Source organism: Pseudomonas sp. NFIX49, from assembly GCF_900115915.1.
Lineage (GTDB): Bacteria > Pseudomonadota > Gammaproteobacteria > Pseudomonadales > Pseudomonadaceae > Aquipseudomonas > Aquipseudomonas pharyngis.
In genome coordinates, this window is the sequence record NZ_FOYE01000004.1 from 598,467 (window position 1) to 654,730 (window position 56,264).

A 56,264-nucleotide genomic window follows, 5' to 3' on the forward strand; every position below is an offset into this window, starting at 1 on the left:
CAGGCGCAGGGCGTCGCCGCTGGTGAGGTAATCCCCGACGTTGCGTGCCACGTCATTCTGAAATTGCTGCGACAGCCCCAGGTAACGCTCCATCAACAGATACGGGCGCTCCAGTGCTTTTTGCGACCACCACAGCGTGGCGCCGAGGGCCACGCAGACGGCGACCAGCAACAGGGTATTGAGATTGGTGAGCAACTTCAGGCGCATGACGGCTACCAACGGCAGAATGGTAAGCGCCTGAATTTATTGCGGTTCTGTTACAGGGTTATGACCGATTGGGGCGATTCCGATGAAAAAGTGGCACTTTGCTTTGAGTCGCGAGCAGTCTGCACCCGATTGCGTCCTTCGCCCTTGGCGCGGTACAGCGCCTCGTCGGCCTGGCTGGCCATCATCAAGCTGTCGGAGTCGTCGTGCATCTCCACCACGCCGGCGCTGAAGGTGCACCACAGATCCTGCGGCTGGGCCGGATAGTGAATCTCGGCAAAGCGCTGACGGATTTCGTCTAACACTTTGTGCGCCGCTTCTATATCGGTGTCGGGCATGACGATGGCGAATTCTTCGCCGCCGTAACGGCCGATGAAGTCGGTCTTGCGCAGACGCTGCTTGAGGAACAGCGCCAGGCTCTTGATCACCCGGTCGCCCATGGGGTGGCCGTGGCTGTCGTTGACCCGTTTGAAGTGGTCGATGTCGAGCATCGCAAAGCTCAACGGCTTGTTCTCGCGGCGGGCGCGGAACGAGCAGTCTTCGAGCAATTGCAGAATGTGCGTGTGGTTGTACAGGCCGGTGAGGCTGTCGCGGACCATCCGTGCCTTCAGGTTGCGCGCGCGGGCGGCGCGGTTGCGCACGGTGGTGATCAGATGGCGCGGCTTGATCGGCTTGGTCAGGAAGTCGTCGCCACCTTCGCTCATGGCGTCGAGCTGTTTGTCCAGATCGTCCTCGGCCGACAGATAAATGATCGGCACGCTCACATAACGGTCGTTGTGGCGGATGACCTTGGCCAACTCGGTGCCGGTGCAGGCGGGCATGTACATGTCGAGGATGATCAGGTCCGGCTGGAAGTCCGCCAGCTCGGCCATCGCGTGGATCGGTTCGATCAGGGTGCGGGTGACGATCCCGGCGCTGTTGAGCAGGCGTTCGGTGTGCAGGGCCTGGGCGCGGGAGTCGTCGATGATCAACACTTTATAGGGTTCGTACTGGGCGACGCAGGTCAGGACTTCGATCTTCTCCAGCAGGCTCGACGCTTCGAGGGTGCCGGTGAGAAATTCCTGGCCACCGGCGCGCACCGCCGCGAGGCGGGTCGGGGTGTCGGTTTCGTGCAGGCTGAAGAACAGCAGCGGCAGCGGTTCTTCCAGACCTTGCTGGGCTTCGGCGGCGAGTTTCAGGCCGACGCCGGCACCGCTGAAATCCACGTCCATGACAATCGCGGCCGGCAGGCGCTCGACCATCGAGGAGCGAAACGCCGACACACTGTCCAGCGCCTGAGCGCTCAGACCGAAAAACTCCAGCTGCTTGGCCAGCCGCTCGGCGCGGTCGTGATCCTGCAGCATCACGTAGATCGGTTTGCGCAGGGGCGGCAGGAAGGTCTGATCAAGCTGATCGCCATGGCGCAGGCCAGTGCGCGACAAGCGCTGCATCAGGCGGTTGAGATCGGTGATCAGGCCGCTGCTCAGGCGTCCGCGATTGGCGTCCACCGCTTCCAGCGACTGGCTGATGTGGCGGGCCAGCTGCGTATGTTCGGGCTGTTCGAAACGCTCGGCAAAACGCAGCAGGCGCAAATTGGCCTCGCTCAGTTCGGCGAGATCGGCAGTGGACCACTCACTGCGTTGCAGGCGCTGCCATATCTCAAGAATCTGACGTGCCTGATGAATTACCCGCTGGGCAAAGTGGTGCTTGAGGCGCTCACGGCTGGGGTCTTCTGGCTCGGTCATATCCTGACTACTAGTTAGGGTGCATGCTGAGATCGACTGGTGGCTCTATGCTAGCACCTCTTTTCCCTTACATGAGTGTCGTACGTCAATAATCTGCGGTACGGCATCATTCAGTTTCTGACTGCCGGGTTTCAATTTGAACCTGATTGTCGGAGAAGTCCCCATCTACCGGGCATTTGCCAATCTGCGCAACCATGAATTTACTGGAGCGCGGGGAAGGGATGGCAGGGTCTTTGTGCTGTCCCGTTGCGGGTATCGGCAGCGCAATGGCGATGAATTCGCTATCGGGGAATCCCTTAGGGCGGTCTGTCCCGGCCTTGTGTCGGGTGGCGAGGCAGCGCCTGTCAATATTGACGGGTGCCCGGTCGAGGCACGTTGTTGTATGGTTGTGGTCGAACCGTTGAACCCAAGATTGAAAGGATATCGCCATGCTGGACTGGAAGAACCGCGCGGGCAGCGCGCCTGAACGTGCCGCCGAGCCCAAGTCGGCCGCCCGCAGCTATGTCGGCGGGCTGTTGTTCAGCCGGGCGCTGGCCACGCTGGTTGCCATTTACCTGTTGGTGACCATTGGCCTGGGTTGGTACTGGAGCCAGGAGCCGGCATTGTTTCCCGTGGCGCAGAACGCTCAGGTTGCCGCCGAGAAAGAGGGCAAGCAGATGGTGGTCGGCTACACCACCGTCGAAACCCTGAAAACCGTTGCCGGCACTTTGCTCGACAAGCCAGGTGGCTACATTTCCAACGACCGTTTCCCGCCTGGCCTGTGGATGGACAACATGCCGAGCTGGGAATACGGCGTGCTGGTGCAGGTCCGCGACCTGACCCGCGCCCTGCGCAAGGACTTCGCCCGCTCGCAGTCGCAGTCGGCTGAAGACGCCGACCTGGCCAAGGCCGAGCCGCGCTTCAACTTCGACAACAAGAGCTGGATCCTGCCGTCGAGCGAGTCGGAATATCAGGAAGGCATCAACTCCCTGAGCCGTTATCAGGCGCGCCTGTCCGACCCGACCCAGAAAAACGCGCTGTTCTACGCCCGCGCTGACAACCTGAACAACTGGCTGGGTGATGTCGGCACCCGTCTCGGGTCGCTGTCGCAACGCTTGTCGGCCAGCGTTGGCCGGGTCAAGCTCAACACCGCGCTGAAAACCGAAGTGCCGGCGGTGGGTGAAGTGCCGCAGGTCGATGAGGAAGTTGTCGAGACCCCATGGATGCAGATCGACAACGTGTTCTACGAAGCCCGTGGCCAGGCCTGGGCGCTGTCGCACTTGCTGCGCGCGATCGAAGTCGATTTCGCCGACGTGCTGGCGAAGAAGAACGCGACCGTCAGCGTGCGTCAGATCATCCGCGAACTGGAAGCCTCCCAGGAGCCGATCTGGAGCCCGATGATCCTCAATGGCAGCGGTTTCGGTGTGCTGGCCAACCACTCGCTGGTCATGGCCAACTACATTTCCCGGGCCAACGCCGCCGTGATCGATTTGCGTCAACTGCTCAATCAGGGCTGAGTCATGGACGAAAGCGCCAGAGAGGCGGCCCACCGCGCCGCCTCGGATGCCGAACAGATCGCCTGGGTAGACGAGCAGGACAACCTGCTCGGCGCCCTGGTGCGTTCTGACCTGCGAGAACGCGGACTGATCGGCCGTGGTACCTACATCATGCTGTTCAACTCCGCCGGTGAACTCTGCGTGCATCGGCGCACGTTGAGCAAAGCCATTTATCCCGGTTACTGGGACGTGGCGGCGGGCGGCATGGTGCAGGCAGACGAGACCTACGCCGAGTCGGCGGCCCGTGAGCTGGAAGAAGAGCTGGGCGTGAGTGGCGTAGAGCTGACGGCCCACGACCATTTCTACTTCGAAGACACCGGCAATCGCCTGTGGTGTTCGGCGTTTTCGGCAGTGTGGGATGGCCCGTTGATCCTGCAGCCGGAAGAGGTGCTCGAAGCGCGTTTCATTCCGGTCGAACAGGTCATGCAGGAAATCCGGCAAAAGCCTTATTGCCCGGACTCTCTGGCAGCCTTGAAACGTTATCTGAAGGCTCAGCAAAGCAACGTCGCAAAGAACACATAAATTGGCGCCGATTGGCACTTAGCAATCGGCGTTTTTGCCGTTACACTGCGCGACCTTTTCAAGCTGCACCGGCCTGCTTTTATTGAAGAACCGGTGCAGTAGCGCTGCCCCTGCCTGAGTGGGGCTTCGCGGTCGATAGCCTTGCCCAAGGCTGCGATCAGTCTTTGTCCTCCCGAGAGGATTGCCGGTGGCCAAAAAAGCCGCATCCTTCGCCGCCCTGGGCGGCCTGGTATTTTCCACCGACGCAGGTCGTCATTGCCCGGAATGCAGCAAGCCGGTGGACGCCTGTATCTGCAAGCAAACCGTGATCCCCGCCGGCGACGGCATTGCCCGTGTGCGCCGCGAGAGCAAGGGGCGTGGCGGCAAAACGGTGACCACTATCACCGGCGTGCCTCTGGCCGAAGACGCACTCAAGGAGCTGGCGACAACGTTGAAGAAGCGTTGCGGCACCGGCGGTGCGTTGAAAGACGGGATCATCGAGATCCAGGGCGACCATGTCGAGCTGCTCCTGGCCGAGTTGGTCAAGCACGGCTTCAAAGCGAAGAAGTCCGGCGGCTAGCAGCCTCTGTGAAACCCACCGGCGGCTTGATTCAGCTCCAGAGTCCCTGGGCCTGACGTCGTTTCCATGGTTTTCACAGAGCCTGTTCATGACCGGTTTCTAAACTCAACGCTGTCAGCGCGGTCTACCGCCGCGCTGACGAACCGTCATTTTCATTCTTTAGACTGCGCCGGCCTGCGATCAGGCGACGCACTATGACTTCTTTATAGGGGACTTCGATGTCCGTACGACGCACACGCAAAGACGATGGCAGCCAATGGACAGTTGCGGACAGCCGCAGTGTTTACGGGATTCGCCATTGGGGGGCCGGGTATTTCGCGATCAATGACGCCGGTCGCGTCGAAGTTCGTCCGAACGGCCCGAGCAGCTCGCCTATCGATCTGTTCGAACAAGTCGACCAACTGCGCAAGAGTGGCTTGTCCCTGCCGCTGCTGGTGCGTTTTCCCGACATCCTGCAAGACCGCGTCCGTCAGCTGACCGGCGCTTTCGATGCGAACATCGAGCGTCTGGAATACCAGAGCAAATACACCGCGCTGTACCCGATCAAGGTCAACCAGCAGGAAGCGGTGATCGAGAACATCATCGCCACCCAGAACGTTTCCATCGGTCTGGAAGCCGGCTCCAAGCCTGAGCTGCTGGCGGTGCTGGCACTGGCGCCGAAGGGCGGCACCATCGTCTGCAACGGTTACAAGGACCGCGAGTTCATCCGTCTGGCGCTGATGGGTCAGAAGCTCGGCCACAATGTATTCATCGTGATCGAGAAAGAATCCGAAGTCGGTCTGGTGATCGAAGAAGCCGCCTCGCTCAAGGTCAAGCCACAGGTTGGCCTGCGCGTGCGTTTGTCGTCGCTGGCGTCGTCGAAGTGGGCAGACACCGGTGGCGAAAAATCCAAGTTCGGTCTGTCGGCGGCGCAACTGTTGTCGGTGGTCGAGCGCTTCCGCGCGGCGGGCCTGGATCAGGGCATCCGCCTGCTGCACTTCCACATGGGTTCGCAGATCGCCAACCTCGCTGACTACCAGCACGGCTTCAAGGAGGCGATCCGTTACTACGGCGAGCTGCGCAATCTGGGCCTGCCAGTCGATCACATCGACGTCGGCGGCGGTCTGGGTGTGGACTACGACGGTACCCACTCGCGCAACGCCAGTTCGATCAACTACGACATGGACGACTACGCCGGTGTCGTGGTCGGCATGCTCAAGGAGTTCTGCGATGCGCAGGCCCTGCCGCATCCGCACATCTTCTCCGAAAGCGGTCGTTCGCTGACCGCGCACCACGCGATGCTGGTGGTGCAGGTTACCGACGTCGAGAAACACAACGACGAAATCCCGTTGATCGAGAACAAGGAAGCGCTGCCGGAAACCGTGCAGTGGCTGGTTGACCTGCTGGGCCCGACCGACATCGAAATGGTCACCGAAACCTACTGGCGTGCCACTCACTACATGAGCGACGTGGCCGCCCAGTACGCCGACGGCAAACTGACCCTGGCCGAGAAAGCCCTGGCCGAGCAGTGCTACTTCGCCGTATGCCGTCGCCTGCACAACTCGCTGAAAGCACGTCAGCGTTCGCACCGTCAGGTGCTGGACGAACTCAACGACAAGCTGGCCGACAAGTACATCTGCAACTTCTCGGTGTTCCAGAGCCTTCCGGACACCTGGGCGATCGATCAGGTGCTGCCGATCATCCCGCTGCACCGTCTCGATGAGGAGCCGCTGCGTCGTGCCGTTCTGCAAGACCTGACCTGCGACTCCGACGGCAAGATCAACCAGTATGTCGACGAGCAGAGCATCGAGACCAGCCTGCCGGTGCATGCGCTGAACGAAGGTGAAGATTACCTGCTGGGGGTGTTCCTGGTCGGCGCCTATCAGGAAATTCTCGGCGACATGCACAACCTGTTCGGTGACACCGACTCGGTGAACATCTACCAGAACGCCGATGGCAGCGTGTATCACGCCGGCATTGAAACCCACGACACCATCGAAGACATGCTGCGTTACGTGCACCTGTCGCCGGAAGAGCTGATGACCCACTACCGCGACAAGTGCGCCAGTGCCCGCATCAGCGCCAGCGAGCGCACTCAGTTCCTCGATGCGTTGCGCCTGGGTCTGACCCGCTCTTCCTACCTGTCTTCCTGAGGCCAGGTTCCGCTTTCATCTGGTTGTCTGAAATTGTTCCGCCCACCGTGGACGTTTCAGATAACCGGGTGAGACGCTTCTTTTTCTCTTCGCGAAACGGCCTGCTTCCAGGCCAGCAAAGTGACGTCGTCTGCTTTTCGCGTAGGTCATTTCCGAATTTGTAGTTCGGCTCTCTACTCGGCCATGGGTCTCGGCGAGAATCCCCGCCCGCCCCCCTGTAGAGAATCCCCCCATGTTCGATCCAGCCGACGAGCCGTCGTTTCGTCTCGATGTAGCGGGCCTGTCCGACTCGCTTGAAGTCTTGGCATTTACGGGTTGCGAAGCCATCAGCGAGCCTTTTGCGTTCGAAGTCGATGTGCTGGTCGATGATCCGCACCTGGACCTGGCCGGACTGATGTATCGATCGGCGCACCTGTGTTTCGGGCCTTGTGGCAATGGTGTTCACGGACAGTTGCACAGCCTTGTCCAGCATGAGCAAGGAGGCGGCGCCCGGTTGTGCCGGGCGCGGCTGGGGCCGCGGTTGAGCTGTCTGGGCCTGCGCTACAGCCAACGCATCTTCAGTGACCGCTCGGTACCGCAGATTCTTGATCAGGTACTCAGAGAGCACGGCATCAGTGGCAACTGGCGCCGGTTCGATCTGCAAGGTGTGTATCCGCCCCGGACATTCTGCACCCAGTACGGCGAGTCGGATCTGCAACTGGTGCAACGGTTGTGTGGGCAGGCACGCATTCACTATCACTTCGAACATGGGAGCCGGGGGCATTGCCTGGTGTTCGGGGATGACCCGGCCCTACTGCCACGCGCCGGAAACCTGCGATGCGAGAGCGAGGATGGAGAGCCGTCGCCGACAGTGAGCCGCTGGCAACTGGGCGAACATGTGCGGCTGAACGCAGAATGCTCGCGGCGCACACGTACGGCGCAGGGGCATTCCGATTCGCCAACCCTGCGCAGTGGTCACTGGTTGACGATTTCCGGCCAGCCCCTGGCAGACGTCAATGCGCACTGGCTGGTGAGCCGAATCGAGCATCGGGCCGATCAGTCACTCGAGCCGCCCTACAGCAACAGGATTTTTGCCGCTGACCAGTTGTCGGTGCCCAAGTCATCCATTGACCACCAGGGGGCGCGCATGTGCAGCCCGCAGCGTGCGTGGGTAGTGTCGGTCGAGGAAGAGCAACCTGATGCCGTGCGGCCGGTGGCCGTTCAGTTCGACTGGCTTTATCAGGGCGAAGGTGCCCGCCCCAGCCACTGCTGGTTGCCGCTGGCTCCGGCGTTGGCCGATACGCCGATGGCATCATTCAAGGACGGGGTAGAGGTGGTGGTGAGCTTTCTGGAAGGTGACCCTGAACAGCCCGTGATCAGCGGCGTCTTGCAGGTCCCGGCTCTCGCCGAAGTCGTTGAGGATGACGCGCAGTCACCTCTGCCCGAGCGCCTGGATATCGTCGGAGTGCCTCAATGGTTGAAAGCGGCCGAGCCTTTGTTGTTGCTGTGCCTGATACCGGGGGGCGGCAGTTATCGCCATTGCGCGGCGTCACTGTGCAGCTGTCGATTGGTCGCCGGGCTCAAAACGAGCGACGGAAGATGAGCGTCGCGGCCCCCGGGCAACATGCGCAGTGGTTGTTGCTGGACATCGCACAGGCACCCCAGGCAGTGAAGGTGTTACGCCAGGGATTCTCCAGTGTGCACAGCCTGCAGCTGTTTGACGGTACCGAGTTTCAGCCGGTCAGTGAGCAAGGACCATGGCTGATCGACCTGCGTGATTGCCCGGCGCTATCGGCGCTCTGCCACACCGATCCCATGACCTGGCAAGGGCTGCTGCTGGGCAGCGAGGTCTCGGCGCAGACACTGCGCGAACACTTGCAGCGGATGCTGACCGTGTCCATCGGCCTCAATCACCGGGCGCTGCTCAATTTCTACAATCGGCAGACCGCCAGTTACTTTTTCGATGCCTGCGATGCCCGGCAACTGAGCTGCTGGCTCGGGCCGATCGGATGGCTGCGCTGGTTCGGCGGCACGTGGGCCGATCTGGCTGCTGGCAGTCAGGGCTGGCAGCAACTGCGCAATCCGGGGCTGGCCGTGGAGCCCCTGCGCATCGAGCAAAGCCTGACCCGTCAACAGCGAGAACGATTGCATCGTTGCCTGCTGGATCAGCATGTCTGGCGCTGGAGTCAGGCGACGGGAAACAACTTTCGGCTGATATCAGCCTTTCAGGAACAAGGTCTGGCGCTGGGCTTCAGCGAGCAGACGCTGCTGGACGACTGGTTGTGGCTGCGTTTGCTGCATCCGCGTGCCGAGCTGATGCCGCTGCCGCAAGGTTTGACTCCGCGAGAACGACTCGAACTGTTGCGTCGGCGCTGGCTGAACGATCCGTCATGAAGCATCGCTTCAGTGAGCGGCACCGTTGAACCAGCCATCGGTGCGTCGCAGCCACCACGCCAGTCCCCCGAGAGTCAGGCTGCGCAGCACCATGAACAACAGGAACGAAATCCACAGGCCGTGATTGCCCAGACCTTGCAGCGCCCAAGCGACAGGCAGCAGCAGGATCACGGTCGCCAGCATGCCGTTGCGCATTTCCCGGGCGCGGGTGGCGCCGATGAACAGGCCGTCGAGCAAGTAGCTCCAGACCGCGATCAACGGCAGCACGGCCAGGTAGGGCAGGTAAATGAACGCGGTTTCGCGCACGCTCTGGATGTCGGTCTGCATTTCGATGAACAGGTGGCCGGCCAACAGAAACAGCGCGGCAAAGCCCAGGCTCGCCAGCAACGACCAGCCGCCGGCAACCACCAGCGAACGGCGCAGGGCCAGACGATCACGGGCGCCGATGGCGTGGCCGCACAGGGCTTCGACGGCGTGGGCCATTCCGTCCAGTGCGTGGGCGGTCAGCAGCAGGCCGTTGAGCAGCAGCGCATTGGCCGCGACCGTGGCATCGCCGAGTCGCGCGCCCTGCACGGTGATCAGGAAAAACACCGATTGCAGAGCCAGACTGCGGATGAAAATGTCGCGGTTGACCGCCAGCAGCGGACGCCAGCTCTGCCAGACTTTCAGAGCAGCCCAGGCGATGTGACCGGGATAGGCGCGCAAGGCTCTCCGAGTCATCCACAGGCCGAGCAGGGCGCCGCTCCATTCGGCGATTACCGATGCGCGGGCCGAACCGACCACGCCCCAGTCCAGGCCGATGACGAACCACAGGTTGAGCACGATGTTGATCAGGTTGGTGCTCAGCAGAATCGCCAGCGGCGCCCGGGCGTTCTGGGTGCCGAGGAACCAGCCGACCAGCGCATAACTGGCCAGCGCCGCCGGCAGCCCGAACAGGCGGGTGTGGAAGAAGTCACGGGTCAGCTGATCCAGCTCCGCCGACGGTTGCATGAAGTGCAGCGCGACCCCGCTCAGTGGTACGCCCAGCGCTCCGAGCAGCAGCGCCAGCCCCATCGCCAGCAGCAGGCCTTGAAGCAATATCTGCCGCAAGGCCGCGCCGTCGCTGCGCCCGGCGGCCTGGGCGGCGAAACCGGTGGTGCCCATGCGCAGAAAACCCATGGCCCAGGCCAGAAAGGTGTACAGGCTGGCGCCAACCGCCACAGCGCCCAGTTGATGAGCGTGGGGCAGGTGACCGATGACGGTGCTGTCGACCAGCGCCACCAGCGGCACGGAAATGTTGGAGAGGATCATGGGGGCGGCGAGGGCCCAGACCCGGTGATGGGTCGGGCGGTCGCGCCAGTCGGCGATCAGGTTGGACATGCGGGCTCCTTGGGGAGCGGCATTGTAACGGGAGGCGTCAGTGAATGATCCAGCTCAGCAGCCACAATCCCAGCAGCAACCAGATGATCCCGGCGATGATCGAGGCATTCATGAACGCGCGGATCGCCGACCACAGCAGCATCAGGCCGACGATCAGCGCGATGATGCTGATGATCGACGTGTCCATGCCCAGCGCCTTCGACAGCCCGTCGACAAAGTTGCCCCCGGCGTTGCCCAGCAGATTGAACAGGCCGCTGAGGCCATCGACGATGAAGCGGATGATCGAGCCGAGCGCCTGGCCCAGCCATTCGAAAAAGCTTTCTACCTGCATGTCTGTTTCCTGATGAAAGAGCTGAGCCTTGGGCCGCAGCCGGTGCGGTCGAGTTCCCTGCAAGCATAGAGGGTTTTAACGGGCGACTGGCGCTTGCCTTCGCTCCGCATCCCCCCGAAGCTATACGCCTTCAGGAGAGCCCGATGAACCTTGTTGAACTGACCGAACGCCTGCACGCCATTCGCGACCGCAATGACTGGCGGCAATTTCACAGCCCGAAAAACCTGGCCATGGCCGCCAGCGTGGAAATGTCCGAACTGGTGGAAATCTTCCAGTGGCTGACCGAAGACCAGTCCCGCCAATTGCCGGCGGACAAACTCGCCCACGCCGGGCAGGAAGTCGGCGACATCGTCCTTTATCTGTTGCTGCTGTGCAGCGAACTGGGGCTGGACATGAATGAAGTGGTGCGCAGCAAACTCGCCGACAGCGAACGGCGGTTCAGCTGATGAGCGACCGTCATTTCGATCAGCTGGCGACCCGTTTCGCCGAAAAAATCTACGGTGGCGCCAAAGGCGCGATCCGCCTCGCCGTGTTGCAGGCCGACCTCGCCGAAGCCTTGCCGGATCGTCCGTTGCGGGTGCTGGATATCGGTGGCGGCCTGGGCCACATGTCGCTGTGGCTGGCCGAGCGCGGGCACCAGGTGACCTTCACCGAGCCGGCCGAACCGATGCTCGAAGGCGCCCGCCAGCGCTTTGCCGAAGCCGGGCAAAGCGCGACGTTCATTCAGGCGCCCTGGCAGGAACTGCTCGGCCAGCTCACTGAACCCTACGATCTGGTGCTGTGCCATGCGGTGCTGGAATGGCTGGCCGAGCCCCACGCGATTCTGCCGGTGCTGCATCAGTTGACCAAGCCTGGCGGCTGGCTGTCGCTGGCGTTCTACAATCGCGATGCGCTGATTTACCGGAACCTGCTCAAAGGCCATTTCAAGAAAATGCGCAGGAACGACCTGGCCGGCGAAAAGCAGAGCCTGACCCCGCAGCAGCCACTCGATCCACGGGAACTGGCGACGCAACTCGCCGGGTTGTGGCAGGTCGAAACCCAGAGCGGGGTGCGGGTTTTCCACGATTACATGCCGATGGAATTCCAGGCCCGCGCCGAGTTGATTGATTTGCTCGAGATGGAGCTCGCCCACCGTCGTCACCCAAGCTTCGCCGGGCTTGGGCGCTACTTGCACTGGATCTGCCGGCCGATCTGATCGGAGCGAGATATGAAAGGTCATTCAGGGTTACTGCTGATCTGTCTGGGGTTGGCCGCCTGCCAGGGCAGCAACCCTTACGTGGCGCAGTCACGACCGTTGCCGCCGGCCCCACCGCAAGCGGCGACCACCTTCGACCGCAGCGCTTATCCCGCGCCCCCTCGTGACTACGGGCGCTATCGCAGCTGGGCATGGCTCAACGGTCAACTCCCACCGGGCACGGCCTGGGCGGATTCGGCGCAAGTGGCCGAGGCCGTCAGCAGTGCGCTGGACCAGCGCGGCCTGCGCCCGCTGCATGACAATCGCCCGGCCGACCTGCTGGTCAGCGCCAACCTGAGCCTGGAAACCCGCCTGCGTCAGGTGCAGGACGATTACGGTTACTACGGCGGCGGATACGGCGGTTATGACCGTTACGGCCGGGGTTACGGGATGTACAACACAGTGCCGATCGTTCGGACCTATCAGGAACAGGTCGTGGTGGTGCGGGTCGATCTGTTCGACGCCGGCAGTGGTCAGCCGGTCTGGAGCGCCAGCGCCGAAACCGGCACCCAGGGCACGCAAAGTGATCGCACCGATGCGATTCGGGAGGCTGTCGAAAAGGCCATGTCGGCGTATCCTCCCGGTTAGCCTTCTGCAAATGAAGGCGCCCTCAGGTTCATGTCTTTCACCGGAGAAAAACCATGTTCCGCCGTCTTGCTTTACTGGTCGTGGCCGCGCTGCTCAGTGCCTGCGCCTCGAACCAGGTCAATCATGATTTCGACGCCAGCCGCGACTTTGCCGCTTACCGCAGCTGGAGCTGGAAAGACCCCGCCCTGCAATACCGCCCCGATGATCCACGGATCAAGAGCGACCTGACCGAACAACGCATCCGCCAGGCCGTCGCCGACCAACTGGATCAGCGGGGCCTGCGCCCGGCCGCCTCGGGCGCCCGAGGTGATTTGAATGTGCAGACCTACCTGATCGTCGAGGACCGCCAGCAACAGGTGACCACCAACTACGGCGGCGGTTGGGGTGGCCCGTGGAACGGTTACTGGGGCGCGCCGATGTACAACGAAACCCGCAACATCACCTACAAGGTGGCGACCATCCAGGTCGATCTGCTCGACGGCAAGGACGGCAAACTGGTGTGGCGCGGCAGCGACGAGCAAATACTCAGCCGCACGCCGAACCCGGCGGATCGCAGCAATGCCATCCGTGAAACCGTGGCGCGGATTCTGTCCAACTATCCACCGCGTTGAGTCTGTTGAAAAAGTACGGGAGCCAAATGGCTCCCGTTTTTTATGGGCGGGTGAAAATGGCGCGTTGCCAGCAGTGTTGCCTGGGCCTGTCTACACTCATACCCATCCATGGAGGTTGCGCCCGGCCGTGCGCCGGCAAAGGAGTGCGCCATGTCGCGTCATTCGCAGTGCAGGGGGCCAGCCCGGCAGCGGGGAGCCATCGGCCTGATGGCGGCCGCCACCCTCAGCCTGGCGCTGGTCCTGATGCTGCTGGTCGTGGACAGCGGCCGCTTGTACATGGAACAACGCAAACTGCAGCGCCTGGTGGACACCGCCGCCCTCGAAGCCGTCAGCCGTGGCGGCAATTGCCTGCCGGGGCTCACCGCCGCCAGTTACGCGGGGCAAAGCGCGACACGCAACGGGTTTGTCGCCAATGCCAACAACGTGCTCGTAATCGATTGCGGAAAGTTGGCGACAGCCGCCACCGGTCTGCGCACTTTTACGGTGGACGCCACGCAATCAGAGGCGGTCAAGGTCGCGGCCAACCGTACTGTCACCACCAGTTTCGCCGGCGGTGTGCAGGCGTTGTTCAGTGGCACACCCGTCAGTCTCAACACCGTGCTTTACGCTTCGGCGGTGGCGGCCAAACCCAAGCCGACCGTCGCTCAGTTGAACATCCGCAGTAACCTGACCAGCATCAGCACCGCGCAATCGAACATCCTCAATCCACTGTTTTCCGGGCTGCTTGGCGGTAACGTCAACCTGACAGCCTTGGGCTGGGAAAGCCTGCTCAACACTGACATCAACCTGCTTGGCTACCTGAATCAACTGGCGATCAACCTCAACGTGGCTGCGGGCAATTACAGCCAGTTGCTCAATACCCAGGCCACGGTGACGCAACTGATCCAGGCCGCGATTACGGCGGTCCAGCTCAACGGCGCCACCGCTGAAGTGATTACCGCGCTGGGCCAGCTGCAAGTGGCGGCGATCAATGCCGCGCCGGTCAAGCTCGGCGACATCCTGCAATTGCAGACCGGCACCACGGCCGCCGGGCTGGATGCCAATCTGCAGTTGCTGCAACTGGTCCAGGGCGTGATTCAACTGGCCAACAGCAAAAGTGCGGTGGCCGCGACCCTGCCGATCAGCGTGCTGGGGCTGGCGAATGTCACGGTGCGGGTCAAAGTCATCGAGCCGACGCAGTTTTCCGCCATTGGCGATCCGGCACTGGCCAGGGCCAATCCCACCGGGCCGAACCGGATCTATGTGCGCACCGCGCAGATTCGCACGCTGCTTTCGGTGAATCTGCCGGTGTTATCCGGGGTGACCGGGTTGGCCAACGCGGTACTCGGACTGGTTGGCACACTGACACCGACCCTCAATGCACTGTTGAGCCTTAATCTGGTCGCCACATTGAATTCGGCCGGCTGCCTGCTCGGTGCCGGTTGTGAGCAACTGGACCCGAAGCTGTTGCCCTCGCCGCAGATCGACATCAGCCTGGACGCCGGTGGTGCCGTCAGCTATGTCACCGATTACAGTTGTCCGACCGGCAACGCCGGCACCAAAAGCCTGACGGCCCGCACCATGACCTCGATTGCCGATCTCAAACTGGGCAAGATCGACCCGACCAACGCCTTCTCTTCTGCCGCCCAACCCACCGTTACACCCTTGCCGCTGGTGGATCTGGGTACGGTGACCTGCCACAAGATTCTGGGGATCGGCAGCTGTGACCCGAGTACTCATGTGCCATATGGCGCCGGCGGCATTGCGATCATGGTCAACACCAGCGTGGCGCAGAACACCCAGAACCTGGTGTTTTCCAGCGGTAATCCGTTCGCCACACCGCCCAACCTGAAACTGCCGCCAAGCATGATTGCTGCCGCGCCCTCAACCAACATAGTCAACAGCCTGGCAACCACCCTCACCGGGATCAATCTGATCGTTTACAAACCCCAGGGCAGCAACCCGCTGGGCGCGATTGTCACAGGCGTTGCCAGCCTGATCAGTGATGTCACGACGACCCTGCAACCGGTGATTACCAGCGTGGTGAGTCCGCTGCTGGATCCGCTGCTGAACAATTTGCTCAAGGGGCTGGGGATCAACCTGATGGATGTCGACGTTGGCGCCAACATGACCTGTGGCCAGACCGGCAAGGCCTATCTGGTGATCTAGTCGTCGGGGGCGATCGGCAGTTCGATGCAGAACCGTGCACCGTCCGCCGAGTTGCGCACGCTCAAGTGCCCGCCCATGTTCTCGATGATCCCGTAACTCACTGATAGTCCCAGGCCGGTGCCGACGCCCACCGGTTTGGTGGTGAAGAACGGTTCGAAAATCCGCTCCAGCAGACGCGGGTCGATACCGCCGCCGTTGTCTTCGACCCACAGTCGCACGTTCTGCTCGTCGCGTTCGGCGTAGATCGAAATCCACGGCTTGAATGCTGAATCGGACTCGCGTTTGCCCAGCAGCGCATCCCGGGCGTTGACCATCAGGTTGATCAACACCTGTTCAAGCTGATCGACGTACCCGCGCACCTGAACCTCGAATGCGGTTTCACTGATGCGCAGATCCACGCCTTTGCCGCGCATGCCTTCGGCCAGCAGCGACAGCGTGCCTTCGATGGCGCTGGCCGGGTTGAACAGCTGCTGCTCGATCTCGGAGCGGCGACCGAACACCCGCATGTGGTCCACCACTTTCGCGGCGCGCTGCACCTGGGCGTCGATGCGATTGAGTTTGTCGGTCAGGTAATCGATCTGCGCATCGCCGTTGCTCAGGCGCTTCCGTACGTTGACGATGGCCATGCGCATCACGTTCAGCGGCTGATTGATTTCGTGGGCCAGGCCGGTGGCCATCTCGCCTAGGGTGGCCATTTTTGCGCTTTGCGTGAGCTGCTGTTGAGAGCGGCGCACTTCGGTGTTGTCACGGCCAACGGCTTGTACTTCGATCAATTTTCCGTGCTCATCGAACACGCCGCGATCCGACCACACCCACCACGCATGTTCGCGCCCCGGTAATTGCAGGTTGATTTCGGCGGTGCTGACGGGGGATTGCGGAGTCAGCTGCGCCAGGCGCTCAACGAAGGCCGCGCGCTGAACGTCGGACATCCAGCTGCCCAGATCGACCCCGGCCAGGGCTTCGGGAGCGCATTCCAGATAGGTCGCCAGCGGCCGGTTGCCGAACGTCAGGATCAGGTCCGGGCGGTAGCGGCAGATCATCGCCGGCGAGTCCTCCACCAGAATCCGGTAGCGTTCCTCACTCTGTCTGACCTGCTCGGCGGCCAGCGTCGCTTCGGTGACGTCCAGCCACAAACCGACGGCCTCCACCGGCAGGCCGAGGTCGTTGCGCAACAGCCGGGCTTCGTCGAGCAGCCAGTGGTAATCGCCGCGACTGTCGCGCATGCGATAGCGGGCGCGCGCCGAGCCTTCGCGCAGCAGTTGCCGGGTTCGCTCGAAATACAGGGCGCGGTCTTCCGGATGAATCCGCTCTGCCAGCGCACTGGCGTCACAGTCCTCCAGGCTCCAGCCCAGCAACGGTTGCAGGCTGGCGCTGAAAAACGCTGGCAGCAAGGCGCCTTCGGCGTAGTGCTGGACATAAATCACCGCCGGCGAACTGGCGATCAGGTTGTCCAGCCGCGCATGGGCCGCAGCGGCCAGTTGCTGCTGGTTCTTGATGTCGCTGATGTCGAGCATGAAACCCACCAGCCGCCGGTGCTCGCCGGTGCCGGTGACCTGACCCTGAAGGCGATACCACGCTGGCGTCTGGCTAGCATCGCGAGGTTGCAGGCGCACGCACAGGTCGAGGATTTCCCCTTGCATCTGCAGGGCTTGCAGCCGGCTGCGGACTTCTTCGCGATCGGCGGGATGGATCAGGCTCAGCCAGGCCTCGAGCGTCAGCGTCGAGCTGTCCTGTTGCAGGATGGCGGCCAGCGTCGGGGCCAGTTGAATCTGCTCGCTATGGCTGATTTCCCACCAGCCTGTGCCAAGCATTGTCTGCAACGACTCCAGCCGTTCCAGTTGCAGTTGATGCTGCTGCTCGCGTAAGCGACCGAGCAGGGGCCCGGCCAGGGCGCCCGCCAGCATCAGCCAGTCGCGATCGGCCAGATACGGCGCGGTCTTGTCCACCGCGTAAAAACCGCAGAGCAGCCACGCCATCACGCCCCGATCATCGCTGTAGGGCACGGCAAAACCTTCGGCATTGCCGAACAGGCCCTGGACCCTTGAGTGTTCGTACTGGCCGTAGTGCGCACCCAGGCGCTGCGGGCCGGTGCCATTGAGGCTGTCGAGTGGCGTGCCCAGACGCTGGCCGTCATGCCACAGCGCCGGAGCGTCATGGGCGTGGAACTGCTGATGGATCTGCCAGCCCTGTTCCTGCTCATCGAGCAGGGCGAGTGCCAGGCACGGGATCTGCCAGCGCTGGGCGATCACCTGCAATTGTTCGCTGACGAGCATCGGCAACCGTCCCAGGCTGCAGCTGCGCAACTGTTTGCTGATCTGCTCGGCGAGCATGTGGCACGCCTCGCGCTGATGCGCTTGCTGGCGTTCGGACAACAGGTCGGCAATGTCGATCAGTTGCAGCAGCCAGCCATCGCCCAGCGGCTGGACCCAGCCGCGCAGGTGCAAGGTCTGGTCGCCAAGGCCGGGGAAATCCAGATCCAGCAGTTGGCCTTGCCAGTCTTGCGGGCGGCCCTCGATCGCCAGCGTGCTGTGCGCCAGCAGATAGTCGTGCAACGGCAACGGTTTGTCGCGGGGCGTCTGTTGCGCCAGCAGCAGGCGCAGCGGGCCGGCCATTTGCAACACGCCGCCGTCGCTGTCGAGGTGGATGTGCAGGCCCGTCAACGGGGTCCCGAGTACGTCCGGAATATCGCTGGCGACCATACTTCGCTTGAGCAGGCGGCCGAGCAGGTTGTCACCCGGAGTCAAAATTTCAGGCTCGAAATGGCGGTCAGGTTGGCGGGCAGGCTGGGGACAGCGCCGACGCCCGGCAACACCAGAAAGGGGATGACCTGATTGAGCTTGCTCACCGGGTAATTGACGCTGACGGTGAGCGTGCCCTGGGCCGGGTCGTAGACCGTTGACGTGTCCGTGCCGACCACCACGTTCAGCGACGACGGCAGCACCGACAATTGCTGGGTCAACGCGGCATTCGCAGTGCTGACCAGCACGCTTGCATAGTTGGGAACCGCGGGATCGACCGCCACGGCGCGGCGGATGGCTTCGGCGGTGACCTGGTTGAACGTCTGCATCAGCACGAACGGCAAGCTGTAGCTGACGAGGCCATAAAACACCGCGAAAAAGATCACGAACACCAAGGCGAACTCAATCGCCACCGCGCCTTTTTGCGCCTTCCGAGAGCCGGTTTTCATCCGTGCGTCTACCCTGACAGTCACTGCGTAGTATCAGCATAGAATCATTCAGCAAAAACGGACGGTTTTTACCGGATGCAAAGCCTTGTCCTTCTGATCTGGTTGACCGCGTGCGCGGCTCAGGATGCCCGGCAACGACGAATTGCCAACGTTTTGACCCTGGGCGTCGGGACTCTCGCGCTGGTCTATCTGCTGTTTTTCGGTACCACCTGGATGGGCGCCGAAGCCGGGCAGGGAGGCTGGGCCTGTGTCGTGGCCCTGGCATTCACGTTGCCCGGGTATTTCATGGGCCGAATGGGCGCCGGTGATGTGAAACTAATGACAGCTCTTGGTCTTGCGACGGACGGCGTCTCGCTGCTCGGGATTTTTATCGGCGCCGGTGCGGCGAGCCTGATCTGGATTCTGCTTGCGCCAAGAGTCTGGCTGCATATGAGTCAAGGGCTTAGGCACCGACTTCGGTATATGGCGCCATCCGTGTCAAAAAAGCTGCCATTTGCGCCGTTTGTGCTGATCGGATTTGTGCTTGCACTACCTTGGATCCATTAGTCGCCAAGCGCCACTAGTCTTATGTACATAGTCGGAAAGTGGGTCTACCTTCAAAATAACGAGTTATACAGCCAGCGGCTGACAGTACAGGAATGGTCAGTTTTTGGCCCGGGCATGGAGTGGCACGTGAACAAGCTTACATCTGCGGTAAAAGTCATCGTTGTCGATGATCAGCCTCTGATCGTCGAAGAACTCTGTGAATTTCTCGAGAGCAGCGGCTACCGCTGTGTGCCGTGCGAGTCCAGCAAAGAGGCGATCGAGCGTTTTACGGGCGACACTGCTATCGGTCTGGTGCTGTGCGATCTGCATATGCCGGACATGGACGGCATTCAACTGGTGCAGGAACTGCAACGGCTGGCCGGCAAACACCGGGCGTTCGAAGCCATCATGCTCACCGGCCGCGCCGACAAGCAGGACGTGATCAAGGCCTTGCGCGCCGGGATTGCCGACTACTACCAGAAACCGGTCAATCTGGATGAATTGCTCGAAGGCCTGCAACGCCAGGAAGCGGTGCTGCAGGAGCGGCAGAAAACCCTGCAACTGGGCCATCTGAATCAAAAACTTCAGGACCTGTCGTCGTCCATCGATGATCTTTATCAGGATCTGGACAAGGTGCGTCGCGCGCCGGCGCCCGTCAGTGATGAGGCGCACCGTGAGGCCGGTGAGCTGGAAATCCCGTCGATCTTCAATCAGCTGTCGCCACGGCAACTGGACGTGGCGCGCCTGGTGGGCAAGGGACAGACCAACTATCAGATTGCCTGTGAGCTCGGCATCACCGAAAACACCGTAAAACTTTACGTTTCGCAGGTGTTGCGCCTGACCCACATGCACAACCGCACGCAGTTGGCGCTGGCCTTGTCTCCGAGTTCGGCGGCCTTGCGGCAGCGGGTTACGGCGCACTGATTGTTGTCCCCGGCGGCCCTTGGGCCGACCGGGACAGACGCCATGGTGTCTCCTCGAATCAGTTATTTGTCTCGATCTTGCCCCCGGCATCCGGGTCGTAGAAATCGGGGATTTCATATTTGTACTTCTTCAACCAGCGCTGCATCGCCAGCTCACGCTCGGTGGCCGTGGCCGCCTGCGGATCGGGGGACGCGGCCTTGTTGCGGCTTTGCAGCAACAGCCAGCCTTCGGTTTCCTGCTGCTGGGCCGAGGCCGGGCCGGCGTCGATGGCCAGCGCGCCGAGCGGCAGACTCAACAGGCTCAGGCAACACAGGGTCTTGAACGTGTTCATGGCATCTCCTTGAGGCTCACTTGATCGCCGGTTGCGGATCAATCGCCACCGCGACCTGATTGCCAGCGACGGGTCTGGCTCTGACCGGCGACTTGAGTTTCTCCGCACGCTCCTGGGCATCGCTGAACTGCTCCGGGGTCAGGTGCGCGCGGCTGACCACTTCGGCGGCTTGCTGCCAGTTGTTCTGGTAGAGCAGCAGGGTCACCAGATTCAGCGTCGCCAACTGATTGTTCTGCTTCAGCTCGATGGCGGTCAGGAACTCGAAACGAGCGTCCTCGAGCCGCAGCTGATTGAGGTACACCACGCCCAGATCATTGCGGATGTTTTCATTGGTCGGCGCCAGCCGCGCCGCCCGTTGCAGGTGGGCCTGCGCCTGGCCGTTGTCACCACGGGCGGCGTACAACTGGCCCAGGCCATGTTCGGCGTCGGCGTTCAGGCATGTGCCCAGCAGACTGCGATACAACGGCTCGGCTTCACTGCGTCCCAGCAGACGATAGACCTTGGCCTTGCGCAGCCGCACCTCGACGAGGTTGTCGGGCAGACCCTGCAGATTGGCCAGGCTGGCGTGCAGCTTGCCGTCGCTGACCAGATCATCGGCGAGGTTCAGCGACAGCTCCTGTTCGGAGCTCAACTTGCTGCAGCTGGCCGGCGCCAGCATCGTCGTCCACGGTGCCTGACCGTCGGTTGCGCAACCGCCGAGCAGCAACAGGCTAGCCATGACCATCAGTGCTTTCATCAAATCGCTCTCCATCGCCATTGTCATTTTCATTGTCAGGACGCAAACGCCCGGGTGATTGCGGTAAAACCGGGTCCCGCCAAAACGATCAGCAAGGCCGGGAACAGCAACAGCATCATGACCACCGACATCTTCGCCGACATCTTCGAGATGTATTCCTGCAAGCGTGTCAGGCGTCGGTCATCCAGCAGTTGCTTGAGCGTCAGCAACGATTTCATCGCGCCGCCGCCCTGTTGAATCAGTTGTTGCAGGATCACGCAGGTGTCGGTGAACTCATCCACCGCCAGCATCGCGGCCGCCTTGTTCAACTCTTGTCCGAGTTCCAGGCCCGAGTCGACACGGGCCAGGATCAGACGCAGTTCGCCGGTCAGTTCCGGCAGCAGTTTTTGCCCCTCGCTGCTGAGTACACGCAGGGCCTGCTCGACGGCCATGCCGGACTCGAACAGGATTCGCAGCAGGGGAATAAACGTCGACACTTCCACCGCAATGATTTTCTGCCGCCGGGCAGCGGCATACGCCAGCAGGCGTTTGGGCAGCAGATAGCCAACGCCGGTGGCGATCATCGGCACCAGCCAGCCGTTGGGTGCGAGGGGGAAAAACACCTCTTTCAGAAACACGCCCAGCCCCAGCGTCAGCAGCGGCGTGCCGATCTGGCAGGCGGCAAACAGCGAGCGCTCGCTGGCCCGGCGCCAGCCGAGCCGGCTGAGCAGGGTCTGGGTTTCACTGTCGATGCTCACCGAGCGCTGGCCGAACCGGCTGCTGCCCAGTGCCCGCAGCCAGTTGCCGAAACGGTTCTCGCGCACCAGGTGGCCCTGCAGACGCTGGTTGACCTGACGCACTCGACGCCGCTCGGTCAGCAGGTGGTTGCCGACCAGCAACAACGCCCCGAGCAACAGCATGAGACTGGCCAGCATCAGCATGTCAGACACTCCTCAGCATGCGCCACAGCGCCAGGCAACCGGAGACCTGCAACACCACCGCGACAATCAGCATGGTTCGACCGCCCGAGTCGTTCCACATGCCGAGCATGTAGCCGGGATTGGTCAGCATGAAGTAAGTGACGAGAATCACCGGCAGCGATCCGAGTACCCACGCGGTCATCCGCGTTTCGCCGGTCAGCGCGCGCAATTGCCGGGCACCCTGGTCACGTTCGCGAATCAGTTTGATCAGGTTCTCCAGCAACTCGCTGGCATTGCCGCCGTAGCGATGGTTGACCTTCAGGCCCAGGGCGAACATGCGCAGTTCGTCCTGCTCGTAGAGCTCGGCGAAATCGCTGACCGCGTCCGGCAGATTCACCCCCAGCTGCACGTTGCGCTGCACCCGGCCCATCGCGGCTTTCAACGGGTCCTCACTGGTTTCGATGCCGCCCATCACTGCATCGCTCAGGGTCCGGCCGGACTTGAGGCTGCGCACGGTGTGGTCGAGCAACTGCGGTAACTGTTCGATCATCCGATTGAGCCGGCGTCGATACAGCCAGGCGATGTACAAGCGCAAAATCAGCGGCGGCCCCAGTATCAGCACCAGCAGACCGATCCAGTCGGCCAGCAGATAACCCAGCATCATGCCCACGACCCACAACGACAGCCAAAGCCCGAATCGCTCGCTCGGCCGGCCAAGGCCTGCCCGCAGGAACATCCGCTCCAGACCGGTCCACGAGTTTTTTTCGGCCGTTGCTTGCGGTTGTCCGACGGCGAGGCGAGAGAGCACCCGTTCGTTGGCAGTCTTGCGCACGCCCTGCAGGAACAGGCGAATCGACAACCCCAGCAGCAACAGGCAAAGGACAATCAGGATCACCGGTCCGATCATGACGAAGGCTCCATGCGTTCAGCCCAGACTCGACTCGTGCCGCAACTTGTCGCCGGCCGGGTTGACCGCTTCGCGCAGGAAGCCGAAACCGGTGCGTCGATCCAGACGGAACAGGGTGTTGGTGACGTACACGTCTTCACGCACGCCGACCACTTCCACCACTTCACTGACACAGCGGCGACCGTCGGGCATGCGGGTCAACTGAATGATCACGTCGAGTGCTGCGCAGATCATCTGCCGCAGGGTGCGTTCGGCCACCGTGCGGCCGGTCAGGCCGACCAGGGTTTCCAGGCGCAGCAACGCATCCTGGGCGTTGTTGGCGTGGACCGTGCTCATCGAGCCGTCGTGACCGGTGTTCATCGCCGTCAACACGTCGAGCACTTCGACGCCGCGGATTTCGCCGAGAATGATCCGGTCCGGGCGCATCCGCAGGGCGTTGCGGATCAGGTCGCTGGCCTTGACCTCGCCATGGCCCTCGGCATTCGGCGGCCGGGTTTCCAGGCGTACCACGTGAGGGTGGCCGAGTTGCAGTTCGGCGACGTCTTCGATGGTCACCAGTCGTTCGTGGGGGTTGATCAATTGGCTGAGAATGTTCAGCAGCGTGGTCTTGCCGGTGCCCGTGCCGCCGCTGATCAGGATATTGCAGCGCTTGCCCACGGCCTCCTGGAAACACTCGAAAATCGGCAGGTCGATGGTCTGCATCGCGATCAGGTCGCTGCTCTTGAGCATGTCCTTGCGGAATTTTCGAATCGACAGGCACGGGCCGTCGAGGGCGATCGGCGGGATGATCGCGTTGACCCGACTACCGTCCGGCAGGCGTGCATCGACCATCGGCGAAGACTCGTCCAGCCGCCGACCGAGCGGCGCAAGAATGCGCTGCATGACCCGTTCGACGTGGTGCGCATCGATGAAGCGCAGGTCACTCTGATGCAGTACGCCGTCGCGCTCGACGAATACCCGGTGCGGGCCGTTGACCAGAATTTCGGTGACGGCGGTGTCGCGCAGCAAGACTTCCAGCGGACCGAAGCCGGTCAGCTCATCGACGATTTCTTCCCCCAGCCGCTCCATCTCGTAACGGGAAATCGCCAGGTGCAGACGGGCGATGTATTCGGCGACCTTGTCGGTGACAAATTGCGCCAGCAACTGCCGCGAGCCTTCCAGCAGGTTTTTCCCGGACTCCTCGATGGCATCGATGATGTAGCGATGCAGGACCAGTTTCAGGCCTTCGTGGTCAACATTGCCCGACTGGCCCCGCGCCGGTGCACCGAAAAGTTTTTCCGGGCTCATGAGGTGCCTCGCAACCGGTCGAACCAGGTGACCTTGGGTTTGGCCAGACCTTCGGAGCGCTTGGCCAGCCGTTCGCCGAGTACCCGCAGGCTCTGGGTGAGTTTTTCCCTGGGCGCCAGTTCAAACAGGCTGACGCCCTGGTTCTTCGCGTTCATGCGCAGCTCCGGACTCAAGGCCAATACCGCGATCACTTCCAGGTTGAAGGTCTTGCCGAGGGTGTCCGCATCTGGCGCAACGTTGCTCAGATAACGGTCGACCAGCAGCCGTCCGTGATCGAGCTTCATGCCTTTTTCCCGCCACAGATTGAATACCGCGAGGTTGCGCCGGCAATCGAGCACGCTCTGGTCGGTGTACCAGATCAGCTTGTCGCAATGGCTGACAAAGGTCCGCAGGGCTTCGCTGTCAGGCTGGCCGGTGAGGTTCACGACGATGTGCTGGAAGTGCTGGCGCAAGGCGCTGAGCAGCATGAACAGCTCGGCGGCGCTGGTGCTTTCCAGGGGGGCGTCATTGTCGGCGTAGGCCAGAATCCGCAGCCCCGCTTCGGCACTGGTGAACGCACTGTCGATCAGCGTGGCGTCGAGCCTGCGCAGGTGACGCAAGGCATCGCCGAAGTGGAACGAACTCTCCAGCCCCAGCAACGCCAGGCTGTCGCCACGGGGCAGCCCGAGGTCCAGCAGCAGCGTCTGCTGCCCGCTCTTTTGCACCACCAGTGCCATATGGTTGGCCAGCAGCGCGCCGTCGGAACTGCTCTGTACGCCGTACAACACCGTCAGGCCGCCCAGTTGCGCGTTGTGGGTCACCGGCGGCAGGCGTTTGCTCAAGCGGCGCACCAGCCCGGCCACTTCACTGGAGCGCGAGCCATAGGCGACGAAGTCCCGGGCCCCGGCGCGCATCGCATTGAGTACAAGCTGATTGTCCATGCCGTCGCCAAGGGCAACGATCGCCAGCATCGGCTTGGCCTCCAGCGCGCCTTCGATCAGCGCGCTCTGGGCCACCACGTGTTCACGGTCGAGGCCGACGAACACCAGGCTGGCGAAGGTGACGTCCACCAGCGCGAGCAATTCGTCGAGGCTGCCGCCACCGGCACTGACCACCTGGCCCAACGGCGCAAGCGCGCTTTGCAGCCACTCCAGGTCGGTGTTGTTGCGGGTGATGGCGAGGAAGGTCTGACTCAGGCTCTGGCTCATTGGGACAACCCGCTGCGCTTGTCGAAGTTACCGTTTTCCAGGAAAAACATGCGGTAGAAATTCGGGTCGTAGTTGCGCAGTTTTTCACCCGGCAACGACGGCAGTTGCGCCTCCGCCGAGAGCGGACGCACCAGGTGCGGGGTGACGATCATCAGCAGCTCTCGCTCTTCGCGCTTGATCTGCGAGCTCTTGAAAAAAGCCCCGAGCACCGGGATATCGCCCAGCCCGGGAAACTTGTCTACCTGGGAACTGTTGCTGGTACTGATCAAACCGCTGATGACAAAACTCTCACCATCGGCGAGGGAAATGCTGGTGTCGGTGCGGCGGATGGTCAGGGCCGGCACGGTGGTGCCGGCGATGTTCACCGCGTTGCTGAGGTCCAGTTCGCTGACTTCCGGCGCCACTTTCAGGGCGATGCGATCGTGGCTGATGATGGTGGGCGTCAGGGTCAGGCGGATGCCGAACTCCTTGTATTCGATCGACACGTTGTCGCTGCCGGAGCTGGGCACCGGAATCGGAATCTGCCCGCCTGCGAGGAAACTCGCACTCTGCCCGTTGAGGGCCACCAGGCTTGGCCGCGCCAGGGTATAGGCGAAGCCGCTGCCCTCAAGGGCATTGATGATCGCCATGGTCTTGCCGCCGATCCACGAGAAGTTGAACAGCGAGTTGTCCACCGGCAGTCGCGGTTGCGGGACGCCGTCGATGGGCGGCAACGTGCCGGGAGAACCGAACAGGAAATTACCGCGGGTGCCGATCAGCGAAGCCGAGGCCTGCTTGAGCTTGGTGCGGCTGACTTCGACAAAACGAATGTCGGTCTGCACCTGGGACGGCAACAGCGCATCATCCGACGGCAGCGCACCGGTGTTGGTGAGGGCCGAGGTGGCGGCGCCCTTGACGAACACCATGCTCTGGCGCGGCTCGCTGGAGCAGCCGGTCCAGACCATCAGACTGGTAGCGCCCGGCGCCACGGCGGTAAGCAGAAACGATGAGTTGCCATTGGCATGCACGTCGGCGATTTTCGGATCGCCGATGGCCAGGCGCGTGATCGCCACCGGTGATTGCATGTCCTGCTGCCAGCCTTCGTTGATTTCGATCACTGGCGGCAAGCGCCCGAGGGCCGCGCAGTTGCCGGTGGCCGCCTGCGCGGCATTGATTGACAGTCCCATCAGCAGCATGGCCCGGAGCACGGGATTGACGATCGGCCAGGAACGACTCTGCATGCACTTGGATCCTTGCTCAGTCATGGGTTTTGTGGGTTGGTCTGATTGCCGCGAATCACTTCCACCGCGGGCCGTATCGCACCGCTGTGGTCGCTGCCGGGCGCGGTTTTCGGCGCGGTCCCCAGCGCCAACTGAGTGAACTGGAAGAGCTGGCTGTTGGCGGCCACCAGTTTGTCCGGCGCCTGACGTTCGCCGGCCCAGTACCTGGCCAGGCGCTGTTCTTCGCTGCTGCGCACGGCCAGGCGCAACGTCCCGACCTGGGTGGCGAGCATCATTCGACTCAACAACTGTTCAGGCACCGCCAGCACCACGGTGCGCGCGGTGAGCCGGCGCTGGTCCTGTTTGATCTTGTCGTCGGCACTCATGGCGGGAGCGGACGGTTGACCGTCGTTGGTCAGGCCGTATTGTTCGCCGACACCGAGCACGCGCATGGCCGGCACCACAATTTGCGCCGACTGCTGCGGGTTGCTGGCGTCCTGGCGCAGGAACAACAGCACGTCGACGTAATCCCCGGGGATCAACTGCCCGGCCGCGCCGATCACCTCATCAACTGACACGGCCAGCGCGCGCTCGTCACTGTGGATCATGCGCGCCAGTGTGCCGCCGGCCTCGAAGCTTTCTTCGTTGAGCCAGGTGCCGGCGCTCAGGTGACGCCACGGAGTGCGACCCACTGCCTGCTCGATGGTGCCGAGGCTGCCGGCGGGGGCGCTGCGCAGTTTTTCAACGGCCAGATCGGCGGCAGTGAGGGGGGTGAAGGGCGGGACGTCACGCACCAGGACCACGACCGGCTGGCGGGTCTGGTCTTCGGCGGCAGCGACGGTTTTTTCGACGGTGACCACCGTCGGCGCGGGGGCCTCGGCAACCGGAGCAGGTTGCCGGCTGAGCACCAGCCCCCAATATCCGACAACGATGGCCCCCAGTAAAAGCGCCGCTGCAAGGCCAATGGTCACACGACTGTTCATGACGGCTCTCCCTTTCCTGCTGCACTACCAGCCCGCACTTCCTACCAAGGGAACATCGCAATCAGGCAGCTATGAACATCCAACTATTTCGCTATTTCCACGCTAGCTGAAACAAGCCAAAACGCCATTAGTGACAGACAAATAACCCACGAAAGTATGGGTGTTGGCCAATCAGCAGTCGAAATGCCGAGTTTGACGAAACGACTAATCCTTTATGACTAATCCGTTCTTACAGTTGTTGGGTGGGGGTTTGTTGACAATGCTCAAATGGCACGGCGAACGCTTTGTCGCTGCTGTGACATCGGCGCCAGGAGCGCAAAGGAGTGGGCATATGTTTCGAATGATCGTTGATTATTTAATGGCCAGAGCTTTGCTGCTCTACAAACATGAAGACGGTGCGTCGGCAATTGAATACGCCATCGTCGTGGCCATGGTCGCCGTGGTGGTGGTCGTTTTCGTCACTCCGCTGGGTGATCGGATGCTGGCGATCTTCAACAACGTTCTGGTGTCACTGGGCGGCACGACGCAAACCCGGCCAACGCCATAAGCCACAGCATGGTTGCGCCAGCACCTTGCTGATGTCGGGCTACACTCGATCTACCATTCAGCTTTCAGGTACTGCCCATGAACGTGTCTTCTTCCTCACGCCAACAGTTGCTTCTGGTTGACGACGAAGAGGACGCGTTGCTGGAGCTGGCGGAGTTGCTGGAAGGCGAAGGCTTCGTCTGTCATACCGCCACCTCGGTCAAACTCGCCCTGCATCACCTGACCCGCCATCCCGATATCGCTCTGGTAATCACCGATCTGCGCATGCCGGAGGAAAGCGGCATGTCGCTGATCAAGCGCCTGCGCGAGCACACCTCGCGCCAGCATCTGCCGGTGATCGTGACGTCGGGACACGCGGACATGGAGGATGTGAGCGACATGCTGCGGTTGCAGGTGCTCGACCTGTTCCGCAAGCCGATCTATCACGTGCGGCTGCTGGAGACCCTGGACAATCTGTTTCCCAAGCCAAAGGTCAATGTCTCCTGAGTGCTCATGCAGCTTCTACTTCGAATACGCCGATCTTGAAATTGACGCCATTCGTTTGACATTTTGATGGTGTCGAAATGATGGCTCATGTACATTCCCCGCGCCCAAACCGGACGACCTGGTGGGTTCGGTAGGGATGCCTGAGTGAATTCGATACCCCTGCTGAAACTGTTTTTCATGTTTTGGAAGGGAATCTCGTTTGAATACTGATCGTTTGCGCCACTCGCTTCTGGCGTTGTCCATCGCTGCGGCTTCGCTGCACGCCTGCGTTGTTTCCGCTGCCGGTGCCAGTCTGAGTTATGACCTGAGCGGTGGGCCATTGAACAGCAATCTGCAGAACTACGGTCTTGTCGATCTGAACGGCAACGGGATCATCACTCCCGGCTCGCCGTCGACCTTGACCTACGGCGCCCAGTTCATGGGGCTGGCGGCTGACCAGTTGCGCAATAACGGCACTATCCGGATTGACGGGGCCAATCATGGCATCGGTATCAATCTGGGAGCCGCCGGTGCGACGCCAACCACTGTCGCCTACAGTGTGATCAACAAGGGTTCCATTATTGTTCACGGCCTGGCGGGGTCCGGCAGCTCAACCGGTCTTTCCGACATCGGCAGCACATTCAACGGCTCGCTTTCCAACGACGGGCTGATCGATGTCAGTGGGGCGACTGCCGGCGGCGTGATGTTGGTACATACCCAGCTGGCTGGAGTCACCAACAACGGCACAATCAATGTTGCCGGCCCTGATGCATTGGGTCTGTTCCTCGACGGTGCCACTCTCAAAAGCATCGTGAACAACACGGGCACCATTCGCGCCACCGGAGCAAACGCCGAAGCCGTCACTTTCGAAGGCGTTAACTTCAATACTTCGGCGGGGACGGGTGGTTTCAATCTGTTCAACTCCGGGACGATCTACGGCGAGTCGATTGGTGTGCATGTCAGCGGTCAGGCTCTCAATGCGTTGCCGTTTACCATTTATCAACTGACCGGTTCGATCGAGGGTGGGACGTCGGCAATCCAGGTCGATGACGGCGAAAGCTATTTCGACTTTTTTGGCGGTACGGTCAAAGGGGATCTGATCGGTCTGTCCGGCGTGATCATCGACGGCGATGCTGTTTTCGACGGTTCGACCATCAAATCCGGTTACGTGACCATCGAGGACGGGACGCTGACGCTGGTGAAACCACACACCACGATCATCGGTGACTTCGATATGGAAGAGTCCGACTCGGTGCTGGAAATGTACCTGGGCAATGACACCAATCCGGCGTTGCCGGTGTTGAAGGTCACGGGCACTACCGATATCGCGCCGGGTGCGACGTTGCGTCTTTTGGCGCGCTCCAGTGATTTCCGTGTGACACAGGGTGGTACGAAGTACACCCTGATCAGCTCGGGCAGTCTGGTCGGCGGCAATAACCTCACCGTGACCTCTTCCTCTGCTTTGCTGGATGTGAAGAGTTTTGGGGTTGTGGGCAGCGACATCACGTCAGTGGTGACCAACAAGTCCGAAGAGGTGTTGGCGCAAAACACCCTTGTGGCGGGTGGCAGTCGCAATGCCGCAACGGTTGTGGGCCGCGTGTCGAGTCTGTTGTCGCGGCTCGATGAGCAGGATCCGGTGTTCCAGGCGTTCGCCAACGCCAGCACCGATGCGCAATTGGCGCGGTTGTCCGAAACCCTCAGCCCGGATGTCAGCCGTGGGGTGCTTCACGCGGCCACCAACAGTCAGACGCTGGTGTCGGGCGTCATCAATGATCGCTCCAGCCGTGCCCGTACCAGTGGCGCTGCCACGGACAAAGGTGTCTGGCTGCAAGCCTTGAGCAGCGACGCCAACCAGGATGAGCGTCGTGGTGTCAGTGGTTACGATGCCGACAGCCACGGCATCGCCGTGGGTGCCGATGGCCAGTTGAATGCTGATCTGGCGGTCGGTCTGGCGTACAGCTACCTCGACACCGATGTGAAATCCGATCGTGGCAACAAGACCCAGGTCACCGGCCATGCGCTGACCCTGTACGGCAACTGGACGCACGACAACTGGTTCGTTGATTCGTCGCTGATGTATGGCTGGAACGACAACGAGTCGCGCCGCTACATCGCCGGTACCCGCGCCAAGGGTGATTACGACAGCAACGTATTCGGCGTCAGCGCGCTGGCCGGGTACACCGTGCGCCTGATGCCGGATGTGGTGCTGGAGCCGCAGGTCGGGGCGCGTTACGCCAATGTGGGCATGGACAGCTATCGCGAGAAGGGCAGTTCGGCTTCGCTGAATGTCGGCAGTCAGCGCTATGAGGTGGGCGAGATGGGTGTCGGCGCGCGTCTGGCGGCGGCATTCGATGTGGGCACCGGCAGCCTCGAACCCGAAGCGAAGCTGATAGCCTGGCACGACGTCATTGGCGACAAGACCGGCACCACGTCGTCGTTCGTGCTGGGCGGCGATTCGTTCACCAGCCGTGGCACCACCCCGGTTCGTGACAGTTATGAACTGGGTCTGGGCGCCAACTATCGGATGGGCGCGTGGAGCGTCGGCGGGTCTTACAACTACGTGACCGCCAGCGGTTTTGACGCTGACGGTTTCACGGCGAAAGTCCGCTACGCCTTCTGATTCAGCGGTCGGTCGTGCTACAGCTGATAACTGAAGCTGATGCTGTAACGTGGCCGGCGATTGAACGTATCCAGCGCTTCATCCGACATCGCCTTGGCGGCTTCCAGGGCGATGTTGTAGTACTTCGCATCGCCGAATCTCAGGCCGAGCGCCGCCGATGACAGGTTATTGGCCTGTACCGGCAATTCATTGAACCAGCTGCGCGAGCGATCGAGCACGAAGTACGGTTGCAGGATGCGCACCCAATTGCCGTCGCGGTTGAAGCTGTAGTTGATTTCGTAAGCCACGCCCCAGCCCTTGTCGCCGGACGCCTGATCATCGGGATAACCACGGCCGAAATTCTGCCCGCCGAACACCGCACGCTCACTGTCGGGCAGGGTGTCGTCGCTCCAGTACAACGCGGCTGACAGTACGCCTTGCCAGTTATCAAAGAACTTGTCGCTCTGCACCCCCGACAGACGCACCCTGAAAAAATCGAGGTCGATGGCGCTGTTGTTGGTGTGCGCGCCCAGGCTGTCGAAGCCCTGGTACACGCCGCCGCTGAGAATACGCAGTTGCCGGGCATCGGCCTTGCGCCAGTCGCTTTCGAAGGCGAGGGCGCGGATGTCGGTGCGTTCTTCGACGCTCAGCGGGTAGCCGATCACGTTGTAGCGGGTCTTGTCATTGACGGCGTACAGGCGTGATCCGGCAGTCAGCAGTTCATCCGAGGCGGCAATCAGCGGCAAGGTGAAACCGAGCGAATAACGGTCGTTTTCGCGGTGTGGCTTGAGTTCCAGTCCGTTGTTCAACAGCACATTGGTGCCGGGATCGGCCCGGTAGCGCGAGGCCGACAGGCTCAGTTGCGCGCCTTCGTCGTTGATGAACTGGTTGTAGTCCAGCCGGTAGTAATGCTCGTGATCATCTCCCGGTGGAAACAGGCCGCTGAGGCTCAACTGTTCGCCCATCGAGGTTTGTGAATTGCTGCTGATACCGAGCAGGGCCTGAGTGCCGTTGCGGTTGTCTTCGGTGGTGCTCAGGGTGCTGGTGAACGGTTTGCGGCTGGCTTGGGCCACCAGCGTGGTTGCACCGTCGGTGGTGCCGGGCGGCGGCACCTGGGCCTGGATCGTCACGCCGGGAATGCGGGTCATCAGTGTGGTGTAGCGCTCGAACGTCTTGCGCGTCAGCGGGCGTTCGGCCTGGAGCTTGGCGGCCAATCGGTCGAGCAGGGCTTTGACCCGCCCGACGTCGCCCGCGATCTGCACGTCCCGCACGTAGCCTTCCACCAGCACGACGCGCGCCACGCCGTCGTCGAAGGTCTGTTGTGGCAGGAAGGCGTATGACAGCAGATAACCGTCCTGCTGGTAGCGACGGGTGATGTTGCGGGTGGCTTCGATCAGGTCGGCGAGGCTGCTCTCGCGGCCGATCAGCGGTTTGTAGATTTCGGCCAGTTCGTTCAGCGGGTAGAGCGTGCCGCCTTCGATCTGCACAGTCCTGAGGTTAATCTTCGTGCCCATCAGCAACGGCTGGGCGGCCGTGGCACCGGGCTCTGGCACTTGCAGCGTCGCCGCGTTCGGCCGGTAGGCGTCGGCGGGCAGGTTCGGCACCGGCAGGTTGCGAATGGTTTCGTTGCTGTTGAGAAAGCTGGGCAGGGTGTCGGCGAGGGTTGTGCAACTGAGACTGAGAAACAGCAGGGATGCCATAACGCGCATAGGACACTCCATGTTCAAACCCGCAGCACGGGGCAGGGTTTCTCCTAAGAAAAAAGCGGAAGACTCGTGGGAATCTTCCGCCCTCAACCAAGCGTAGGCGCTGTAGGTTCGGCCGTCGAATCGGCCAGGTGCAAATCAGCGATTGTTCCCTCCCAACGCGCCGGTCAGGCCGCCGAGAACGCCGCCCAGTCCGCCGCCAGTCCCGGTGGCAGTGCCACCGTTGACCAGTCCGCCGACCGCAGTGACGGTGTTGCCCACCGTGGTGACAGTGTTGCCGACCGCCGCCACGACCGGGTTGCTGTTGGTGCCGGCGATCGCGTTGCCCAGATTGCCGACGGCGCCGCCAACCTGGCTGGTGAGACCCGCGACCGGAGTGCCGAGCCCGGTGGCGGCGCCGACGTTCTGGGTCAGGCTGGTGACCGCGGTGGTGACTGGCGCAAGTCCGGCACCCACGTTGTTGCCCAGGATTGCCAGGGGAGTGGTCGGGCTGGTGATCGGCGAGCCCGAACCGCCGAGCACGGTGTTGAGCGAGGCCACGGTGTTGCCGGCCGCTGCCAGAACACCACCCGGTGCGGCGAGGCTGCCATTGCCGCTGCTCAACCCGGCGCCGACGTTCACGACTGCGCCGCCGACGGTTTGCAGCAGGCCATTGCTGCCCAGACCGCCACCGACGCCCGTTCCCGAACTGGTGCCGTTGTCTACCAGCCCGCCGGCCTTGCCGACCGCAGTGCCGACATTGCTCAGGGCACCGCCGACGGTGTTGGTCAGGGCGTTGCCGTTGCCGGCGACAGTGACCTTGTCACCCACGCCGTCAACCGTGCTGCCGACCTTCTGGACCAAACCGTTCAACGGCGCGCCCAGCCCTGTAGCCGTACCGAGTTTGTCCGTGGTGCTTTCGACCATGGCAATCACCGGCACCAGTTTGCTGCCGACTTCTTTGGTAACCGAGCCGAGCGGGCCGGTGGTGGTGGCGGTGCTGAGGGTGTCGCCGAGCATGGTGACCTTTTCGCCGACCCCGTTGAGCACTGGGGCGACCTTGGTTACCACACCGCCAACCACGGGGACGCTGCCCGTGGCAGTGGCCAGTTTGCCGCTCAGGTCGGACACGCCGTTACCCACATCCTGCACCACGCCGCCGACCGCCGAAGCGGTAACGCCCAGACCATTGTCGGTGGTCGCCAGTTTGCCGATGCCGTTGGCTACGCCGTCACCCAGCGTGGTCACTACGTTGCCGGCAGTCCGGGCCGCGCTTTGCACCACGCCGCCAACGACAGGCACGCCGCTCAGGGAGTCACCGACCTGGCCGACACCATCGCCGACGCCGCTGACGGTATTGCCGACGTCCTGCACCAGGGTGGTGGTAACCAGAGGTGTCGGTGTACTCGGGTTGGTTGGGTTGGTCGGATCCGTCGGGTCGGTGGGATTGGTCGGATTGGTCGGATCCGTTGTCCCTCCCGTTCCACCAGTACCACCGGTGCCGCCAGTGCCGCCAGTGCCCGCGGTGTCTCCGGTTCCACCCGTGCCACCGGTGCCGCCAGTACCTGCAGTCGAGCTGTCGGGGGAAGAACTGCCGGAACTGCTGTGATGACCGCCGCCGCCACTGCTGCAACCGGCCAGACCGAGGGAGAGAATGAGGGCCAGTGCCGTTGCCGATTTGCACCATGCCGCCTGAGCTTTCATCTGAGTTTTCATGAGCGTTATTCCTTGCACCTGTCACAACGTTCGTTGACTTCGATGGCCCGCCGATTCTGTTGCCGGCAGTGCCTTCGTCCGTTGTGCTCATATCAGTCGCAAGGCCGGATCCACGCCATTCTCAAGTTGGTATTAACGCCTTTATGCAGGGGGCTGCGAGTGCGGCCTAACGACTAATACCGAGGATATAGGCGCGCAAAAAAAAGCCTTGAAAATCAAGGCTGGGTTTCGGCGAGGGATGTTTGTGCGGCGCGGGAAAACTTAAGTGATATATACACAATTGAGCAGGTTTTCCCGGCCTCGATGTCAGGCTACCGGCTGCCAGTTGCCCACCATGTGCTCCAGATCCCCGGCGCCGATCAGGCGTAACTCACCGCTGGAACCGGCAGCGCTGGCGAACAGGCTCACCTCGCTCGGCAGGCGCACCGGTTTGCGAAAGTGCACGGTGACCTCAAGGTTGGCCTTGGGCAGATGATCTGCCAGAGCTGCCAGTGTGCGGGCCTTGTTCCATAACCCGTGGGCGATGGCCGTGGGGAAACCGAACAGCTTGGCACTGGCGGCACTCAGGTGGATCGGGTTGTAGTCGCCGGAGACTTTCGCGTACTGCCGGCCGATGTCCGCCGGGGCCTTCCATTGCGCCACTTGCATCAGCGGCAGCGCCGGCTCCCAGGCCTGTTCGACCGGTTCGCCTTCTAGCTTCACGCCGCGACAGAGCATTTGGCTTTCGGCTTCCCACAACGGGCCGAGTTGATCGTCGAGGGTGGTCAGCAGATCGAAGGTCGCGCCTTTGGGATGGGGTTGCAGGTTATGCACCCGGACGCTGACTTGCGCACGACTGATCCCGCCCATCGGCCGCAATACGCGGATGCGATTGCTCAGATGAATCAGCCCCAGCAGCGGGAACGGAAAGTCTTTGGCCGTCAGCAATTGCATCTGCAGCGCGAACGCGAGGATATGCGGATAGGTCGGTGGCAGCAGGCCGTCATCGGCGAAACCGCAGACCTTGCGATACGCCGCCAGACGTTTGCCATCCACCTCGACGGCGCAGCGCAAACCGCTGTCGGGCAGGGTGGTGCCGGTGATTTTGCGTCGGGTCGCCGCCCGGGCATACAGCCCCGGCAGGCTCGGTTCCTGGTGCAGCGTTTGCCATTCGATGCTCATGTTCAGGCCCCCAGAACGCTTTGGCCGCACACCCGCAGCGCTTGCCCGGTGAACGCGCCGGTGCCCGGCTGGGCCAGCCAGGCCACGGCTTCGGCGACGTCCTGCGGCAGGCCGCCCTGGCCCAGCGAACTCATGCGCCGCCCGGCCTCGCGCAGGCCGAACGGGATGTGCGCAGTCATCTGGGTCTCGATGAATCCCGGCGCCACGGCATTGATGCTGATACCGCGTTCCAGCAGGGTCGGCGCCCAGGCCTGGGCCAGTCCGATCAGCCCGGCTTTGCTTGCCGCGTAGTTGGTCTGCCCGCGATTGCCGGCGATGCCGCTGATCGAGGCCAGCAGAATGACCCGGGCGTTATCGCGCAGAGTGCCGCTGTCGAGCAGGGCTTTGGTCAGCACTTGCGGTGCGTTGAGGTTGACCGCCAACACCGCGTCCCAGAATTCCGGCGTCATGTTGGCCAGGGTCTTGTCACGGGTGATGCCGGCGTTGTGCACCAGAATGTCGAGGCCGTCCGGCAGCTGTTCGATCAGTTGCGCGGCAGCATCTTCGGCGCAGATGTCGAGGGTGATGGCGCGTCCGCCGAGACGTGCGGCGAGGGCTTCGAGATCGGTCTTGGCCGGCGGCACGTCGAGCAGGATCACTTCGGCGCCGTCACGGGCCAGGGTTTCGGCGATGGAGGCGCCGATGCCGCGCGCCGCGCCGGTGACCAGTGCTATACGTCCGGCCAACGGGCGCGTCCAGTCGGTGACCTGGGTGGCGCAGGCCGTCAGACGGATCACTTGCCCGGAGACGAACGCGCTTTTCGGCGAGAGGAAAAACCGCAGCGGCCCTTCGAGCTGATCCTCGGCACCTTCGCCGACGTAGATCAGTTGCAGCGTGCCACCGCTGCGCAGTTCCTTGGCCAGCGAGCGAGAGAAGCCTTCAAGCGCTCGCTGTGCGCTGGCGGCAAACGGTTCACGCAGGGTTTCCGGGGCGCGGCCGAGGATTACCAGGTGCGCGCTGCTGTCGAGGTTCTTCATCAGCGGCTGGAAGAACTCACGCAGCTGCTTGAGCTGGTCGGTGTGCTGCAAGTCGCTGGCGTCGAACACCACGGCCTTGAGTTTCGGGCCATGGCCGGGAATCCATTGGGTGGCACTGGCCGGCTGGTCGCCGTAGCGATAAATGGCATCGGTCAGACGGTTGGCGAACGTACTGATGCGCTCGGCCAGCGGCCCGCCGCCGATCAGCAGCGCACCGTCCACCGGCCGCAGGCGCCCGGCCTGCCAGCGTTCCAGCCGCACCGGCGACGGCAGGCCCAGGGCTCCGACCAGACGGTGGCCGATGGACGAGTTGGCGAAGTCGATATAGCGGTCAGACATGGAACGCTCTCCAGAAGATGGGGTTCAAAGTGTGGACTGCGAAGGGCAATCAATCGTTCGATCCACGCAATAAGGCCTACGCTAGAACAGCAGAGTAGTTTGCCCTCGGCGCTTTTGTGGCCCGACCGGGTTTTCAGCGCTCGATTTTCAGACCGGATATTTCACAAGGAGCATTTCATGAGTCAGCTGCGCCGCGTCGCGATCATTGGTGGCAACCGCATTCCGTTCGCCCGCTCCAACGGGCCCTACGCCACCGCCAGCAATCAGGTGATGCTCACCGCCGCTCTCGAAGGCCTGATCGAACGCTACAACCTGCACGGCCAGCGCATCGGCGAAGTGGTCGCAGGGGCGGTGCTGAAATTGTCACGGGATATGAACCTGACCCGCGAATGCGTGCTCGGCTCGCGCCTGTCGCCGGCCACCCCGGCCTATGACATTCAGCAGGCCTGCGGCACCGGCCTGGAAGCGGCGCTACTGGTGGCGAACAAGATCGCCCTCGGCCAGATCGATTGCGGCATTGCTGGCGGCGTCGACACCACGTCGGACGCGCCGATCAGCGTCAGCGAAGGCCTGCGCAAGATCCTTCTGCAAGCCAACCGCGCCAAGACCACCGGCGACAAGCTCAAGACCTTTCTGCAATTACGCCCGAAACACCTGATCCCCGAATTCCCGCGCAACGGCGAACCGCGCACCGGTCTGTCGATGGGCGAGCACTGCGAACTGATGGCGCAGACCTGGAACATCCCCCGCGAAGAACAGGATCAACTGGCCTTCGAAAGCCACCACAAACTGGCGGCGTCCTACAGCGAAGGCTGGCACAACGACCTGATGACCCCATTCCTCGGCTTGACCCGCGACAACAACCTGCGCCCGGACCTGACCCTGGAAAAACTCGCGACCCTGAAACCGGCCTTCGAGAAAAGCGCCAAGGGTACGCTGACCGCCGGCAACTCGACGCCGCTGACCGATGGCGCGTCGGTGGTGCTGTTGGGCAGCGAGGAGTGGGCCAAGGAACGTGGTCTGCCGATACTTGCGTATCTGCGCGACGGCGAAGCGGCGGCGGTGGATTTCGTCAACGGTGCCGAAGGACTTTTGATGGCGCCGGTGTACGCGGTGCCACGCTTGCTGGCGCGCAATGGTTTGACCTTGCAGGACTTCGACTACTACGAAATCCACGAGGCCTTTGCCGCGCAAGTGTTGTGCACGTTGAAGGCCTGGGAGGATCCGGAATACTGCAAGACCCGGCTCGGGCTGGACGCGCCGCTGGGCTCGATTGATCGCAGCCGTTTGAACGTCAAGGGCAGCTCGCTGGCGGCGGGGCATCCGTTTGCCGCGACGGGCGGGAGAATTGTGGCGAACCTGGCGAAGTTGCTGGATGCGGCGGGGCAGGGGCGGGGGTTGATTTCGATTTGTGCGGCGGGGGGGCAGGGTGTGACGGCGATCATCGAGCGCTAGAGGAGCAAAAGCTTGCCCTCACCCTAACCCTCCCGAAACGTCGGACCGCCCGGAGGGAGAGGGGACTGACCGAGGTGTCTGGCGTTATACATCGACCTGAAAGATCGGTGTCGATTATGGATTCAACAACGTTCTTTCATGTCGGCGGATTTCTAAAGCATCCCCGATTCGGCTCCCTCTCCCCCCGGGCGGTCCGACGTTTCGGGAGGGCTGGGGTGAGGGGGCTTTTAAGGTTGCCCCCAATCTCAAGTCCGGAACCTGCGCACCAACCCATCCAGCTCATTCGACAACCCCGCCAGACTCTGCGAATCCAGCCGCGCCGAATTCGCCAGCTCCGCCACCAACTGCGCATCACCATGAATCTGGCTGATATGCCGATTGATGTCCTCCGCCACCTGATGCTGCTCTTCCGCTGCGGTCGCGATCTGCGTGTTCATGTCGCGAATCACATCCACCGACTCACGGATCTGCCCAAAGCTCTCCCGCGCCTCACCGATGCGTGCCACCGATTGCTGCGACACGTCGAGACTGGCGCGCATCTGCTGGGTCACCGCGCTGGTGCGTTTGGCCAGGTTGCCCAACAGGCCGTCGATTTCCGCCGTCGAATCCGCCGTGCGTTTGGCCAGTGCGCGAACCTCATCGGCCACCACCGCAAAACCACGTCCTTGCTCACCGGCCCGCGCTGCTTCGATAGCCGCGTTGAGTGCCAGCAGATTGGTCTGTTCGGCGATGGAGCGGATGGTGCCGAGGATCGACTGGATGTCGTTGCTGTCGCGTTCCAGTTGCTGCATCGACTGCGCGGACTGCTCCAGTTCCTGGCTCAGTTGATCGACACTGTGCACCGCCGCATCGATCTGCTGCTGACCTTCGCGGGCCTGGCGCTGGCCGCTGTCGGCAGACTCCGCCGCCTGGCTGCAAGAGCGGGCGACTTCGTTAGCGGTGGCGACCATTTCGTGGAACGCGGTCGAGACCATGTCCACCGCTTCGCGCTGGCGTCCGGCGGCTTCGGCCATGTCGCCGGAGACCCGGGTCGAGCTCTGCGAAGTGGCGAGGATTTTCCCGGCCGCGCCGCCGATATGCTGGATCAGGCTGCGGATCGCGGTGAGGAACTGGTTGAACCAGTTGGCCAGTTGCGCAGTTTCGTCGCTGCCACGGATGTCGAGGCTCTTGGTCAGGTCGCCTTCGCCCTGGGCGATGCCTTCCAGACCGCTGGCCACGCTGCGGATCGGCCGCACGATCAGGCTGGCGAAACTGGCGCCGACCACGGCGAAGAACCCCGCCAGCACCGCAGCGATGATCGCGATCAGCCAGGTCAGTTGAGTGGCCGAACTCATCACTTCGTTCTGTTTGATCAGGCCGATGAAGGTCCAGCCCAGTTGTTCCGACGGCCAGACGTTGGCCATGTAGCGTTCGCCGTTGAGCTCGATGTCAACCAGGCCTTTGCCGGCCTTGGCCAGTTGCGCGTAGCCGTCGCCGAGGCTGTCGAGTCGTTTGAAGTTGTGCTCCGGTTGCTTCGGATCGACCAGCACCGTGCCGGTGTTTTCCATCAGCATCAGGTAACCGCTTTCACCGAGCTTGATCTGTTTGACGATCTCAGTCAGTTGCTTGAGCGACACGTCAATGTTGACCACGCCACCCTGGGCGCCCAACTGGTTGGCGACCGCGCGCACGGTGCTGACCAGAACCGCGTCGTCGCCAGCCCAGTAATAGGCCTCGGTGCGCAGGGTCTTGCCCGGGTTGGCCATGGCCGTCTTGTACCAGGGGCGGGTGCGCGGGTCGTAGTTGGCCATCTTCGGATCGCCCGGCCAGAAGGCATAGCCGCCGCTGTTCAATCCATAGGACACGTAGGAGTAGGCCGGGTGGGATTTGGCCAGCCCCTCGAACAGTGCAAACAGTTGCTTGTCGATCTCGCCATCGGAGGTATCGGCGGCGTTGGCGCTCATGCGGCTGCGAACGCTGCCGTCGGCGTTCTTCACCAGCGGCTGCGCCGCCAGGTAATCGACGTTCTGGCTGATGCCGTCGAAAAACAGCTGCATGGCATTGCTGACCTGACGGATCTCGCGCCCGCTGCTGTCGACAAAATCGTCCCGGGCATCGCTGCGCAGGTTCAGTACCACCAGCGTGGCGACCAGCACCACGGGCAAGCAGGCGATGATTGCAAACGCCCAGGTCAACTTCTGTTTGATGTTCATCCGCGCTCCAGATTTTCTTGTAGGCCCACGCAGTGCAGATGACTCGCGGTTATTGGCAGCCGAAAAACCTATTTCTCACCCGTTTCCCTGGGTGCGACATCGAAGATTTTTTTGGAACGATTGTCGGACAAGTTCCTCTGTCTCAGAGGAATTCGGCTGACGAAGAGGGAAATTGAGGCCGGAAGAGAAAATTCTTACGAGCTGTATGCGGCGGGATGTCAGATTCTGTCGCAAATGCCCTCAAGTCCTGGCGCCTATAAATTCGCCAGCCTCGGCTATGATTCGAAGCGGTCGATAAAGAGGCGAATTGAGCCGATTTATCCGGCACAGTGTGTGCATCCACAGGTTCACAGGTCGGCAACCCCTCCCCGCGATGCGAGGATTGCCGTATAACGAGTGACATTCGCGTGTTTGGTAATAAAGGACCCACAATAAAAGCTGATGAAGACTCCAAAACGCATTGAACCCCTGATCGAGGACGGTCTGGTCGACGAAGTGCTGCGTCCACTCATGAGTGGCAAAGAAGCAGCTGTTTATGTGGTGCGCTGCGGCAATCAGTTACGTTGCGCAAAGGTCTACAAGGAGGCGAACAAACGCAGTTTCCGCCAAGCGGCCGAGTATCAGGAAGGCCGCAAGGTTCGCAACAGCCGACAGGCCCGGGCGATGGCCAAGGGTTCCAAGTTCGGGCGCAAGGAAGCCGAAGACGCCTGGCAGAACGCCGAAGTCGCGGCGCTGTTCCGCCTGGCCAACGCCGGGGTGCGCGTGCCCAAGCCGTACGACTTCCTCGAAGGCGTGCTGCTGATGGAACTGGTGGCCGACGAATACGGCGATGCCGCGCCGCGTCTGAACGACGTGGTGCTGGAGCCGGATCAGGCCCGCGAATATCACGCGTTCCTGATTTCGCAGATCGTGCTGATGTTGTGTACCGGTCTGGTGCACGGTGACCTTTCGGAGTTCAACGTGCTGCTGACGCCGACGGGGCCGGTCATCATCGACCTGCCGCAAGCGGTGGACGCCGCCGGCAACAACCACGCGTTCAGCATGCTCGAGCGTGACGTCGGCAACATGGCGTCGTACTTCGGCCGGTTCGCCCCGGAGTTGAAGAAGACCAAATACGCCAAGGAAATGTGGGCGTTGTACGAAGCGGGTACGTTGCACCCGGCCAGCGTGCTGACCGGCGAGTTCGACGATCCCGAGGACCTGGCAGATGTCGGCGGGGTGTTGCGCGAGATCGAAGCGGCGCGTCTGGATGAGGAGCGCAAGCAAGCCATCCGTGCGGCGGACGACGAACCCAAGGGCAAGTCCGACGAACCGCCTCCGCCACCGTGGATGCAGTGAGCATCTGAAAAGGAAAACCCGGCTTCGGCCGGGTTTTACACATTCAAGGATTGATTGTGACCACCACTTCCCGCAATGCCCGGCTGATCATCACGGCGCGGCTGATCTCCGATTTCGGCGCGTTCCTCAACATGGTTGCGCTGGCCACTTATGTCTACCTGCTGAGCAACAGCGCGATGAGCGTGGGGATTTTTCTCGCCAGTCGGGTGGGCGGCGGAATTTTCGCCAGCCTGATCGGCACGGCGTTTTATCGTCGATGCAGTGGCCGTCTGCCGTTGATTGCCTTCGATCTGCTGCGCGCCGCTGTGCTCGGGCTGTTGCTCATCTTGCCGGTCAGTCAGCAGGCGCTGTTGCTGCCGCTGATTGCGTTCGGATTGGGCTTTGGCAATTCGATGTTCGCCATCGGTCTCAACAGTCAGTTGCCGCGATTGATCGAGCCGGCGCAGTTGCTCAAGACCAATGCGTGGATTACGTCCGCCTCGTCCATGGCGATGGTCGGCGGCAGTCTGGTGTCCGGGTTGCTGGTCGCGGGGTTTGGTTTTGAAACGGTGTTTGTGCTGAATGCGCTGACCTATCTGCTGGCGGCGCTGTTGATCGCGCCGTTGCGCTTCAGCGCACCGGAGCCCGTCAACGAATCCAGCGCTGAGCGCAGCGAATGGTCAGCCTTGGTCCAGGGCTTGCGCAGCGCTCCGGTAGTTGCGGCGATGCTGGCGGTGACCATGGCCGACACCCTTGGCAGCGCTGCGCACAACGTCGGTTTTCCGATCATTTCCAAACTGCTGACACCGGACTCGGCGAGCACCACGCTGGGCCTGATGCTCGCAGTGTGGGCCGCCGGCAAACTGCTCGGTGCGCGGATCGCCAGTCGCCTCAACGGCTCGGAAAACATTCATCTGGAGCGCCGCTACTTCGGCGGCGTGCTGCTGATGTCCTGCGGCTTCATCCTGATGTTCCAGCAGCACAGCGTCGTCGGTCTGTTGCTGTTTTCGCTGCCGGCCGGACTGGGCGACGGGTTCTCGGAAGTCGGCCTGATGTCACGGCTGCAACGGGAACCGGAGCCCCTGCGCCTGCCGATTTTCAGTTTCCTGACGCTGTTGCAGATGACCGGGTTCGGCGTCGGCATGCTGATCGCCGCACCGTTTTATGAGTGGTGGGCGCCGGGCGCCGTGGTGTTGTTGTTCCACGGCATTCCCCTCGCCACAGTGCTGTCGATGAAAATCCTGCTGCTCAGGCGCGCGCGGGTTGCGCGCAGCAGCCCGACGCCAGTTCCTTGAGGATCGGGCAGTCCGGGCGATGGTCGCCGTGGCAGTGCTCGACCAGATCCTGCAGGGTGTCGCGCAGTTCGCCGAGTTCGCGGATCTTCTGATTCAGCTCGTCGATGTGCTGGCGGGCCAGGGCCTTCACATCGGCGCTGGCGCGCTGGCGATCCTGCCAGAGCGTCAGCAGTTTGCCGACTTCCTCCAGCGAAAAGCCCAGGTCCCGCGAACGCTTGATGAATGCCAGCGTGTGCAGGTCATCGTCGCCGTAGACGCGATAGCCGCTGTCGGTGCGATGAGCAGCCTTGAGCAGACCGATCGACTCGTAATAACGGATCATCTTTGCGCTCAGGCCACTGTGGCGGGCCGCTTGGCCGATGTTCATCGGTTGTCCTCCAGATCCTCGGGTTTCCAGGTTTTCAACAGTAGCGCATTGCTCACCACGCTGACGCTCGATAAGGCCATTGCCGCGCCGGCCAGCACCGGATTGAGAAAGCCGAACGCCGCCAGCGGAATGCCGATCAGGTTGTAGACGAAGGCCCAGAACAGGTTCTGGCGGATCTTCGCGTAAGTCTTGCGGCTGATCTCCAGCGCGGCCGGCACCAGCCTTGGGTCGCCGCGCATCAGGGTGATGCCGGCGGCGTGCATGGCCACGTCGGTGCCGCCGCCCATGGCGATGCCGATGTCGGCCGCCGCCAGCGCCGGTGCGTCGTTGATGCCGTCGCCGACCATGGCCACGACCCCGGTTTTCTTCAGCTCGGCGACGGTGGCGGCTTTTTCCGCCGGCAGCACTTCGGCGTGGACGTTTTCGATGCCCAGCGCTTCGGCAACCACCCGGGCACTGCCGCGGTTGTCGCCGGTCAGCAGGTGGCTGTGGATGTGCTGGGCGGCCAGTTGTTGCACCGCGTGCAGCGCGCCGGGCTTGAGGGTGTCGCCGAAGGCGAACAGCCCTAGCACGCGGGGCTGCGGACTTTGCTCGATCAGCCACGACAGCGTGCGACCTTCGGTTTCCCAGGCCTTGGCGGATTCGCTCAGGTTTCCGGCGTTCAGACCGCTTTCTTCCAGCAAGCGCCGGTTGCCCAGCGCCAGGCGCCGGCCGTAGAGGCTGCCGGCGATGCCGCGCCCGGTCAGGGACTGGCTGTCGCTGACATCCGGTACGCTCAGATCGCGTTCGGTACAGGCGTCCAGCACCGCTTTGGCCAGCGGATGTTCGCTGCCGCGTTGCAGTGCGCCGGCCGCTGTCAGCAGGGCGTTTTCATCACCGTCGATCGCGCTGAAATGCGAGATGCGCGGTGTGCCGGAGGTCAGGGTGCCAGTCTTGTCGAATACCACGGCGCTGACTTCATGGGCACGTTCCAGTGCCTCGGCGTCCTTAATCAAAATCCCGTGACGGGCGGCCACTCCAGTACCGGCCATGATCGCGGTAGGTGTCGCCAGACCGAGGGCACACGGGCAGGCGATCACCAGCACCGCGACGGCGTTGATCAACGCGGTTTCCAGCGGCGCGCCGTACAGCCACCATCCGATCAGCGTGGCCAGGGCCAGCAGCAACACGGTCGGTACGAACACCTGACTGACCTTATCCACCAGTTTCTGGATCGGTGCTTTCGCAGCCTGGGCGTCCTCCACCAGACGGATGATCCGCGCCAGCACGCTTTCCGCACCGAGCGCCGTGGTGCTCACCAGCAAGCGGCCTTCGCCATTGATCGCACCGCCGGTGACCTTGTCGCCCGGCTGTTTAGGCACCGGCAGGCTTTCGCCGCTGATCAGCGCTTCGTCGGCATGGCTCTGGCCCTCCAACACCTCGCCGTCCACCGGGAAGCGTTCACCGGGTTTGACCAATACCCGATCGCCAAGGCGAAGGGTGTTGATCGCGACGTCCTGTTCGCGACCATCGATGACTTGAATCGCCCGCTCCGGCCGCAGGGCTTCCAGTGCGCGAATGGCGCTGGCGGTCTGGCGTTTGGCGCGGCTTTCGAGGTATTTGCCGAGCAGCACCAGAGCGATGACTACCGCCGACGCTTCGAAATACAGATGCGGCATGCGCCCGTCGGCGGTGGCCCATTCGTAGAGACTCAGGCCATATCCGGCGCTCGTGCCCAGCGCTACCAGCAAGTCCATGTTGCCGGCGCCGGCGCGCACGGCTTTCCACGCGGCCACATAAAACCGCGCGCCGAAAATGAATTGCACCGGGGTGGCGAGGGCGAACTGCGCCCAGGCTGGGAGCATCCAGTGAATGCCGAACGGTTGCAGCAGCATCGGCAACACCAGCGGCAAGGCGAGGGCGATCGCACAGATCAACGCCCAGCGTTCATGGTTCAGGCGTTGCTGGCGATTGTCGGATTGTGGATGTTCGAGTTCGAAGAGGCTGGCCGAATAACCGGCCTTGCTCACGGCGGCGATCAGGGTTTGCGGGTCGACCGCGCCGAGCAATTCGAGGTGGGCGCGTTCATTGGCGAGGTTGACGCTGACGCTCTTCACCCCCGGTACTTTATTCAGGGCACGTTCGACACGACCGACGCAGGACGCGCAGGTCATGCCGTCGATGTTCAATTCCACGGTTTGCTGCGGCACGCTGTAACCGGCGCGTTCGACCGCCTCCATCAGCGCCGGCAGGCTGTCGCCGGGTGCCTGCACCCGGGCCTGTTCGGTGGCGAGGTTGACGCTGACGGCACTGGCACCGCTGACTTTGCTCAACGCCCGCTCGACACGGCCGGCGCAACTGGCGCAGGTCATGCCGCTGATGGGCAGATCGAACGTTATGGAATCGGACATCGGTCGTACTCCCTGTAGTGGATGTCTACAGGATCAACCTTGCCATGCTGGCAAGGTCAAGCGCCAGTTTCCGCTACCGGCTGCTCGCTTGTTCGCCTGATCGTTCCCACGCTCCGCGTGGGAATGCAGCCGGGGACGCTCTGCGTCCCAAAGCGTGACGCAGAGCGTCACAAGAAGCATTCCCACGCAGAGCGTGGGAACGAGCGGCAGGCCTTAGTAACCGAGGCCGGTCGGCTTGAGGTACATGCCTTCCTGGTTCATCGCGATGCGGAATTTCAGGATGTCGCCGGCGTGCAGTTTGATCTCCTGCGAGCCCGGCGCGAGCATGCCCGGGTTGCAGCCCGGCATTTGTCCCGGCAGCAGTTTCAGGCGCAGCGAGACATTGCCCGGCGGCAGGTTGAACGATGTGCTTTGCTCCTGAAACAGGCGCGCCGACAGCTGATCCTGGATATACACGCCAATTTCGCAGGAGGTCGCCACTTCCAGGCGCTCGCGGGAAATGATCAGCACCCCGTAATCTTCCCCGGCGGCATGCACCGAAGGGATCGCGGCAAAGAGGCTGAGTAAGCCAAACAGGCTGAAAGCTGACCAGCGCATGGCTGAATCTCCTGAATTCATGTCATTGATGCGTGCAGCTTGGCCGAGCGCGGCGCCGATTGCCAGCCCGGCAGTTTTTTGCAGAACTTGACCTTGCCATCGTGGCAAGCCTGAAACTGCCGGCAACCTCACTCAAAGGAGTCATTCCATGCAAGTGTTCACTGTTGAAGGCATGTCCTGCGGTCACTGTGTCAAAGCCGTCACCCTGGCGGTGCAGAGCAAGGATCCGGCCGCCAGCGTGCGGGTCGATCTGGCGGCGAAGGAAGTCGGCGTCGAAAGTGCGCTGAGCGCCGAGCAGGTTATCGAGGCGATCAGCGAAGAGGGCTACGCCATCAAGCTCGCCTGATCTTTTTAATAGTTAGCGAGCTACCGGAATGTTCAAGGCGTCCTCGCGCGGCTAGACTGTCGGGCTGCACTCAACTCAACTGCCCGCCCGACCTGGACGCCTGATGAACTTCCGTACCCTTCTGATTCTCGGTGCCCTGACCGCCTTCGGTCCGTTGGCGATCGACTTCTATCTACCCGCGTTTCCCACTATGGCGCTGGCGTTCGGCACCGACGAGAAACACGTCCAGCTGACGCTGTCGGCCTATTTCTTCGGCCTGTCCATTGGCCAACTGGCTTACGGGCCGTTGGCGGATCGCTTCGGCCGGCGGATTCCGTTGCTGATCGGTCTGACGCTGTTCACGTTGGCGTCAGTGGCCTGCGCCTATGCGCCGAATCTGGATTGGCTGATCGGCGCACGGCTGGTGCAGGCGCTGGGCGGTTGTGCGGGGATGGTGATTGCCCGGGCGGTGGTCAGCGACAAGTGCGACGCGGTGGGGTCGGCAAAAGTCTTTTCGCAGCTGATGCTGGTGATGGGGCTGGCACCGATACTGGCGCCGATGCTCGGCGGCCTGCTGGTCAACACCACGGGGTGGCAGTCGATCTTCCTGGTGCTGACCGGTTTCAGTGCCTTGGCCGGGCTGGCGGTGGCTCTCGGCCTGCCGGAAAGTCTGCCGGCGCATGTTCCGCGCCAGCCGCTGTCCGGCGCTTTGCGTCAGTACGGCCGGCTGCTGGCGGATCCGGTCTACATGGGCCATGCCCTGACCGGCGGCATCGCCATCGCCGGGATGTTTGCCTACATCGCCGGCTCCCCGTTCATATTCATCAAACTGTACGGCGTACCGGCCGAACATTTCGGCTGGCTGTTCGGCACCAATGCGGCCGGGTTCATTCTGGTCGCACAGGTCAATGCGCGACTGCTGGCCAAGCGCGGTCCGGCCTTTCTGCTGTCACGGGCGGTCTGGGTTTACCTGGGCGCCGGGCTGACGCTGCTTGCGGTCAGTGCCTTGCACACCGAAGCACTGTGGCCACTGCTGATTCCGTTGTTCATCTGCGTGGCCAGTCTTGGCTGCATCAGCCCCAATGCGGCGGCGTGTGCGATGAACGGGCAGGGCGGTCGCGCCGGCAGTGCTTCAGCGTTGCTCGGTAGCCTGCAGTTCAGCGTTGCCGCCGGGGCTTCGGCGCTGGTGGGGATCCTGCACGATGGCACCGCCGTGCCGATGGCCATCGTCATCAGCCTGTGTGGATTGCTGGTGGTGTGCGCAGCGATGCTCACCCGGCGCATACAGAATGCCCGGGCGCTGGCAAAGGCGCAGGCTGAAATCTGAAACGAAAGCCTCAGCCGACAGCGCGTTGCTGGCCGGGGTCGGGAATCTGATGGGGCGCGTGCAGACGCGCTTCGAGGGTGCGGGTGAAGGCCAGCGCTTCGGCCTCACTGCGGAAGGTCACGGCGTGCTGGTCAAGACGAACTTGCCATTGGGACTTTGCCACTTCTTTTATCAGGATCTTCATTGCTGACCTCCCGTACGTAAAAGATTGCATCGCAGAGGACTCGATTGTAGTCCTGAATACGATCGCAATTGTGACAAGGGTCAAGCATCTGACTGACGGCAAAAAAGCGCCGCAGCCCCCGAGCCAGACATTTTTGGTGCTGGCGAAGGCTGCGGTCTTGCGGGTTTTAGAAACCTTCTAAAACAATTTTCCCCTTGGCCTTGCCGCTTTCCAGCAATTCATGGGCGCGGCGCAGGTTGCTCGCGTTGATCGTGCCGAAGTGCTCGCCGACCGTGGTTTTCAAGGTGCCGCTGTCGATCAGCCCGGCCACTCGATTGAGCAGTTTGTGCTGCTCGATCATGTCCGGCGTTTCGAACAGCGAGCGGGTGTACATGAACTCCCAGTGCAGCGACAGGCTCTTGCGCTTGAGTTTGGTCACGTCCAGCGCTTTCGGATCGTCGATCAGCGCCAGTTTGCCTTGCGGCGCCAGAGCCTCGACCAGTTGGTCCAGGTGCTGTTCGGTCTGGGTCAGGCTGGCGACGTGGGTCACGTGGGCCACACCGGCGCGTTTCAGTTCTTCGCTCAACGGCTGGCTGTGATCGATCACCAGGTCAGCGCCCAGCTCAGTCACCCAGTCGCGGGTCTCAGGGCGGGAGGCGGTGCCGATCACCTTGAGTCCGGTCAACTGGCTGGCCAGTTGGGTGAGGATCGAACCGACGCCGCCGGCCGCGCCGACGATCAGCAGGCTCTGGCCTTCGTCAGTGTTGCCTTCGCGAATCTGCAGGCGTTCGAACAACAATTCCCACGCCGTAATGGCGGTCAGCGGCAAGGCGGCAGCTTCGGCGAAGCCGAGGGTTTTCGGCATGTGGCCGACAATCCGCTCATCCACCACGTGCAATTCGCTGTTGCCACCGGCCCGGGCAATGGAGCCGGCGTAGAACACCTTGTCGCCGGCCTTGAACAGGGTCACTTCACTACCGACGGCCTTGACCACACCGGCCACGTCCCAGCCCAGTACCTTGGCGGCGCCGCCTTCCGGTGCGACGTTCTGGCGAACCTTGGTGTCGACCGGGTTGACCGAAATCGCTTTGACTTCCACCAGCAGGTCGCGGGGGCCGGCTACCGGTTCTGGCAGTTCGATGTCTTGCAGGGATTTTTCGTCGCTGATCGGGAGCGAGGCGTAATAGGCGATGGCTTTCATGGAGAACTCCGAAAGTGAATAAAGGAAGGTTTCAGGCGATGACGCGCAGGCGCTTGAGTTCGAAGTGTTCGAGGAACGCCTCGGCCTGGCTGCGGAAATGCTGGATATGCGCGCTGGCATCGTGGGCTTGCAGGGCTTCGTCGCTGGCCCACTGTTCGATCATGTAGAAGGCCAGTGGATTGGCCAGGTCCTGATGCAGTTCGTACTGACCGCAACCCGCTTCGGCGCGGGTCGGTTCGATCAGGGCGCGCAGGTGCTGTTCGAGAGCGTCCTGCTGGCCAGGTCGGGCGATCAAGGTGGCAATGGCGGTGAAAGGCTGGGACATGTTCGACTCCGGGACGGGATGAATTCGATGGAAGGCATGATTGGCTATTTCTGCCCGAGATAAAACCGGCTAAAAGAGCAGTCTCTTTCAATTTTTTTTTGATAATCGAGGCTGAGGATGCTGCGTTTCGATGACTTGCAGTTGTTTGTCCGGGCGGCGGATCTGGGCAGTCTGTCGGCTGCGGCGCGGGTGATGGACATGTCCGCCGCGGTGGCCAGCGCCGCGCTCAAGCGGATCGAGCAGCAACTGGGCGCGCGCCTGTTGGCACGCTCCACCCGCAGTCTGCGGCTGACGGCCGAAGGTGAAGGGTTTCTTGAGTACGCCCGCGCTGCGTTGAGCAACCTGGATGAGGGGCGCCGCCTGCTGGCCAGCGGGCAGGACCAGGTCAGCGGCATTCTGCAACTGTCGGCGCCTTCGGATTTTGGCCGTAACCTGCTGTTGCCGTGGCTCGATGACTTTCAGCGCGAGCATCCGAAGCTGACCGTGCGCCTGTTGTTGGGCGATCGCATCGCCGACCTGTTTCGCCAGCCGGTGGACATCGCCTTGCGCTACGGCGAGCCGGAAGACTCCAGTCTGGTGGCGTTGCCGATTGCCCCGCACAACCGACGTGTGCTGTGCGCATCGCCCGCCTACCTGGCTAGGCACGGCGAGCCGCTGCATCTGGAGCAGCTCGCGCAGCACAACTGTCTGCTGTACATGCTCGGTGGCCGGGTGCATGACCACTGGAGTTTCCACGATGGCAAGCGTGAGGTCAGCCTGACCGTCAGTGGCGACCGCTTCAGTGACGACGCCGATGTGGTGCGCCTGTGGGCGGTGGCGGGAGCCGGGATCGCCTACAAGTCGTGGCTGGATGTGGCCGGTGATGTGCTGGCGGGGCGGCTGAAAGTGTTGTTGCCGGAGCTGCTCTGCGAACGCGCTCCGCTGAATCTGCTGTGCGCCCATCGCGCACAATTGAGTAAGCCGGTGAACCTTCTGAGGGAAATGCTCGCCAGCCGTTGCGCCGAATTGAGTAGCCGATTTCCCGTTTTTCAGGAGTCTGACCATTAGTCGCAGGTAAATAGCGAAATTTCTCTCAGGAACAATCACCAACCACGTCCACTCAGGCGCAGGACGCAGCGAGCAACCCGCTTATACTAGCGGCCGCCTGAAGCCCGCACCGACAGGCCGGCAAGAGAACGATCAGACCGGAACCGGCGAGGCAGGAACGAGGGTCGCGACAGTACTGCGGTTTCCTTGCTGCGGCGCGCTGCCTTGCCTCGGCTCAAGGCGTTTTGCGCGCCTTGGCTGACGACTGATTACTGGTCAAGATGTCTATGAGCAGTAGACGATACGATTCAACAGGGAGTGAATACATGGAACATGCACCTTGCATCAGCCAGATCGCCACGTTGCTGGCCGATCCCAAACGCAGCGCGATGATGTGGGCGTTGATGGACGGCTCGGCGCGGCAGACCGAGGAGCTGGCGTTGCTGGCCGGGCTTTCGCCTTCGTCAGCCAGCGCGCATCTGGGGCGCTTGTCCGCTGGGGGGCTGTTGAAGGTCGAGGCGCGCGGACGCAAACGCTTCTTTCGTCTGGCGGCTCCCGAAATCGGCGCGGCCATCGAAGCGCTGGCCAGTGCCACCTTGGCCAGCGCCCCGCGAGAAATCCCCGACGTGTTCAAGCGTGCCTCGCCGGTCGTCAGGCCCCAGGCCGCTCCTTCGTCACTGCTGCGTGCGCGGTTTTGCGACGACCATCTCGGGGGCACGCTGGCCGCCGATCTGTACCAGCGGATGCTCGACGCCGGCTGGATCGAGCAGCTTGAAAACCGGGTGGTCGTGACGCACAAAGGCTCGACACAACTGGCCGGGCGCGGGGTCTACATCCAGGCGCTGGCCCATCGCAATGCCCAGGTGGCTTGTGCCTGTCCGGACTGGAGCGAGCGTCGTCCGCACATGGGAGGCTCGCTGGGAGCGGCGTTGTTGCAGCTGTTCATGCAGTCGGGCTGGCTGGTGCTGCCCAAGGACTCCCGTGCTTTGCAACTGACGGCGGCGGGCCAGCGGGAAATTCATCGATTTGCCTGTGAAACCGAGCTGGAAATGGCGTTATAGAGCGCTTTCTTCCACGGATGTACTCCTGAACGTCGTCAACGGCTGCGAACAAGTCGCATCTGGCACAGGCGCGCAACCGCTATCGCGCACACTCGATCCGGGGACTTTTCGGATTGAGGAGGTGGCATGGACACGGGAAACTACAGCGCGGCAGATCGACTGGAGCGCCTGCCAGTCAGCGGTTATCACCGGATCATCTTCATCATCATCGCCCTGGCGTTTTTCTTCGACTCCATGGATCTGGCGATGATGACCTTCCTGCTCGGCTCGATCAAAGCCGAGTTCGGCCTGAGCAGCGCCGAGGCTGGTCTGCTGGCCAGTTCGAGCTTTTTCGGCATGGTGCTGGGGGCGTCGCTGTCCGGGATGCTGGCTGATCGATTCGGCCGAAAACCGGTGTTCCAGTGGAGCATCGTCCTGTGGGGGTTGGCCAGTTACCTGTGCTCCACGGCGCAGACGGTCGAAAGCCTGACGCTGTTTCGCATCCTGCTGGGAATCGGCATGGGCATGGAGTTTCCGATTGCTCAGTCGATGTTGTCGGAGTTGATCCCCGCCCAGCGTCGGGGTCGCTATATCGCCTTGATGGACGGTTTCTGGCCGCTGGGTTTTGTTGCGGCGGGCGTGCTCTCGTATTTCCTGCTGCCGTTGATTGGCTGGCGAGACATCTTTCTGGTACTGGCGGTGCCGGCGGTGTTCGTGCTGGCGATCCGCTTTTTCATTCCCGAGTCGCCGCGCTGGCTGGAACAGGCCGGCAAACATGACGCAGCAGACAAGGTTTTGTGCGGCATCGAGGCGCGGGTACAGGCATCGCTGGGCGGTGCTGCATTGCCGGCGCCGGTTCGTCTGCCACGTAGCGTGACCCCGCCGGGCCATTTCCTTTCGGCGCTCAAACAGATCTGGTCTCCGCAGTATCGCCAGCGCACGACGATGATCTGGAGCCTTTGGTTCTTCGCGCTGCTCGGCTTCTACGGCCTGACCTCCTGGCTCAGCGCGCTGCTGCAACAGTCGGGGTTTGCGGTCACCCAGTCGGTGTATTACACGGTGCTGATTTCCCTCGGCGGGATTCCCGGTTTCCTGATGGCGGCCTGGCTGGTGGAGCGCTGGGGACGCAAGCCGGTGTGCATCGTCACGCTACTCGGCGGCGGGGTGATGGCGTTTCTGTACGGGCAGAGCGCAGTGTTCGGCGGCAACGTGGCGCTGCTGATCGGCACGGGGCTGTTGATGCAGTTTTTCCTGTTCGGCATGTGGGCGGTGCTCTACACCTACACGCCGGAACTGTATCCGACCTCGGCGCGGGCGACGGGGTCGGGGTTCGCCTCGGCTATCGGGCGCGTGGGTTCGCTGCTCGGGCCGTTGGTCACCGGGCTGGTGTTCCCGATCACCGGGCAGGGCGGGGTATTTGCGCTGGGAGCGCTGTGCTTTGCGATTGCGGCGGGGGTGGTGTGGCTGTTCGGGATGGAGACGCGGGGTAAAACCCTGGAAGAGCTGACTGAAACCGAGATGCTCAGCTGAATACAGCACCCTGTGGGAGCGGGCTTGCCCGCGATGGCGGACCGTCAGTCAACATTGATGTTGGAAGTGATGGCCTCATCGCGGGCAAGCCCGCTCCCACAGTTTTTGTATTGCTCTTTATGGTTTTACCAGGCGCGCATCCAGGCTGTTCTGGGCCAGGCGTTTGGCCTGATCCTGAGTCATGCCCAGGTGGGTGTGCAGCGCATGGAAGTTCTCGGTCACGTAACCACCGAAGTACGCCGGGTCATCGGAGTTCACCGTGACTTTCACGCCACGCTCGAGCATGTCGAGGATGTTGTGCTGGGACATGTGATCGAACACGCAGAGCTTGGTATTCGACAGCGGGCACACGGTCAGCGGGATCTGCTCGTCGATGATCCGCTGCATCAGACGCTCGTCTTCGATGGCGCGTACGCCATGGTCGATGCGCTGGATCTTCAGCAGGTCGATGGCTTCCCAGATGTATTCCGGTGGGCCTTCTTCACCGGCATGGGCGACGGTCAGGAAGCCTTCGTGACGGGCACGGTCGAACACGCGCTGGAACTTGCTTGGCGGGTGACCCATCTCGGAACTATCCAGACCCACCGCGACGAACGCATCACGGAACGGCAACGCCTGGTCGAGGGTTTTCTGCGCTTCGTCTTCGCTCAGGTGACGCAGGAAACTCAGGATCAAACCGCTGGTGATACCCAGTTGCTGCTCGCCGTCTTTCAGCGCGGCGGCGATGCCGTTGAGCACCACTTCGAACGGGATGCCACGGTCGGTGTGGGTCTGCGGATCGAAGAACGGTTCGGTGTGAATCACGTTCTGTTCTTTGCAGCGCAGCAGGTAGGCCCAGGTCAGGTCGTAGAAATCCTGGGAGGTGCGCAGCACGTCGGCGCCCTGGTAATACAGATCAAGGAATTCCTGCAGGTTGTTGAAGGCGTAAGCCTTGCGCAGGGTTTCGACGTCGCTCCACGGCAGGGCGATCTTGTTGCGCTCGGCCAGGGCGAACAGCAGCTCGGGCTCCAGCGAACCTTCGAGGTGCAGGTGCAGTTCAGCCTTGGGCAGGGCGTTGAGCCAGTCGTACATATTCTTTTCTCATCAGGTGCAATGGCGGGCATTCTACAGATGCCCGCCGAAACAATTGGCAAAACCTGACCAACCGATCCATCACACCGCTTCCTGCTCCCGTCGATAGGCGTAGGTATCGGCGAAGCGCGACAGCAGGAATTCGGCGCAGGTGGTGGTCGGATATTTCGCCGGATGCTGTGCGTCCTGGCAACCGGGCAGGCACTCGATACGGGTATCCGGATGCGGCTCGGCGAAGAACGGCATCGAGTAGCGATCCACCCCGAGAGGGCTGATCACCCGGTGCGGGGTCGAGCGATATCGGTCATTGCTCCAGCGCGCCATCATGTCGCCGAGGTTGACCACGAAGGTGCCGTCGATGGGCGGTGCGTCGATCCACTGGCCGTTGACGTTCTTCACCTGCAGGCCGCCGGCGCTGTCCTGATACAGCAGCGTGATGCAGCCGTAATCGGTGTGCGCGCCGGCACCTTGCTGTTCGGCGGAACTGGCGGTGTGGCGCGGCGGGTAATGGATCATTCGCAATACGCTGACCGGTTCGTTGAAGCGTGTATCGAAGAAGTCGCGCTCGATGCCCAGCGCCAGCGCCATGGCCCGTAACAGGGTTTGCGCGAGCGCCTGCATGTCGAGGTAGTGCTGCTCCATCAGCGCTTCCCAACCAGGGATGGCCGGATGACGGTTGGGGCCACGCAAGGGTTTTCCTGCCAGCACCTCGGGATGATCGGCCGGCAGGTGCAGGCCCATGTCGAAGGTTTCCTTGAGATCGCTGGGTTTGTCCGGGTCGAGCTGTTCGGTGGCGATGGCGCCGTAGCCGCGATGATGGACGGTCTGGGTAATGTCGATCTTGAGTTTTTCCGCGCTCGGCCGCGCGAAGAATTGCCGGGCGTGATCGAGCAGGGATTCGATGCGCTGCGCAGAAATCGGGTGACCCTTGATGTAGAAAAAGCCCCATTCGCGGCAAGCGTGGTCGATCTGTTCGGCGACGGCCGGCCAGGCGTTCTGGTCGTCGGAGTAGAGCGGTGAGATGTCGATGATCGGGAGTTGGTTCATTTCGAATGCTCTTTAATGATCGTTTCCACGTCGAATCGTCTGCGTGGGAATGCCTCAATGGACGCTCCGCGTCCGCGTTCGGCAGGGACGCGGAGCGTCCCGGGCTGCATTCCCACGCGGAGCGTGGGAACGATCACCGGGTAGATGTTGGAATTTACTTCGGCATCTCGGCCTTCATGCCTTCGACGTAGTAGTTCATCGACGCCAGTTCGGCGTTGGTGGCGCTGACCCCCGCCGGGATTTTCTCGACGCCGGCCTGATCCTTGATCGGCCCGGTGAACGGTTGCAAAGCGCCGCTCTTGATGTCGGCGATGATCTGCTCGGCTTCGGCCTTCACCGGTGCCGGCACCAGGTCGCTGATCGGCAGTTCGACCGTGCCTTCCTTCAATCCGCCCCAGTAGTCCTGGGATTTCCAGTTGTGGTCGATCACGCTTTGGGTCGCCTGAATGTAGTGCGGCGCCCAGTCGTTGACGATCGAGGTGAGCACCGCTTTCGGGCCGAAGTGCGCCATGTCCGAAGCGTAGCCCACGGCATACACACCACGCCGCTCGGCGGCCTGAATCGGCGCCGGGCTGTCGGTGTGC

The 56,264-nt window shown here is 62.3% G+C and carries 52 protein-coding genes and 1 pseudogene (2 of these 53 cut by a window edge); 24 read left to right on the forward strand and 29 right to left on the reverse strand.

Annotated elements, in window-relative coordinates; all coding sequences use genetic code 11:
* A protein-coding gene (locus BMZ46_RS14520; RefSeq protein WP_074689689.1) for a methyl-accepting chemotaxis protein crosses the window boundary here: on the reverse strand, positions 1–207 show its 5' portion. 1,740 nt of this gene lie to the left of the window's left edge; only the first 207 of its 1,947 coding nucleotides appear in the window; it begins with the start codon at positions 205–207; the stop codon falls past the left edge of the window.
* 50 nt (positions 208–257) lie between these two features.
* Positions 258–1,928: a diguanylate cyclase GcbA gene (gcbA, locus tag BMZ46_RS14525; RefSeq protein ID WP_074689690.1), complete on the reverse strand. Its 1,671-nt coding sequence runs from the start codon at positions 1,926–1,928 to the stop codon at positions 258–260.
* A gap of 428 nt (positions 1,929–2,356) precedes the next feature.
* On the opposite strand from gcbA, the gene BMZ46_RS14535 reads away from it, so the two are divergent.
* From BMZ46_RS14535 to BMZ46_RS14560, 6 genes are all read left to right on the forward strand, one after another.
* Complete coding sequence (locus BMZ46_RS14535; RefSeq protein WP_039772049.1) at positions 2,357–3,424, forward strand: DUF2333 family protein; 1,068 nt, start codon at positions 2,357–2,359, stop codon at positions 3,422–3,424.
* 3 nt (positions 3,425–3,427) lie between these two features.
* Positions 3,428–3,985 carry an NUDIX hydrolase gene (locus BMZ46_RS14540; protein ID WP_039772051.1) on the forward strand — a complete coding sequence of 186 codons (558 nt, stop codon included), beginning with the start codon at positions 3,428–3,430 and terminating at the stop codon, positions 3,983–3,985.
* A gap of 187 nt (positions 3,986–4,172) precedes the next feature.
* Positions 4,173–4,544, forward strand: a complete 372-nt coding sequence (locus BMZ46_RS14545; RefSeq protein ID WP_007951016.1) for a translation initiation factor Sui1 — start codon at positions 4,173–4,175, stop codon at positions 4,542–4,544.
* 218 nt (positions 4,545–4,762) lie between these two features.
* Complete coding sequence (speA, locus tag BMZ46_RS14550) at positions 4,763–6,676, forward strand: arginine decarboxylase (RefSeq protein ID WP_039772053.1); 1,914 nt, start codon at positions 4,763–4,765, stop codon at positions 6,674–6,676.
* Between the two features lie 232 nt (positions 6,677–6,908).
* A complete protein-coding gene (locus tag BMZ46_RS14555; protein ID WP_074689692.1) occupies positions 6,909–8,258 on the forward strand; it encodes a type VI secretion system Vgr family protein in 1,350 nt (449 codons plus the stop codon).
* Positions 8,255–9,049 carry a DUF4123 domain-containing protein gene (locus BMZ46_RS14560; protein ID WP_039772951.1) on the forward strand — a complete coding sequence of 265 codons (795 nt, stop codon included), beginning with the start codon at positions 8,255–8,257 and terminating at the stop codon, positions 9,047–9,049. The genes BMZ46_RS14555 and BMZ46_RS14560 overlap by 4 nt, the downstream gene beginning before the upstream one ends.
* Before the next feature lie 9 nt (positions 9,050–9,058).
* Here BMZ46_RS14560 and BMZ46_RS14565 read toward each other — a convergent pair whose 3' ends face one another.
* Positions 9,059–10,408 carry an MATE family efflux transporter gene (locus tag BMZ46_RS14565; protein WP_074689693.1) on the reverse strand — a complete coding sequence of 450 codons (1,350 nt, stop codon included), beginning with the start codon at positions 10,406–10,408 and terminating at the stop codon, positions 9,059–9,061.
* A gap of 37 nt (positions 10,409–10,445) precedes the next feature.
* Positions 10,446–10,739, reverse strand: a complete 294-nt coding sequence (locus tag BMZ46_RS14570; protein ID WP_007951010.1) for a hypothetical protein — start codon at positions 10,737–10,739, stop codon at positions 10,446–10,448.
* A gap of 143 nt (positions 10,740–10,882) precedes the next feature.
* Between BMZ46_RS14570 and BMZ46_RS14575 the strand changes: the two genes are divergently transcribed.
* From BMZ46_RS14575 to BMZ46_RS14595, 5 genes are all read left to right on the forward strand, one after another.
* Positions 10,883–11,185 carry a MazG-like family protein gene (locus BMZ46_RS14575; RefSeq protein ID WP_007951009.1) on the forward strand — a complete coding sequence of 101 codons (303 nt, stop codon included), beginning with the start codon at positions 10,883–10,885 and terminating at the stop codon, positions 11,183–11,185.
* Positions 11,185–11,934 carry a methyltransferase gene (locus BMZ46_RS14580; protein WP_039772509.1) on the forward strand — a complete coding sequence of 250 codons (750 nt, stop codon included), beginning with the start codon at positions 11,185–11,187 and terminating at the stop codon, positions 11,932–11,934. Before BMZ46_RS14575 ends, BMZ46_RS14580 begins: the two co-directional genes overlap by 1 nt.
* Positions 11,935–11,946: 12 nt before the next feature.
* Positions 11,947–12,561 carry a DUF4136 domain-containing protein gene (locus BMZ46_RS14585; RefSeq protein ID WP_039772508.1) on the forward strand — a complete coding sequence of 205 codons (615 nt, stop codon included), beginning with the start codon at positions 11,947–11,949 and terminating at the stop codon, positions 12,559–12,561.
* Between the two features lie 53 nt (positions 12,562–12,614).
* Positions 12,615–13,172, forward strand: a complete 558-nt coding sequence (locus BMZ46_RS14590) for a DUF4136 domain-containing protein (protein ID WP_074689694.1) — start codon at positions 12,615–12,617, stop codon at positions 13,170–13,172.
* A gap of 150 nt (positions 13,173–13,322) precedes the next feature.
* Positions 13,323–15,320 carry a pilus assembly protein TadG-related protein gene (locus BMZ46_RS14595; RefSeq protein WP_074689695.1) on the forward strand — a complete coding sequence of 666 codons (1,998 nt, stop codon included), beginning with the start codon at positions 13,323–13,325 and terminating at the stop codon, positions 15,318–15,320.
* Here the strand turns inward: BMZ46_RS14595 and BMZ46_RS14600 are convergent.
* The gene (locus BMZ46_RS14600) at positions 15,317–18,064 is read right to left on the reverse strand and encodes a PAS domain-containing sensor histidine kinase (protein WP_074689696.1); all 2,748 of its coding nucleotides are present in this window, start codon (positions 18,062–18,064) and stop codon (positions 15,317–15,319) included. The genes BMZ46_RS14595 and BMZ46_RS14600 overlap by 4 nt on opposite strands.
* Complete coding sequence (locus tag BMZ46_RS14605) at positions 18,061–18,507, reverse strand: TadE/TadG family type IV pilus assembly protein (protein WP_074689697.1); 447 nt, start codon at positions 18,505–18,507, stop codon at positions 18,061–18,063. Before BMZ46_RS14605 ends, BMZ46_RS14600 begins: the two co-directional genes overlap by 4 nt.
* Before the next feature lie 75 nt (positions 18,508–18,582).
* Here BMZ46_RS14605 and BMZ46_RS14610 point away from each other — a divergent pair, with 75 nt between their 5' ends.
* Both BMZ46_RS14610 and BMZ46_RS14615 read left to right on the forward strand, forming a co-directional pair.
* The gene (locus BMZ46_RS14610; protein ID WP_039772500.1) at positions 18,583–19,053 is read left to right on the forward strand and encodes an A24 family peptidase; all 471 of its coding nucleotides are present in this window, start codon (positions 18,583–18,585) and stop codon (positions 19,051–19,053) included.
* 126 nt (positions 19,054–19,179) lie between these two features.
* Entirely contained in the window at positions 19,180–19,956 is a 777-nt protein-coding gene (locus BMZ46_RS14615; RefSeq protein WP_039772513.1) for a response regulator transcription factor, read from the forward strand.
* Positions 19,957–20,014: 58 nt separating this feature from the next.
* On the opposite strand, the gene BMZ46_RS14620 is transcribed toward BMZ46_RS14615, so the two are convergent.
* The 8 genes from BMZ46_RS14620 to cpaB are packed head-to-tail and all read right to left on the reverse strand — an operon-like array spanning position 20,015 to position 27,485.
* On the reverse strand, positions 20,015–20,287 hold the full coding sequence (locus tag BMZ46_RS14620) for a DUF3613 domain-containing protein (protein ID WP_039772498.1): 273 nt from the start codon (positions 20,285–20,287) through the stop codon (positions 20,015–20,017).
* A gap of 16 nt (positions 20,288–20,303) precedes the next feature.
* Positions 20,304–21,023 (reverse strand): tetratricopeptide repeat protein, encoded by a 720-nt coding sequence (locus BMZ46_RS14625; protein WP_074689732.1) that lies wholly within the window; start codon positions 21,021–21,023, stop codon positions 20,304–20,306.
* A 35-nt stretch (positions 21,024–21,058) separates the two neighbouring features.
* Entirely contained in the window at positions 21,059–21,943 is an 885-nt protein-coding gene (locus BMZ46_RS14630) for a type II secretion system F family protein (protein WP_039772493.1), read from the reverse strand.
* A 1-nt stretch (position 21,944) separates the two neighbouring features.
* On the reverse strand, positions 21,945–22,829 hold the full coding sequence (locus BMZ46_RS14635) for a type II secretion system F family protein (protein WP_074689698.1): 885 nt from the start codon (positions 22,827–22,829) through the stop codon (positions 21,945–21,947).
* Between the two features lie 18 nt (positions 22,830–22,847).
* On the reverse strand, positions 22,848–24,116 hold the full coding sequence (locus BMZ46_RS14640; protein WP_039772489.1) for a TadA family conjugal transfer-associated ATPase: 1,269 nt from the start codon (positions 24,114–24,116) through the stop codon (positions 22,848–22,850).
* On the reverse strand, positions 24,113–25,303 hold the full coding sequence (locus BMZ46_RS14645; RefSeq protein ID WP_039772487.1) for a CpaE/TadZ family protein: 1,191 nt from the start codon (positions 25,301–25,303) through the stop codon (positions 24,113–24,115). The genes BMZ46_RS14640 and BMZ46_RS14645 overlap by 4 nt, the downstream gene beginning before the upstream one ends.
* A complete protein-coding gene (locus BMZ46_RS14650; RefSeq protein ID WP_039772485.1) occupies positions 25,300–26,523 on the reverse strand; it encodes a type II and III secretion system protein family protein in 1,224 nt (407 codons plus the stop codon). The genes BMZ46_RS14645 and BMZ46_RS14650 overlap by 4 nt, the downstream gene beginning before the upstream one ends.
* 20 nt (positions 26,524–26,543) lie before the next feature.
* Positions 26,544–27,485 carry a Flp pilus assembly protein CpaB gene (gene cpaB / locus BMZ46_RS14655; protein WP_074689699.1) on the reverse strand — a complete coding sequence of 314 codons (942 nt, stop codon included), beginning with the start codon at positions 27,483–27,485 and terminating at the stop codon, positions 26,544–26,546.
* Between the two features lie 331 nt (positions 27,486–27,816).
* On the opposite strand from cpaB, the gene BMZ46_RS14660 reads away from it, so the two are divergent.
* The 3 genes from BMZ46_RS14660 (at position 27,817) to BMZ46_RS14670 (ending at position 31,116) form a co-directional block, all read left to right on the forward strand.
* Positions 27,817–28,032 (forward strand): Flp family type IVb pilin, encoded by a 216-nt coding sequence (locus BMZ46_RS14660; protein ID WP_092163870.1) that lies wholly within the window; start codon positions 27,817–27,819, stop codon positions 28,030–28,032.
* 77 nt (positions 28,033–28,109) lie between these two features.
* Positions 28,110–28,517, forward strand: a complete 408-nt coding sequence (locus tag BMZ46_RS14665; RefSeq protein ID WP_039772480.1) for a response regulator — start codon at positions 28,110–28,112, stop codon at positions 28,515–28,517.
* A gap of 199 nt (positions 28,518–28,716) precedes the next feature.
* Positions 28,717–31,116 (forward strand): autotransporter family protein, encoded by a 2,400-nt coding sequence (locus BMZ46_RS14670; RefSeq protein ID WP_074689700.1) that lies wholly within the window; start codon positions 28,717–28,719, stop codon positions 31,114–31,116.
* Between the two features lie 17 nt (positions 31,117–31,133).
* Here the strand turns inward: BMZ46_RS14670 and BMZ46_RS14675 are convergent, their stop codons facing one another.
* The 4 genes from BMZ46_RS14675 to BMZ46_RS14690 form a co-directional block, all read right to left on the reverse strand.
* Positions 31,134–32,804: a ShlB/FhaC/HecB family hemolysin secretion/activation protein gene (locus BMZ46_RS14675; RefSeq protein ID WP_074689701.1), complete on the reverse strand. Its 1,671-nt coding sequence runs from the start codon at positions 32,802–32,804 to the stop codon at positions 31,134–31,136.
* Positions 32,805–32,939: 135 nt separating this feature from the next.
* On the reverse strand, positions 32,940–34,496 hold the full coding sequence (locus BMZ46_RS14680) for a collagen-like triple helix repeat-containing protein (protein WP_074689702.1): 1,557 nt from the start codon (positions 34,494–34,496) through the stop codon (positions 32,940–32,942).
* Positions 34,497–34,802: 306 nt separating this feature from the next.
* On the reverse strand, positions 34,803–35,657 hold the full coding sequence (locus BMZ46_RS14685) for a MaoC family dehydratase (RefSeq protein WP_039772472.1): 855 nt from the start codon (positions 35,655–35,657) through the stop codon (positions 34,803–34,805).
* Between the two features lie 2 nt (positions 35,658–35,659).
* On the reverse strand, positions 35,660–37,012 hold the full coding sequence (locus BMZ46_RS14690; protein ID WP_074689703.1) for a 3-oxoacyl-ACP reductase: 1,353 nt from the start codon (positions 37,010–37,012) through the stop codon (positions 35,660–35,662).
* A gap of 177 nt (positions 37,013–37,189) precedes the next feature.
* Between BMZ46_RS14690 and BMZ46_RS14695 the strand changes: the two genes are divergently transcribed.
* Positions 37,190–38,467 carry an acetyl-CoA C-acetyltransferase gene (locus BMZ46_RS14695; RefSeq protein ID WP_064379268.1) on the forward strand — a complete coding sequence of 426 codons (1,278 nt, stop codon included), beginning with the start codon at positions 37,190–37,192 and terminating at the stop codon, positions 38,465–38,467.
* A 245-nt stretch (positions 38,468–38,712) separates the two neighbouring features.
* Here the strand turns inward: BMZ46_RS14695 and BMZ46_RS29825 are convergent, their stop codons facing one another.
* Together BMZ46_RS29825 and BMZ46_RS29830 are read right to left on the reverse strand one after the other, a co-directional pair.
* The gene (locus BMZ46_RS29825; RefSeq protein WP_371850984.1) at positions 38,713–39,480 is read right to left on the reverse strand and encodes a methyl-accepting chemotaxis protein; all 768 of its coding nucleotides are present in this window, start codon (positions 39,478–39,480) and stop codon (positions 38,713–38,715) included.
* A 90-nt stretch (positions 39,481–39,570) separates the two neighbouring features.
* Positions 39,571–40,659, reverse strand: a pseudogene (locus BMZ46_RS29830) (cache domain-containing protein); the annotation flags it as partial.
* A 441-nt stretch (positions 40,660–41,100) separates the two neighbouring features.
* Between BMZ46_RS29830 and BMZ46_RS14705 the strand changes: the two are divergent.
* Both BMZ46_RS14705 and BMZ46_RS14710 read left to right on the forward strand, forming a co-directional pair.
* The gene (locus BMZ46_RS14705; protein WP_011332300.1) at positions 41,101–41,997 is read left to right on the forward strand and encodes a PA4780 family RIO1-like protein kinase; all 897 of its coding nucleotides are present in this window, start codon (positions 41,101–41,103) and stop codon (positions 41,995–41,997) included.
* Between the two features lie 56 nt (positions 41,998–42,053).
* Complete coding sequence (locus BMZ46_RS14710) at positions 42,054–43,271, forward strand: MFS transporter (RefSeq protein ID WP_039773243.1); 1,218 nt, start codon at positions 42,054–42,056, stop codon at positions 43,269–43,271.
* Here the strand turns inward: BMZ46_RS14710 and cueR are convergent.
* The 3 genes from cueR to BMZ46_RS14725 form a co-directional block, all read right to left on the reverse strand.
* Positions 43,225–43,638, reverse strand: coding sequence for a Cu(I)-responsive transcriptional regulator (gene cueR / locus BMZ46_RS14715; RefSeq protein ID WP_007958485.1), 414 nt, complete (start codon positions 43,636–43,638; stop codon positions 43,225–43,227). The genes BMZ46_RS14710 and cueR overlap by 47 nt on opposite strands.
* Positions 43,635–46,028, reverse strand: a complete 2,394-nt coding sequence (locus BMZ46_RS14720) for a heavy metal translocating P-type ATPase (RefSeq protein WP_074689705.1) — start codon at positions 46,026–46,028, stop codon at positions 43,635–43,637. The genes cueR and BMZ46_RS14720 overlap by 4 nt, the downstream gene beginning before the upstream one ends.
* 213 nt (positions 46,029–46,241) lie before the next feature.
* The gene (locus BMZ46_RS14725; protein WP_039773239.1) at positions 46,242–46,625 is read right to left on the reverse strand and encodes a hypothetical protein; all 384 of its coding nucleotides are present in this window, start codon (positions 46,623–46,625) and stop codon (positions 46,242–46,244) included.
* A 148-nt stretch (positions 46,626–46,773) separates the two neighbouring features.
* On the opposite strand from BMZ46_RS14725, the gene BMZ46_RS14730 reads away from it, so the two are divergent.
* The gene (locus BMZ46_RS14730; protein ID WP_074689706.1) at positions 46,774–46,971 is read left to right on the forward strand and encodes a cation transporter; all 198 of its coding nucleotides are present in this window, start codon (positions 46,774–46,776) and stop codon (positions 46,969–46,971) included.
* Positions 46,972–47,074: 103 nt separating this feature from the next.
* Positions 47,075–48,277 carry a multidrug effflux MFS transporter gene (locus BMZ46_RS14735; RefSeq protein ID WP_074689707.1) on the forward strand — a complete coding sequence of 401 codons (1,203 nt, stop codon included), beginning with the start codon at positions 47,075–47,077 and terminating at the stop codon, positions 48,275–48,277.
* Positions 48,278–48,287: 10 nt separating this feature from the next.
* On the opposite strand, the gene BMZ46_RS29335 is transcribed toward BMZ46_RS14735, so the two are convergent.
* The 3 genes from BMZ46_RS29335 to BMZ46_RS14745 all read right to left on the reverse strand — a co-directional run bounded on the left by BMZ46_RS29335 (position 48,288) and on the right by BMZ46_RS14745 (position 49,966).
* Positions 48,288–48,461: a hypothetical protein gene (locus BMZ46_RS29335; RefSeq protein WP_166742328.1), complete on the reverse strand. Its 174-nt coding sequence runs from the start codon at positions 48,459–48,461 to the stop codon at positions 48,288–48,290.
* Between the two features lie 166 nt (positions 48,462–48,627).
* The gene (locus tag BMZ46_RS14740) at positions 48,628–49,641 is read right to left on the reverse strand and encodes a zinc-binding alcohol dehydrogenase family protein (protein ID WP_039773233.1); all 1,014 of its coding nucleotides are present in this window, start codon (positions 49,639–49,641) and stop codon (positions 48,628–48,630) included.
* A gap of 31 nt (positions 49,642–49,672) precedes the next feature.
* A complete protein-coding gene (locus tag BMZ46_RS14745) occupies positions 49,673–49,966 on the reverse strand; it encodes a putative quinol monooxygenase (RefSeq protein WP_011332308.1) in 294 nt (97 codons plus the stop codon).
* 117 nt (positions 49,967–50,083) lie between these two features.
* On the opposite strand from BMZ46_RS14745, the gene BMZ46_RS14750 reads away from it, so the two are divergent.
* The 3 genes from BMZ46_RS14750 (at position 50,084) to BMZ46_RS14760 (ending at position 53,562) form a co-directional block, all read left to right on the forward strand.
* Positions 50,084–51,013: a LysR family transcriptional regulator gene (locus tag BMZ46_RS14750; protein WP_039773231.1), complete on the forward strand. Its 930-nt coding sequence runs from the start codon at positions 50,084–50,086 to the stop codon at positions 51,011–51,013.
* A gap of 305 nt (positions 51,014–51,318) precedes the next feature.
* Positions 51,319–52,053 (forward strand): ArsR/SmtB family transcription factor, encoded by a 735-nt coding sequence (locus BMZ46_RS14755; protein WP_039773229.1) that lies wholly within the window; start codon positions 51,319–51,321, stop codon positions 52,051–52,053.
* Between the two features lie 126 nt (positions 52,054–52,179).
* Complete coding sequence (locus BMZ46_RS14760; RefSeq protein ID WP_074689708.1) at positions 52,180–53,562, forward strand: MFS transporter; 1,383 nt, start codon at positions 52,180–52,182, stop codon at positions 53,560–53,562.
* A 117-nt stretch (positions 53,563–53,679) separates the two neighbouring features.
* Here BMZ46_RS14760 and BMZ46_RS14765 read toward each other — a convergent pair whose 3' ends face one another.
* From BMZ46_RS14765 to BMZ46_RS14775, 3 genes are all read right to left on the reverse strand, one after another.
* Positions 53,680–54,633, reverse strand: coding sequence for an adenosine deaminase (locus BMZ46_RS14765; protein ID WP_007958502.1), 954 nt, complete (start codon positions 54,631–54,633; stop codon positions 53,680–53,682).
* Positions 54,634–54,714: 81 nt separating this feature from the next.
* On the reverse strand, positions 54,715–55,680 hold the full coding sequence (locus BMZ46_RS14770; protein ID WP_039773227.1) for a 2-oxoglutarate and iron-dependent oxygenase domain-containing protein: 966 nt from the start codon (positions 55,678–55,680) through the stop codon (positions 54,715–54,717).
* 154 nt (positions 55,681–55,834) lie between these two features.
* Positions 55,835–56,264, reverse strand: partial view of a BMP family ABC transporter substrate-binding protein gene (locus tag BMZ46_RS14775; protein WP_039773225.1) — the final stretch only. 644 nt of this gene lie beyond the right edge of the window; 430 of the gene's 1,074 nt are visible here — the last part of the coding sequence; its start codon lies beyond the right edge, outside the window — the gene reads right to left on this strand; its stop codon occupies positions 55,835–55,837.

Coding starts and splice junctions, on each gene's coding strand:
- gcbA (WP_074689690.1), bottom strand. CDS start 1,928: ATGACCGAGCCAGAAGACCCCAGCCGTGAGCGCCTCAAGCACCACTTT.
- BMZ46_RS14535 (WP_039772049.1), top strand. CDS start 2,357: ATGCTGGACTGGAAGAACCGCGCGGGCAGCGCGCCTGAACGTGCCGCC.
- BMZ46_RS14540 (WP_039772051.1), top strand. CDS start 3,428: ATGGACGAAAGCGCCAGAGAGGCGGCCCACCGCGCCGCCTCGGATGCC.
- speA (WP_039772053.1), top strand. CDS start 4,763: ATGTCCGTACGACGCACACGCAAAGACGATGGCAGCCAATGGACAGTT.
- BMZ46_RS14555 (WP_074689692.1), top strand. CDS start 6,909: ATGTTCGATCCAGCCGACGAGCCGTCGTTTCGTCTCGATGTAGCGGGC.
- BMZ46_RS14560 (WP_039772951.1), top strand. CDS start 8,255: ATGAGCGTCGCGGCCCCCGGGCAACATGCGCAGTGGTTGTTGCTGGAC.
- BMZ46_RS14565 (WP_074689693.1), bottom strand. CDS start 10,408: ATGTCCAACCTGATCGCCGACTGGCGCGACCGCCCGACCCATCACCGG.
- BMZ46_RS14570 (WP_007951010.1), bottom strand. CDS start 10,739: ATGCAGGTAGAAAGCTTTTTCGAATGGCTGGGCCAGGCGCTCGGCTCG.
- BMZ46_RS14575 (WP_007951009.1), top strand. CDS start 10,883: ATGAACCTTGTTGAACTGACCGAACGCCTGCACGCCATTCGCGACCGC.
- BMZ46_RS14580 (WP_039772509.1), top strand. CDS start 11,185: ATGAGCGACCGTCATTTCGATCAGCTGGCGACCCGTTTCGCCGAAAAA.
- BMZ46_RS14585 (WP_039772508.1), top strand. CDS start 11,947: ATGAAAGGTCATTCAGGGTTACTGCTGATCTGTCTGGGGTTGGCCGCC.
- BMZ46_RS14590 (WP_074689694.1), top strand. CDS start 12,615: ATGTTCCGCCGTCTTGCTTTACTGGTCGTGGCCGCGCTGCTCAGTGCC.
- BMZ46_RS14595 (WP_074689695.1), top strand. CDS start 13,323: ATGTCGCGTCATTCGCAGTGCAGGGGGCCAGCCCGGCAGCGGGGAGCC.
- BMZ46_RS14605 (WP_074689697.1), bottom strand. CDS start 18,507: ATGAAAACCGGCTCTCGGAAGGCGCAAAAAGGCGCGGTGGCGATTGAG.
- BMZ46_RS14610 (WP_039772500.1), top strand. CDS start 18,583: ATGCAAAGCCTTGTCCTTCTGATCTGGTTGACCGCGTGCGCGGCTCAG.
- BMZ46_RS14620 (WP_039772498.1), bottom strand. CDS start 20,287: ATGAACACGTTCAAGACCCTGTGTTGCCTGAGCCTGTTGAGTCTGCCG.
- BMZ46_RS14625 (WP_074689732.1), bottom strand. CDS start 21,023: ATGAAAGCACTGATGGTCATGGCTAGCCTGTTGCTGCTCGGCGGTTGC.
- BMZ46_RS14630 (WP_039772493.1), bottom strand. CDS start 21,943: ATGCTGATGCTGGCCAGTCTCATGCTGTTGCTCGGGGCGTTGTTGCTG.
- BMZ46_RS14635 (WP_074689698.1), bottom strand. CDS start 22,829: ATGATCGGACCGGTGATCCTGATTGTCCTTTGCCTGTTGCTGCTGGGG.
- BMZ46_RS14640 (WP_039772489.1), bottom strand. CDS start 24,116: ATGAGCCCGGAAAAACTTTTCGGTGCACCGGCGCGGGGCCAGTCGGGC.
- BMZ46_RS14645 (WP_039772487.1), bottom strand. CDS start 25,303: ATGAGCCAGAGCCTGAGTCAGACCTTCCTCGCCATCACCCGCAACAAC.
- BMZ46_RS14650 (WP_039772485.1), bottom strand. CDS start 26,523: ATGCAGAGTCGTTCCTGGCCGATCGTCAATCCCGTGCTCCGGGCCATG.
- cpaB (WP_074689699.1), bottom strand. CDS start 27,485: ATGAACAGTCGTGTGACCATTGGCCTTGCAGCGGCGCTTTTACTGGGG.
- BMZ46_RS14660 (WP_092163870.1), top strand. CDS start 27,817: ATGTTTCGAATGATCGTTGATTATTTAATGGCCAGAGCTTTGCTGCTC.
- BMZ46_RS14665 (WP_039772480.1), top strand. CDS start 28,110: ATGAACGTGTCTTCTTCCTCACGCCAACAGTTGCTTCTGGTTGACGAC.
- BMZ46_RS14675 (WP_074689701.1), bottom strand. CDS start 32,804: ATGCGCGTTATGGCATCCCTGCTGTTTCTCAGTCTCAGTTGCACAACC.
- BMZ46_RS14680 (WP_074689702.1), bottom strand. CDS start 34,496: ATGAAAACTCAGATGAAAGCTCAGGCGGCATGGTGCAAATCGGCAACG.
- BMZ46_RS14685 (WP_039772472.1), bottom strand. CDS start 35,657: ATGAGCATCGAATGGCAAACGCTGCACCAGGAACCGAGCCTGCCGGGG.
- BMZ46_RS14690 (WP_074689703.1), bottom strand. CDS start 37,012: ATGTCTGACCGCTATATCGACTTCGCCAACTCGTCCATCGGCCACCGT.
- BMZ46_RS14695 (WP_064379268.1), top strand. CDS start 37,190: ATGAGTCAGCTGCGCCGCGTCGCGATCATTGGTGGCAACCGCATTCCG.
- BMZ46_RS29825 (WP_371850984.1), bottom strand. CDS start 39,480: ATGGCCGAAGCCGCCGGACGCCAGCGCGAAGCGGTGGACATGGTCTCG.
- BMZ46_RS14705 (WP_011332300.1), top strand. CDS start 41,101: ATGAAGACTCCAAAACGCATTGAACCCCTGATCGAGGACGGTCTGGTC.
- cueR (WP_007958485.1), bottom strand. CDS start 43,638: ATGAACATCGGCCAAGCGGCCCGCCACAGTGGCCTGAGCGCAAAGATG.
- BMZ46_RS14720 (WP_074689705.1), bottom strand. CDS start 46,028: ATGTCCGATTCCATAACGTTCGATCTGCCCATCAGCGGCATGACCTGC.
- BMZ46_RS14725 (WP_039773239.1), bottom strand. CDS start 46,625: ATGCGCTGGTCAGCTTTCAGCCTGTTTGGCTTACTCAGCCTCTTTGCC.
- BMZ46_RS14730 (WP_074689706.1), top strand. CDS start 46,774: ATGCAAGTGTTCACTGTTGAAGGCATGTCCTGCGGTCACTGTGTCAAA.
- BMZ46_RS14735 (WP_074689707.1), top strand. CDS start 47,075: ATGAACTTCCGTACCCTTCTGATTCTCGGTGCCCTGACCGCCTTCGGT.
- BMZ46_RS29335 (WP_166742328.1), bottom strand. CDS start 48,461: ATGAAGATCCTGATAAAAGAAGTGGCAAAGTCCCAATGGCAAGTTCGT.
- BMZ46_RS14740 (WP_039773233.1), bottom strand. CDS start 49,641: ATGAAAGCCATCGCCTATTACGCCTCGCTCCCGATCAGCGACGAAAAA.
- BMZ46_RS14745 (WP_011332308.1), bottom strand. CDS start 49,966: ATGTCCCAGCCTTTCACCGCCATTGCCACCTTGATCGCCCGACCTGGC.
- BMZ46_RS14750 (WP_039773231.1), top strand. CDS start 50,084: ATGCTGCGTTTCGATGACTTGCAGTTGTTTGTCCGGGCGGCGGATCTG.
- BMZ46_RS14755 (WP_039773229.1), top strand. CDS start 51,319: ATGGAACATGCACCTTGCATCAGCCAGATCGCCACGTTGCTGGCCGAT.
- BMZ46_RS14760 (WP_074689708.1), top strand. CDS start 52,180: ATGGACACGGGAAACTACAGCGCGGCAGATCGACTGGAGCGCCTGCCA.
- BMZ46_RS14765 (WP_007958502.1), bottom strand. CDS start 54,633: ATGTACGACTGGCTCAACGCCCTGCCCAAGGCTGAACTGCACCTGCAC.
- BMZ46_RS14770 (WP_039773227.1), bottom strand. CDS start 55,680: ATGAACCAACTCCCGATCATCGACATCTCACCGCTCTACTCCGACGAC.